The organism is Aliihoeflea aestuarii (assembly GCF_024105665.1).
GTDB lineage: Bacteria > Pseudomonadota > Alphaproteobacteria > Rhizobiales > Rhizobiaceae > Aliihoeflea > Aliihoeflea aestuarii.
Window position 1 is genome coordinate 502,436 of record NZ_JAAAMK010000002.1, and the last position, 55,885, is coordinate 558,320.

Annotated in this window: 56 protein-coding genes (2 of these 56 cut by a window edge); 21 read left to right on the top strand and 35 right to left on the bottom strand. The window is 62.0% G+C overall.

Features of this window, described 5'->3' with window-relative positions:
* Positions 1-935, bottom strand: the 5' portion of a protein-coding gene (gene dusA, locus GTW25_RS06835) for a tRNA dihydrouridine(20/20a) synthase DusA (RefSeq protein WP_290127921.1). The gene continues 67 nt to the left of window position 1, outside the view; the window shows 935 of its 1,002 coding nt (coding positions 1-935); its start codon is at positions 933-935; its stop codon lies beyond the left edge, outside the window.
* 151 nt (positions 936-1,086) lie between these two features.
* Here dusA and deoC point away from each other — a divergent pair, with 151 nt between their 5' ends.
* The 4 genes from deoC to maiA are packed head-to-tail and all read left to right on the top strand — an operon-like array spanning position 1,087 to position 5,609.
* Positions 1,087-2,100, top strand: coding sequence for a deoxyribose-phosphate aldolase (gene deoC, locus GTW25_RS06840; protein ID WP_252911195.1), 1,014 nt, complete (start codon positions 1,087-1,089; stop codon positions 2,098-2,100).
* A gap of 12 nt (positions 2,101-2,112) precedes the next feature.
* Complete coding sequence (locus GTW25_RS06845) at positions 2,113-4,476, top strand: aldehyde dehydrogenase family protein (RefSeq protein WP_252911196.1); 2,364 nt, start codon at positions 2,113-2,115, stop codon at positions 4,474-4,476.
* A gap of 15 nt (positions 4,477-4,491) precedes the next feature.
* On the top strand, positions 4,492-4,962 hold the full coding sequence (gene hpaR, locus GTW25_RS06850) for a homoprotocatechuate degradation operon regulator HpaR (protein WP_252911197.1): 471 nt from the start codon (positions 4,492-4,494) through the stop codon (positions 4,960-4,962).
* Positions 4,959-5,609, top strand: coding sequence for a maleylacetoacetate isomerase (gene maiA / locus GTW25_RS06855; protein ID WP_252911198.1), 651 nt, complete (start codon positions 4,959-4,961; stop codon positions 5,607-5,609). The genes hpaR and maiA overlap by 4 nt, the downstream gene beginning before the upstream one ends.
* 1 nt (position 5,610) lies before the next feature.
* Here maiA and GTW25_RS06860 read toward each other — a convergent pair whose 3' ends face one another.
* The 26 genes from GTW25_RS06860 to GTW25_RS06985 all read right to left on the bottom strand — a co-directional run bounded on the left by GTW25_RS06860 (position 5,611) and on the right by GTW25_RS06985 (position 32,965).
* Complete coding sequence (locus tag GTW25_RS06860) at positions 5,611-5,754, bottom strand: hypothetical protein (protein WP_252911199.1); 144 nt, start codon at positions 5,752-5,754, stop codon at positions 5,611-5,613.
* A gap of 121 nt (positions 5,755-5,875) precedes the next feature.
* Positions 5,876-6,568 carry an ABC transporter ATP-binding protein gene (locus tag GTW25_RS06865; protein WP_252911200.1) on the bottom strand — a complete coding sequence of 231 codons (693 nt, stop codon included), beginning with the start codon at positions 6,566-6,568 and terminating at the stop codon, positions 5,876-5,878.
* A complete protein-coding gene (locus GTW25_RS06870; RefSeq protein ID WP_252911201.1) occupies positions 6,568-7,848 on the bottom strand; it encodes a lipoprotein-releasing ABC transporter permease subunit in 1,281 nt (426 codons plus the stop codon). The genes GTW25_RS06865 and GTW25_RS06870 overlap by 1 nt, the downstream gene beginning before the upstream one ends.
* Positions 7,845-9,173: a proline--tRNA ligase gene (proS, locus tag GTW25_RS06875; RefSeq protein ID WP_252911202.1), complete on the bottom strand. Its 1,329-nt coding sequence runs from the start codon at positions 9,171-9,173 to the stop codon at positions 7,845-7,847. The genes GTW25_RS06870 and proS overlap by 4 nt, the downstream gene beginning before the upstream one ends.
* Positions 9,174-9,600: 427 nt before the next feature.
* A complete protein-coding gene (locus tag GTW25_RS06880; RefSeq protein WP_252911203.1) occupies positions 9,601-9,867 on the bottom strand; it encodes a DUF1467 family protein in 267 nt (88 codons plus the stop codon).
* A gap of 4 nt (positions 9,868-9,871) precedes the next feature.
* Complete coding sequence (gene mce / locus GTW25_RS06885) at positions 9,872-10,276, bottom strand: methylmalonyl-CoA epimerase (RefSeq protein WP_252911204.1); 405 nt, start codon at positions 10,274-10,276, stop codon at positions 9,872-9,874.
* A 10-nt stretch (positions 10,277-10,286) separates the two neighbouring features.
* Positions 10,287-11,951, bottom strand: a complete 1,665-nt coding sequence (locus tag GTW25_RS06890) for a ribonuclease J (protein ID WP_252911205.1) — start codon at positions 11,949-11,951, stop codon at positions 10,287-10,289.
* Positions 11,951-12,796: a biotin--[acetyl-CoA-carboxylase] ligase gene (locus GTW25_RS06895; RefSeq protein WP_252911206.1), complete on the bottom strand. Its 846-nt coding sequence runs from the start codon at positions 12,794-12,796 to the stop codon at positions 11,951-11,953. The genes GTW25_RS06890 and GTW25_RS06895 overlap by 1 nt, the downstream gene beginning before the upstream one ends.
* Positions 12,797-14,233, bottom strand: coding sequence for an NADH-quinone oxidoreductase subunit NuoN (gene nuoN / locus GTW25_RS06900; RefSeq protein WP_252911207.1), 1,437 nt, complete (start codon positions 14,231-14,233; stop codon positions 12,797-12,799).
* A 14-nt stretch (positions 14,234-14,247) separates the two neighbouring features.
* Positions 14,248-15,771, bottom strand: a complete 1,524-nt coding sequence (locus GTW25_RS06905) for an NADH-quinone oxidoreductase subunit M (RefSeq protein ID WP_252911208.1) — start codon at positions 15,769-15,771, stop codon at positions 14,248-14,250.
* Positions 15,771-17,744, bottom strand: coding sequence for an NADH-quinone oxidoreductase subunit L (gene nuoL, locus GTW25_RS06910; protein ID WP_252911209.1), 1,974 nt, complete (start codon positions 17,742-17,744; stop codon positions 15,771-15,773). The genes GTW25_RS06905 and nuoL overlap by 1 nt, the downstream gene beginning before the upstream one ends.
* A 7-nt stretch (positions 17,745-17,751) precedes the next feature.
* Positions 17,752-18,060 carry an NADH-quinone oxidoreductase subunit NuoK gene (gene nuoK / locus GTW25_RS06915; RefSeq protein ID WP_252911210.1) on the bottom strand — a complete coding sequence of 103 codons (309 nt, stop codon included), beginning with the start codon at positions 18,058-18,060 and terminating at the stop codon, positions 17,752-17,754.
* Entirely contained in the window at positions 18,060-18,680 is a 621-nt protein-coding gene (locus GTW25_RS06920) for an NADH-quinone oxidoreductase subunit J (protein WP_252911211.1), read from the bottom strand. The genes nuoK and GTW25_RS06920 overlap by 1 nt, the downstream gene beginning before the upstream one ends.
* Positions 18,681-18,795: 115 nt before the next feature.
* Entirely contained in the window at positions 18,796-19,287 is a 492-nt protein-coding gene (gene nuoI / locus GTW25_RS06925) for an NADH-quinone oxidoreductase subunit NuoI (protein WP_252911212.1), read from the bottom strand.
* Positions 19,288-19,289: 2 nt separating this feature from the next.
* The gene (locus tag GTW25_RS06930; RefSeq protein WP_252911213.1) at positions 19,290-19,481 is read right to left on the bottom strand and encodes a hypothetical protein; all 192 of its coding nucleotides are present in this window, start codon (positions 19,479-19,481) and stop codon (positions 19,290-19,292) included.
* A complete protein-coding gene (nuoH, locus tag GTW25_RS06935; RefSeq protein WP_252911214.1) occupies positions 19,478-20,527 on the bottom strand; it encodes an NADH-quinone oxidoreductase subunit NuoH in 1,050 nt (349 codons plus the stop codon). Before nuoH ends, GTW25_RS06930 begins: the two co-directional genes overlap by 4 nt.
* A 10-nt stretch (positions 20,528-20,537) precedes the next feature.
* Complete coding sequence (nuoG, locus tag GTW25_RS06940; RefSeq protein ID WP_252911215.1) at positions 20,538-22,619, bottom strand: NADH-quinone oxidoreductase subunit NuoG; 2,082 nt, start codon at positions 22,617-22,619, stop codon at positions 20,538-20,540.
* Between the two features lie 64 nt (positions 22,620-22,683).
* Entirely contained in the window at positions 22,684-23,193 is a 510-nt protein-coding gene (locus GTW25_RS06945; protein ID WP_252911216.1) for a helix-hairpin-helix domain-containing protein, read from the bottom strand.
* Between the two features lie 41 nt (positions 23,194-23,234).
* Positions 23,235-24,542 carry an NADH-quinone oxidoreductase subunit NuoF gene (gene nuoF, locus GTW25_RS06950; RefSeq protein WP_252911217.1) on the bottom strand — a complete coding sequence of 436 codons (1,308 nt, stop codon included), beginning with the start codon at positions 24,540-24,542 and terminating at the stop codon, positions 23,235-23,237.
* Positions 24,542-25,606, bottom strand: coding sequence for an NADH-quinone oxidoreductase subunit NuoE (gene nuoE / locus GTW25_RS06955; protein ID WP_252911218.1), 1,065 nt, complete (start codon positions 25,604-25,606; stop codon positions 24,542-24,544). The genes nuoF and nuoE overlap by 1 nt, the downstream gene beginning before the upstream one ends.
* A 21-nt stretch (positions 25,607-25,627) precedes the next feature.
* Positions 25,628-26,599, bottom strand: coding sequence for an FkbM family methyltransferase (locus GTW25_RS06960; protein ID WP_252911219.1), 972 nt, complete (start codon positions 26,597-26,599; stop codon positions 25,628-25,630).
* Positions 26,599-27,789 carry an NADH-quinone oxidoreductase subunit D gene (locus GTW25_RS06965; RefSeq protein WP_252911220.1) on the bottom strand — a complete coding sequence of 397 codons (1,191 nt, stop codon included), beginning with the start codon at positions 27,787-27,789 and terminating at the stop codon, positions 26,599-26,601. Before GTW25_RS06965 ends, GTW25_RS06960 begins: the two co-directional genes overlap by 1 nt.
* A gap of 9 nt (positions 27,790-27,798) precedes the next feature.
* Complete coding sequence (locus GTW25_RS06970; RefSeq protein ID WP_252911221.1) at positions 27,799-28,404, bottom strand: NADH-quinone oxidoreductase subunit C; 606 nt, start codon at positions 28,402-28,404, stop codon at positions 27,799-27,801.
* A 9-nt stretch (positions 28,405-28,413) separates the two neighbouring features.
* On the bottom strand, positions 28,414-28,995 hold the full coding sequence (locus GTW25_RS06975; protein WP_252911222.1) for a NuoB/complex I 20 kDa subunit family protein: 582 nt from the start codon (positions 28,993-28,995) through the stop codon (positions 28,414-28,416).
* On the bottom strand, positions 28,986-29,351 hold the full coding sequence (locus GTW25_RS06980; RefSeq protein ID WP_252911223.1) for an NADH-quinone oxidoreductase subunit A: 366 nt from the start codon (positions 29,349-29,351) through the stop codon (positions 28,986-28,988). The genes GTW25_RS06975 and GTW25_RS06980 overlap by 10 nt, the downstream gene beginning before the upstream one ends.
* A 185-nt stretch (positions 29,352-29,536) precedes the next feature.
* Positions 29,537-32,965 (bottom strand): indolepyruvate ferredoxin oxidoreductase family protein, encoded by a 3,429-nt coding sequence (locus GTW25_RS06985; protein WP_252911224.1) that lies wholly within the window; start codon positions 32,963-32,965, stop codon positions 29,537-29,539.
* A 143-nt stretch (positions 32,966-33,108) separates the two neighbouring features.
* On the opposite strand from GTW25_RS06985, the gene GTW25_RS06990 reads away from it, so the two are divergent.
* Positions 33,109-33,567, top strand: a complete 459-nt coding sequence (locus tag GTW25_RS06990) for an Lrp/AsnC family transcriptional regulator (RefSeq protein WP_252911225.1) — start codon at positions 33,109-33,111, stop codon at positions 33,565-33,567.
* Here GTW25_RS06990 and GTW25_RS06995 read toward each other — a convergent pair.
* Together GTW25_RS06995 and GTW25_RS07000 are read right to left on the bottom strand one after the other, a co-directional pair.
* The gene (locus GTW25_RS06995) at positions 33,564-34,220 is read right to left on the bottom strand and encodes a hypothetical protein (RefSeq protein WP_252911226.1); all 657 of its coding nucleotides are present in this window, start codon (positions 34,218-34,220) and stop codon (positions 33,564-33,566) included. The genes GTW25_RS06990 and GTW25_RS06995 overlap by 4 nt on opposite strands.
* A gap of 270 nt (positions 34,221-34,490) precedes the next feature.
* The gene (locus GTW25_RS07000; protein ID WP_252911227.1) at positions 34,491-36,065 is read right to left on the bottom strand and encodes a trimethylamine methyltransferase family protein; all 1,575 of its coding nucleotides are present in this window, start codon (positions 36,063-36,065) and stop codon (positions 34,491-34,493) included.
* A 261-nt stretch (positions 36,066-36,326) separates the two neighbouring features.
* Here GTW25_RS07000 and GTW25_RS07005 point away from each other — a divergent pair, with 261 nt between their 5' ends.
* Complete coding sequence (locus tag GTW25_RS07005) at positions 36,327-37,025, top strand: cobalamin B12-binding domain-containing protein (RefSeq protein ID WP_252911228.1); 699 nt, start codon at positions 36,327-36,329, stop codon at positions 37,023-37,025.
* Positions 37,026-37,073: 48 nt separating this feature from the next.
* Here GTW25_RS07005 and GTW25_RS07010 read toward each other — a convergent pair whose 3' ends face one another.
* Positions 37,074-37,229, bottom strand: a complete 156-nt coding sequence (locus GTW25_RS07010) for an entericidin domain-containing protein (protein ID WP_252911229.1) — start codon at positions 37,227-37,229, stop codon at positions 37,074-37,076.
* A 38-nt stretch (positions 37,230-37,267) separates the two neighbouring features.
* Here GTW25_RS07010 and GTW25_RS07015 point away from each other — a divergent pair, with 38 nt between their 5' ends.
* From GTW25_RS07015 to GTW25_RS07040, 6 genes are all read left to right on the top strand, one after another.
* The gene (locus GTW25_RS07015) at positions 37,268-37,906 is read left to right on the top strand and encodes a DUF1638 domain-containing protein (protein WP_252911230.1); all 639 of its coding nucleotides are present in this window, start codon (positions 37,268-37,270) and stop codon (positions 37,904-37,906) included.
* A 26-nt stretch (positions 37,907-37,932) separates the two neighbouring features.
* Positions 37,933-38,511: a DUF4893 domain-containing protein gene (locus tag GTW25_RS07020; RefSeq protein WP_252911231.1), complete on the top strand. Its 579-nt coding sequence runs from the start codon at positions 37,933-37,935 to the stop codon at positions 38,509-38,511.
* Between the two features lie 127 nt (positions 38,512-38,638).
* Positions 38,639-38,959, top strand: coding sequence for a virulence factor (locus GTW25_RS07025; protein ID WP_252911232.1), 321 nt, complete (start codon positions 38,639-38,641; stop codon positions 38,957-38,959).
* On the top strand, positions 38,956-39,822 hold the full coding sequence (locus GTW25_RS07030; RefSeq protein WP_252911233.1) for a methylenetetrahydrofolate reductase: 867 nt from the start codon (positions 38,956-38,958) through the stop codon (positions 39,820-39,822). The genes GTW25_RS07025 and GTW25_RS07030 overlap by 4 nt, the downstream gene beginning before the upstream one ends.
* A gap of 25 nt (positions 39,823-39,847) precedes the next feature.
* Positions 39,848-40,822, top strand: a complete 975-nt coding sequence (locus GTW25_RS07035; RefSeq protein ID WP_252911234.1) for a methyltetrahydrofolate cobalamin methyltransferase — start codon at positions 39,848-39,850, stop codon at positions 40,820-40,822.
* 100 nt (positions 40,823-40,922) lie between these two features.
* Entirely contained in the window at positions 40,923-42,947 is a 2,025-nt protein-coding gene (locus GTW25_RS07040) for an ASKHA domain-containing protein (protein ID WP_252911450.1), read from the top strand.
* 51 nt (positions 42,948-42,998) lie between these two features.
* Here GTW25_RS07040 and GTW25_RS07045 read toward each other — a convergent pair whose 3' ends face one another.
* Positions 42,999-43,895, bottom strand: coding sequence for a LysR substrate-binding domain-containing protein (locus GTW25_RS07045; RefSeq protein ID WP_252911235.1), 897 nt, complete (start codon positions 43,893-43,895; stop codon positions 42,999-43,001).
* A gap of 106 nt (positions 43,896-44,001) precedes the next feature.
* Here GTW25_RS07045 and GTW25_RS07050 point away from each other — a divergent pair, with 106 nt between their 5' ends.
* The 3 genes from GTW25_RS07050 (at position 44,002) to GTW25_RS07060 (ending at position 44,695) form a co-directional block, all read left to right on the top strand.
* Positions 44,002-44,187, top strand: coding sequence for a hypothetical protein (locus GTW25_RS07050; RefSeq protein WP_252911236.1), 186 nt, complete (start codon positions 44,002-44,004; stop codon positions 44,185-44,187).
* Positions 44,184-44,396: a hypothetical protein gene (locus GTW25_RS07055; protein WP_252911237.1), complete on the top strand. Its 213-nt coding sequence runs from the start codon at positions 44,184-44,186 to the stop codon at positions 44,394-44,396. The genes GTW25_RS07050 and GTW25_RS07055 overlap by 4 nt, the downstream gene beginning before the upstream one ends.
* 161 nt (positions 44,397-44,557) lie before the next feature.
* The gene (locus tag GTW25_RS07060) at positions 44,558-44,695 is read left to right on the top strand and encodes a hypothetical protein (RefSeq protein WP_252911238.1); all 138 of its coding nucleotides are present in this window, start codon (positions 44,558-44,560) and stop codon (positions 44,693-44,695) included.
* On the opposite strand, the gene GTW25_RS07065 is transcribed toward GTW25_RS07060, so the two are convergent.
* Positions 44,692-45,006 (bottom strand): hypothetical protein, encoded by a 315-nt coding sequence (locus GTW25_RS07065; protein ID WP_252911462.1) that lies wholly within the window; start codon positions 45,004-45,006, stop codon positions 44,692-44,694. The genes GTW25_RS07060 and GTW25_RS07065 overlap by 4 nt on opposite strands.
* On the opposite strand from GTW25_RS07065, the gene GTW25_RS07070 reads away from it, so the two are divergent.
* On the top strand, positions 44,897-45,895 hold the full coding sequence (locus GTW25_RS07070; protein WP_252911239.1) for a GlxA family transcriptional regulator: 999 nt from the start codon (positions 44,897-44,899) through the stop codon (positions 45,893-45,895). The genes GTW25_RS07065 and GTW25_RS07070 overlap by 110 nt on opposite strands.
* Before the next feature lie 13 nt (positions 45,896-45,908).
* On the opposite strand, the gene GTW25_RS07075 is transcribed toward GTW25_RS07070, so the two are convergent.
* Together GTW25_RS07075 and GTW25_RS07080 are read right to left on the bottom strand one after the other, a co-directional pair.
* A complete protein-coding gene (locus tag GTW25_RS07075) occupies positions 45,909-46,748 on the bottom strand; it encodes a DUF1194 domain-containing protein (RefSeq protein ID WP_252911240.1) in 840 nt (279 codons plus the stop codon).
* A gap of 83 nt (positions 46,749-46,831) precedes the next feature.
* Complete coding sequence (locus GTW25_RS07080) at positions 46,832-49,351, bottom strand: GcvT family protein (protein WP_252911451.1); 2,520 nt, start codon at positions 49,349-49,351, stop codon at positions 46,832-46,834.
* A 223-nt stretch (positions 49,352-49,574) separates the two neighbouring features.
* Here GTW25_RS07080 and GTW25_RS07085 point away from each other — a divergent pair, with 223 nt between their 5' ends.
* From GTW25_RS07085 to GTW25_RS07100, 4 genes are read left to right on the top strand one after another with little or no spacing between them, the layout of a single operon-like run.
* Positions 49,575-50,834, top strand: coding sequence for a sarcosine oxidase subunit beta family protein (locus GTW25_RS07085; RefSeq protein ID WP_252911241.1), 1,260 nt, complete (start codon positions 49,575-49,577; stop codon positions 50,832-50,834).
* Positions 50,835-50,841: 7 nt separating this feature from the next.
* On the top strand, positions 50,842-51,120 hold the full coding sequence (locus GTW25_RS07090) for a sarcosine oxidase subunit delta family protein (protein ID WP_252911242.1): 279 nt from the start codon (positions 50,842-50,844) through the stop codon (positions 51,118-51,120).
* A complete protein-coding gene (locus GTW25_RS07095) occupies positions 51,117-54,062 on the top strand; it encodes a sarcosine oxidase subunit alpha family protein (RefSeq protein ID WP_252911243.1) in 2,946 nt (981 codons plus the stop codon). The genes GTW25_RS07090 and GTW25_RS07095 overlap by 4 nt, the downstream gene beginning before the upstream one ends.
* Complete coding sequence (locus GTW25_RS07100) at positions 54,055-54,642, top strand: sarcosine oxidase subunit gamma family protein (RefSeq protein ID WP_252911244.1); 588 nt, start codon at positions 54,055-54,057, stop codon at positions 54,640-54,642. The genes GTW25_RS07095 and GTW25_RS07100 overlap by 8 nt, the downstream gene beginning before the upstream one ends.
* On the opposite strand, the gene GTW25_RS07105 is transcribed toward GTW25_RS07100, so the two are convergent.
* Positions 54,643-54,975, bottom strand: coding sequence for an antibiotic biosynthesis monooxygenase family protein (locus GTW25_RS07105; protein WP_252911245.1), 333 nt, complete (start codon positions 54,973-54,975; stop codon positions 54,643-54,645).
* Between the two features lie 142 nt (positions 54,976-55,117).
* Between GTW25_RS07105 and GTW25_RS07110 the strand changes: the two genes are divergently transcribed.
* Positions 55,118-55,885: the 5' portion of an alpha/beta fold hydrolase gene (locus GTW25_RS07110; protein ID WP_252911246.1), read on the top strand. It continues 54 nt past the right edge of the window; only the first 768 of its 822 coding nucleotides appear in the window; the start codon lies at positions 55,118-55,120; the stop codon falls past the right edge of the window.

Here is a 55,885-nt window from a genome sequence, read left to right on the forward strand (position 1 = left end):
GCGCCCGGCCTCGTCGCCTCGGTCGACAGAATCTGGCGGAAACGCCTTGCGCCCTGCATGCCGTGGAAAAGTCCCACCATGTGCCGCGTGACGTGCGTAAGCCGCCCGCCCGTAGCGATATGGGCGGCGCAATAGTCAGCCATCCGGTCGATGAGTTCGCCCCATGAGGGCGTCGGCTCGCCCGATCCATAAACGCGGCTGTCGACATCGACGAGCAGGCCCGGCACATGGTAGGCGGCGCGGCCCATCATGACGCCGTCCATCACCTTCAGATGCTGCGCCGTCTGATCCAGATCGGCGATGCCGCCGTTGATGCCGATGAAGCGATTGGGAAGCCGCCGTTTCAAACGATGGACCCGGTCATAGTCGAGCGGCGGGATATCGCGGTTTTCCTTGGGACTCAAACCCTGCAGCCACGCCTTGCGTGCATGGACCCACAGCGCATCGGCGCCGGCTGCGATCACCTTGTCGGCGATCTCGTCCAGCGCGACTTCCGGATCCTGATCATCGACGCCGATCCTGCATTTGACGGTAACGGGAACGGACACTTCGGCCTTCATCGCCGCCACGCAGTCGGCGACGAGATCTGGCGTGCGCATCAGGCACGCGCCGAACGTGCCGCTTTGAACACGATCCGACGGACAGCCGACATTGAGGTTGATCTCGTCATAGCCCCATTCGGCTGCGATCGACGCCGCCCGAGCAAGCTTTGCCGGATCGCTCCCGCCCAGTTGCAGGGCGACGGGATGTTCCTCGGGCGACAAACCGAGCAGCCGGTCGCGATTGCCGTGGATCACCGCATCGGCCACCACCATCTCCGTATAGAGCAGCGAATGACGCGTCATCTGCCGGTGGAAGAACCGACAATGCCTGTCGGTCCAGTCCATCATCGGCGCGATGGCGAAAAGCGGTGGTTTATAGAGCGGCGGTGTCAAACGATCATCCTTTGCGCGAGGGTTTAACCGAACACGCTCGAGATAGGAAGCTTCGAGCTTTCTTGGGCGTGTGCGGCCCGGCGACGGCATTCCACTCGATCCCGTTTCGTGCGATATCGTAGGTGACGAGAAAAACTGGATAACAAGAACGATGACGGCAAAGCTTCAAGCCGCCACCTTGCACCATCTGCCGACGGCTAAGACGGCGAACGAGACGATCAGGCGCAATCCGGGCATGCCGCTCGACCTCGGCTGGCTGGAGGCGATGCGCCATGTGAACCGCAGCGCGCTGGAGCGCCGCGTCCAGACGATGACGAAGCGACGCTCCATCAAGGCGGACAATCAGGCCGCGTGGCTTTTGAAATCCATTGCGCTGATGGATCTGACGACCCTGTCGAGCGATGACACGCCGGACCGTGTGAAGCGGCTTTGCGCCAAGGCGCGCAATACGCTGCGCGGCGATCTGGTCGCCGGGCTTGAGCTTGAGCATCAGGTCCACCCGGCAGCCATTTGCGTCTATCATCCGTTCGTCGCGACGGCCGTAAAGGCGCTGGACGGGAGCGGCATTCACGTCGCCGCCGTCTCGACCGCCTTCCCGCACGGGCTCGCCCCGCTGGAAACCCGGCTGGTCGAAGTGCGCGCCTCCGTCGCCGACGGCGCGGACGAGATCGATATCGTCATCCCGCGCGGGCTGGTGTTCGGCGCGCGCTGGCAGGAACTTTATGACGAGATCGCGGCCTTTCGCGAAGCCTGCGGCGAGGCGCATCTGAAGGTCATTTTGGGCACCGGCGACCTCGTCACCTTGCGCAATGTCATGCTCGCCTCGATGGTGGCGATGATGGCGGGCGCGGATTTCATCAAGACTTCGACCGGCAAGGAAAGCGTCAATGCCACTTTGCCCGTCGGCCTCGTCATGGTGCGCGCGATCCGTGAATATTTCGAGCGTACGGGACTTTATATCGGCTTCAAGCCGGCCGGCGGCATCTCGACCGCAAAGTCGTCGCTCGACTGGCTGGTGCTGATGCGCGAGGAACTCGGCCGTCGCTGGCTTGAGCCGGACCTCTTTCGCTTCGGCGCGTCGAGCCTGTTGACCGACATCGAACGCCAACTCGAACATCATCTGACCGGCCGCTATTCGGCCGGTTTCCGCCACGCGATGGCTTAGGACGTTTACGACGTGAATATTCAGCAACGCTACGACGCCATGGATTATGGCCCCGCCCCCGAATCCCGCTCCGAGGCCGACAAGTGGCTCGCGGGACGCGACTTCTCGGCGTCTCTTTTCATTGATGGCGAATGGAAGAAACCGGCGGGCAAGAAGACCTTCGAAACACGCGATCCGGCTTCGAACAAACTGCTCGCGACACTCGGCGAGGCGGGTGCCGACGATATTGACGCCGCCGTTTCCGCCGCGCGCAAGGCGCTGCCCAAATGGCAGGCGCTGTCCGGCTACCAGCGGGCGCGCCATCTTTACGCGATCGGCCGCGCCATGCAGCGCCATGCGCGCCTGTTCGCCGTGCTGGAATCGCTCGACAATGGCAAGCCGATCCGTGAAAGCCGCGATATCGACGTGCCGCTGGCGATCCGTCATTTCATTCACCACGCCGGCTGGGCGCAGGCGCTCGATACGGAGTTTCCGGGCCAAAAGGCGGTCGGCGTCGCCGGCCAGATCATCCCGTGGAATTTCCCGCTTCTGATGCTCGCCTGGAAGATCGCACCGGCGCTTGCCGCCGGCTGCACAATCGTCCTGAAGCCGGCCGAATTCACGCCGCTGACGGCCATCCTCTTCGCCGAAATCTGCGAGCGCGTCGGCCTGCCCAAGGGCGTAGTCAACATCGTGCAGGGCGGTCCCGAAGCAGGCGCGGCGATCGTCGAGCATGACGGCGTCGACAAGATCGCCTTCACCGGCTCGTCCGAAGTCGGCAAGATCATCCGTCGGACCACCGCAGGCACGGGCAAGAAGCTATCGCTTGAATTGGGCGGCAAGTCGGCCTTCATCGTCTTCGAGGATGCCGATCTCGATTCCGCCGTCGAGGGTCTGGTCGACGGCATCTGGTTCAATCAGGGTCAGGTCTGCTGCGCGGGCTCGCGCCTTCTGGTGCAGGAAAGCGTCGCCGAGCGCTTCATCGCCAAGGTCAAGGCGCGCATGGCGAAGCTGCGCCTCGGCGACCCGCTGGACAAAAACACCGATATCGGCCCGCTGGTCGAAAAGACGCAACTCGAACGCGTGCGCCGCCTCGTCGCGCAGGGCGAAGCCGAGGGCGCCGAGTGCTGGCGACCCGAATGCCTGATACCAGCCGAGGGTCATTATCATCTGCCCGTGCTCGCCACCAATCTCGCGCCCGCCAATGTGCTGGCGCAGGAGGAAGTGTTCGGCCCGGTGCTGGCTGCGATGACCTTCCGCACGACTGACGAAGCGGTCGCGCTCGCCAACAACACACGCTACGGGCTTGCCGCATCGGTCTGGAGCGAGAACATCAATCTCGCCCTCGACGCCGCGCCGAAGCTCAAGGCGGGCGTCGTCTGGATCAACGGAACCAACATGTTCGACGCCGCCTGCGGCTTCGGCGGTTACCGGGAAAGCGGGTTCGGCCGCGAGGGCGGCCGCGAGGGTCTCGGCGAATATTTGACGAAGCCGGCCGGCAAATCCGCCGATCTTGCACCGTCAAAGCCCGCGGCGACGACCACCACCATGGACGCCGGAGGCATCGATCGCACGGCGAAGCTCTATATCGGCGGCAAGCAGGTCCGCCCCGACGGCGGCTATTCGATGCCGGTCGTCGATCCGAAAGGACGGCTTGTCGGCGAGGTCGGTGTCGGCAGCCGCAAAGACATTCGCGATGCCGTTTCCGCCGCCCACGCGGCCAAGGGCTGGGCATCGGCGACGGGCTACAATCGGTCTCAGGTGCTCTATTTCTTTGCGGAGAACCTCGACGCGCGCGCCGACGAATTCGCCGCAAGGATCGCGGCTCTGACGGGAGCATCGGCGCGCAACGCACGCGCCGAAGTCGATCTTTCCGTCGAACACCTCTTCGCGCTCGCCGGACTGGCCGACAAATATGAGGGCCGCGTCCACCAGCCGCCTGCCCGTGCCGTCACGCTTGCGCTGCACGAGCCGGTCGGCGTCGTCGGTCTCGTCGCATCGGACGATCAGCCATTGCTCGGTCTGATCTCGCTGATCGCTCCCGCGCTCGCCATGGGCAATTGCGTCGTGGCGGTGCCCTCCGCACGTCATGCGCTGGTCGCAACGGATCTCTATCAGGTCATGGAAACGTCGGACCTGCCGTCCGGCGCCGTCAACATCGTCACCGGCCCTTCAGCCGAACTTGCCAAAGTCCTGGCCATGCACGACGATGTGGACGGTCTTTGGTGCGTCGCCGACAACGAGACCTGCCGCGTGGTCGAAGCCGAATCGGCGGGCAATCTCAAGCGCGTGTGGACGAGTGGAGGCAAATCGGTCGACTGGACGTCCACGCCTCACGATCTGCTGTTGCCACGGGCCGTCGAAGTGAAGAACATATGGGTGCCGTTTGGAGATTGAAGGCGGGGATCTAGGATGAGCGCTGCCGGGGATCATGTCGACGAAGATACATTCCTGCCTGGGGATACGTCCCGATCGCTGCCCATTTCCCTGCTGCGCGCCCGCGAGGCCGTCATGGTCAGGTTTCGCCCGCTTCTGGCGTCCCACGATCTGACGGAACAGCAATGGCGCGTGATCCGCATGCTGGGCGAAACGAGCCCGCTGGATGCATCCGACCTTGCGGAACGCGCCTGCATTCTGGCCCCCAGCCTGACGCGCATCATCAAGTCGCTTGAAGAACGCGGCCTGATCCGCCGCGAGCGGGACGATGGCGATGCGCGGCGCGCACTCTTGAGCCTCAATCCCGCCGGTCGTGACCTCATCCGTACCGTGATGCCGCAGAGCAATGCGATCTACATGCGACTGCAGGCGCGCTACGGTCACGACAAGGTGGAAATCCTCATCGACATGCTGAACGAACTGGCCGCCACCAGGGACGGGAAATGAGCCGCATCGTTCTGCATAATTATTTCCGGTCCTCGACGTCCTATCGTGTGCGGATCGCGCTCAATCTGAAAGGTGTCGCGTACGACTATGTCGCGCATCATCTGCGGCACGGCGAACAGCGCAACCCCGCGTTTCTCGCGGTGAACCCGCAAGGGCTGGTGCCGACGCTGGTCTGGAGCGACGGAACGGTCATCACGCAATCACTGGCGATCTGCGAATTTCTGGACGAAACGATCCCGGAGCCGCCGCTTCTGCCGGCCGATCCGGCAGGTCGCGTGCATGTCCGCGCTCTTGCCCAGATGATTGCATGTGAAATCCATCCGGTGAACAATCTGCGCGTCCTGACGGAGTTGCGCAGACGCTTCGGCGCGGATGCTTCAGCCATCGCCGACTGGTTTGGGCACTGGGTGAGCGAAACATTCGAACCGCTTGAATCGATTCTTGCTTCCCATCGTCTCACCGGGCGATTCTGCCACGGTGACGTGCCCGGCCTTGCCGACATCTGCCTCGTCGCCCAAGTTGCGAACAACGCACGTTTCGGCGTTGACATGACACGCTATCCAACGATTGCGCGCATCGATGCCGCATGCCTGGAACTGCCTGCTTTTGCAGATGCCGCGCCAATGCGCCAGCCCGACGCCGAATAGATCAGTTGACGGAACTGTCCGCTTCGATCGGCGGGTTGAGAAGCGCCAGACGCGCCTGCGGCTCTGCCTGTACGCTACCGAAAAAGTAAAACGACCCCGCCACGAGCGCGCCAAGAAGCGCTGTGGATAAAACCTTGCCTGCCATTTTTCTGCATCCCACACGGCGTCGAAACGCCAGTCCCTTCAAAGGGAAAACCGGGAGCGGTGGGGATCGTTCCGCAAAAAATCCATCTTCCGGCCATGCAGATGGCCGGAAGATGGAAAGCTCAGCCGGCGGTGACCTCGACGACCTTGCCTTCGATAAGCGTCACGCGGCGGTCCATACGTCCGGCAAGTTCGTGGTTATGCGTGGCAATGAGAGCCGAAAGGCCCGACTGGCGCACCAGTGCTTCGAGTGCGTCGAACACGTAACCCGCCGTCGCGGGATCGAGATTGCCGGTCGGCTCGTCCGCCAGAAGCAGACGCGGGGCGTTGGCGACTGCCCGAGCGATCGCCACGCGCTGCTGCTCGCCGCCAGACAATTCGGCCGGACGATGCGACGCGCGATGCCCGATCTTCATGTAGTCGAGCAGTTGCGCGCTACGCTCCTTGGCCTGTTTCGGGGAAAGCCCCTGCACGAGCTGCGGCATCATGATGTTTTCGAGCGCGGTGAATTCCGGCAGAAGATGATGGAACTGATAGACGAAGCCGATTTCGTTGCGCCGGATCGCGGTCCGGTCATCGTCGGAAAGCTGTCCGCATTCCTGCCCGTTGAGCATGACTTCGCCGGCATTTGGCCGCTCGAGGAGACCTGCCGAATGAAGCAGTGTCGACTTGCCCGCCCCCGACGGTGCGACAAGCGCGACCATTTCGCCCTGCCCGATCGTGAAATCAGCCTTGTCGAGGATGACGAGCTTGCCCGACGCGTCCTCGTACGATCGCTCAACCTTGTTGAGCTGAAGAACCGTCTTCGTCGCCATTATTCGTACCTCAGCGCATCGACGGGATCGAGCTTTGCCGCGCGCCAGGCCGGAAAGAGCGTGGCGAGGAAGGACAGCACAAGCGCCATCAGGACGACTGATATGGTCTCCGCGATGTCCATGCGCGCCGGCAACTGGCTCAGGAAATAGAGTTCGGGATTGAAAAGCGTCGTGCCCGAAAGCCAGGAGAAGAACTGCCGGATCAGCTCGACATTCATGCACACGATGACCCCCAGAACGACGCCCGCCAAGGTGCCAACCACGCCGATCGCCGCGCCCGTCATGAAGAAGATGCGCATGACCGCGCCGCTCGTCGCGCCCATGGTTCGCAAGATCGCGATATCGCGTCCCTTGTCCTTCACCAGCATGAAAAGGCCGGAGATGATGTTGAGCGCGGCGACGAGCACGATCAACGTCAGGATCATGAACATCACGTTCCGCTCGACTTGAAGGGCGGAGAAGAATGTCTGGTTGCGTTGCCGCCAGTCCGTCAGGAACACCGGCCGCATGGCCGCGTCCTCGACGGCCGGCCGCAACTGGTCGACCATGTCGGGGTTGTCGACGAAAAGCTCGATCGATTGCGCGACGCCGTCGGAGTTGAAGAAGAGCTGCGCTTCCTCCATCGGCATGAAGATGACAGACGCATCATACTCCGACATGCCGAGCTGGAAGATCGCGGCGACCGGATAGGACTTGACCCGTGGCGTGGTTCCAAACGGTGTCACGTCGCCGTCGGCCGAGGCGAATGTGATCGGGTCGCCCACGGCAAGTCCGAGCGACTGCGCCATGCGGCTGCCGATGACGACGCCCTGGTCGCCCTGGAAGTTATCGAGCGAACCGTCGATGATGTTGCCCGAGATGCTTTCCATACGCTGGAGGTCCTCAGCCCGCAGGCCCCGAACCATGGCACCTGTGCCGGCCGAGCGCCGGCCAGACGCCAGCACCTGCCCATCCACCAGCGGAATCGCGTAGCGCACGCCGGCGATGCCGTTGAAACGCGCGGCGATCTCCTCGTAATCGTCGAGACCGCTGTCGATCGGCTGCACGATCAGATGACCGTTGATGCCGAGGATACGGTCGAGCAGTTCGGCGCGAAAGCCGTTCATCACGGCCATGACGATGATCAAGGTCGCCACGCCGAGCATGATGCCGATGAAGGAAATCATGGAGATGACGGAAATCACCGTTTCCTTGCGCTTGGAACGCAGATAGCGCCACGCGACCATGCGCTCGAAGCCCGAAAACGGTCCGGCGCCTTTCTTGGAGACGGCCTCGCTCATGCGCTCGCCCCCAGCGCGGCGACGACATTGTCGAGCGGCACCGTGCGGCGCTCGCCCGTCTTGCGGTTCTTGATTTCGACCTCATTGGCGGCCAGTCCGCGCGGGCCGACGATCACCTGCCACGGCAGTCCGATCAGATCTGCGGTGGCGAACTTGCCGCCCGCACGGCTGTCGGTATCGTCATAGAGAACCTCGCGGCCGGCCGCTTCGAGTTCGCCGTAAAGCTTGTCGCAGGCCGCATCACAGGCCGCGTCGCCCGTCTTCATGTTGATCAGCGCGACATGGAACGGCGCGACCTCCTCGGGCCACACGATGCCGTTCTCGTCATGGCTCGCCTCGATGATACCCGCAACCAGGCGCGACGGACCAATGCCGTAGGAACCCATGGAAACGAAATGCTCCTTGCCGTCCGGCCCCTGCACCTTGGCGCCCATCGGCTTCGAATATTTTTCGCCGAAGTGGAAGATATGGCCGACCTCGATGCCGCGCGCCGCCAGTTGCTTGCCCGCTTCCACCTGCCCCCAGGCGTCTTCATCGTGCATCTCGTCGGTCGCCGCATAGGGCGTCGTCCATTGCTCGACGATTCCGGCGATAGCCGCATCGTCCGTAAAGTCCGTGTCGGCGCCCGGAACGGGAAGATCGAGATAGGCCTTGTCGCAATAGACCTGGCTTTCGCCCGTCTCGGCAAGGATGATGAACTCGTGGGAAAGATCGCCCCCGATCGGTCCGGTATCGGCTCGCATCGGGATCGCCTTCATGCCTACGCGCGTGAAAGTGCGCAGGTAAGACACGAACATCCGGTAATAGGCCGCTTTCGCACCCTCATAATCGAGATCGAAGGAATAGGCGTCCTTCATCAGGAACTCTCTGCTGCGCATCACACCGAAGCGCGGGCGGACCTCGTCGCGGAACTTCCATTGGATATGGTAGAGATTGAGCGGCAGATCCTTGTAGGACTTGACGTAGGATCGGAAAATCTCGGTGACCATCTCCTCATTGGTCGGCCCGTAGAGCATCTCGCGATCCTGCCGGTCGCGGATGCGCAGCATTTCCTTGCCGTAGGCGTCGTAACGCCCGCTCTCGCGCCAAAGCTCCGCGGACTGGATCGTCGGCATGAGGATTTCCAGCGCACCGGCACGATTCTGCTCTTCGCGGATGATCGTATTGACCTTTTCCAGCACGCGCTTGCCGAGCGGCAGCCACGAGAACGACCCCTGCCCCTGCTGGCGGATCATTCCTGCGCGCAGCATCAGGCGGTGCGAGACGATTTCCGCCTCGCGGGGGTTTTCCTTGAGGATGGGAAGAAAGTACTGCGACAAACGCATCAAGCACGTCCATTCGAGAAGAGAGAAGGCGCGGAATCAAAGGCGATGAAGCCCCGATTGCCCGCGCTTCATAGCTATTTCAAGGCCCGTTGAAAACCCGTAAGACTTTCGGGAGGAAGCCCGCATGGCTGTGCCGATTAATTGTGCATTGCAGCACAAATTGCAGGCCCTCAAAGCGAAATTTAAGGTGACATCGGTGCGACGATTGGTCTAGTCTCACTCCAATAACAGAGATGGCGAGAAGAATTTTTCGCTTTCCTACGCGGTCGAAGTCTTGGGAGGATGCGATCCTGGCGCGATAAACCGCTGCCACCATGGAATGGAAACGGATCGGACGCGTTTAAATTTGCAAGGCCTTGTGCCTTGCATTTTTTTTGAGCACCGAAATAAATCGAGCCGGCGAAGGACCGGCTTTGGTCGACCGGCTTCAGAAGCTCGGAAGTACGTTCGGGATGTCCTCGAACCGCCATCCGTAGACGGATGTGAGCACATAGAAGAAGCCATAGATCAGCGCGGAGACGATGGTGGTGCGCAGCACCGCCTTGCCCATATGCGAGCCTGAGGGCGCGCTCGCGGTCGTGCCGAGCGTCACGTCGCCCTCTTCGTCCTGCGTGCGCACGCCGAACGGAATCATGGCGAACAGAACCGTCCACCAAATGACGAAATAGATCGCGAAACCCGATATCCAGTTCATGATCTCAGCTCTGTTCGAGTTCGATGAGCGTGCCCATGAAATCCTTGGGGTGAAGGAACAGGACCGGCTTGCCATGCGCGCCGATCTTCAGCTCTCCATCGCCCAGGATTCGCGCGCCGGACGCCTTCATCCGGTCGCGCGCGGCGATGATGTCATCGACCTCGTAGCAAACGTGATGCATGCCGCCCGACGGGTTCTTCTCGAGAAACGGCCGGATGGTCGAATCCTCACCCAGCGGCTCCATCAATTCGATCTTGGTGTTGTCGACATTGACGAAAACGACCGTCACGCCGTGCTCCGGCAGCGCCTGCGGCTCCGAAACGTCACCGCCAAGCGTATCGCGATACAGCGCGGTCGCGGCCGCCAGATCGGGCACCGCGAGCGCGACGTGATTCAGTCGTCCGAGCATATGCTCTCCATCAGCGCGTGACGAATACCGTCACGATCGGCTTCTTGCCCCAGGCTTCGTTGGCGGCGGACCGCACCGCGCGCCGCGCTGCCTCGGACATCAGGTCGAGGTCTTTTCGCCTCGCGCGCGGTACACTTTCAACCGCGCCGATCGCCGCATCCAGCATGATGTCCTCCATCGGCTTCCCCCTGGCATCCGTTTCAGGCACGCCGATGGCGACGATGTCGGGATCACCGGCAAGATCATAGCGATCGTCGAGGACCAGATTGAGGACAACATGGCCGGCGAAGGACAGCTTGCGCCGGTCGCGCACGCCTGTCTCTTCCTCCGAACCGATGACGCGCCCGTCCTTCATCAGGCGCCCGAAGGGCACCGTGTCGACGATCTCGGCGGCGCCGGGAGCAAGCCGAATCATGTCGCCGTTGCGCACCTGCGCGATCTCGGGAATTCCGGCCGACGCTCCGAGCGAGCCTTGCGCCACGAGATGCGCCGCCTCGCCGTGAACGGGCACGAGAATGCGCGGCTTGACCCAGCCATACATCCGCAAAAGCTCGCTGCGACGCGGATGGCCGGAAACATGGACCAGCGCGTCGCCATCCTCCACGATCTTGATGCCCTGCTCGATGAGCTGGTTCTTGATCTCCAGGATCGCCTTTTCATTTCCGGGAATGACACGCGAGGAGAAGACGACCATGTCGCCTGCCGTCAGCGCGACATGCTTCATCTCGTCGCGCGCGAGCTTGGCGAGCGCCGCACGCGGCTCGCCCTGACTGCCCGTGCAAAGCACGACGACGTTCTCGCGCGGGATGTAACCATAATCCTCCTCCAGAAGAAAAGGCGGCAAACCCTCCATGTAGCCGAGTTCGCCGGCCACATCGATAACGCGCTTGAGCGACCGTCCCATCACCAGCACCTGACGGCCGGCATCGCGCGCAGCCTCGGCAATGGACCGGATACGCCCGACATTGGAGGAGAAGGTCGTGATCGCGACCCGTCCGGGCGCTTTCTCGATCACTTCGCGAATGCCGTGGCTGACGGCTTCCTCGGACGGCGAATCGCCCTCGCGCATGGCGTTGGTGGAATCGCAGACGAGTGCCGTCACGCCCTCCGCTCCAATCTCGCGAAAGCGGTTTTCGTCCGTCATGGGCGGCAAGGTCGGCGCGGGATCCAGCTTCCAGTCGCCCGTATGTATGACCGTCCCAAGCGGCGTGCGGATGGCCAGAGAAACCGGCTCGGGGACCGAATGGGTGACGGCGACCGCTTCAATCTCGAACGGTCCGACATCGAAGCGCTCGCCGGCCTTGTAGATATTGATGGTCGGCTGCACGCGCACATTGTCCGAAACCCGCTTCGCTTCCAGCATTCCGGCGGCGAAAGGCGTCATCCAGACCGGGGCCTTCAGCTTCGGCCAAAGGTCGAGCAACGCGCCGTAATGATCCTCATGCGCGTGCGTGATGACGATGCCGCGCACCTGCTCGATCTGACTTTCGATGAAGCGCGTATCGGGCAGGACGAGGTCGACACCAGGCAGCGTCGGGTCGGGAAATGTCACGCCGACATCGACGATCAGCCATTCGCGCCGGCTTGACGGCCCGAAGCCGTAAAGCGCGAAGTTCATCCCGATTTCGCCTACACCGCCGAGCGGGCAGAATACGAGTTCGTTGTCTTTGGCCATCAAACTCCAGCTTTCTCGCCTTGAGGAACGGATGCGACGGCGCCGAAATGGACGTCGCCTGCCGCGATCCTGATTGTAGAACCGTCATTTTCCCGGATGACGAACCGGCATTCTTCATCGATCGTCTCGAAGGTGCCGCGCGCGATGCGCCCTTCAACGTTCACCGCCACTTCGGAACCAAGCCCTGCCGCGCGGGACAGCCATTTCTCCCGGATCGCGCCAAGACCCCGACCGTCGCGCCAGAGCCGTTCATTGTCGATCCACGCGTCCGACAGCGCCAGAAAAAGCTGCCTCGCGTCGATTTTCGCGCCCATCTTCGCCAGAGACGTCGCCGGATAGGGCACATCCTGCGGCTCGGTCACCACATTGACTCCGATGCCGATGACAAGGGCATAGCGCCCTGCGTCAAGCATCTTCGATTCCAGAAGGATACCTGAAAGCTTCGCGCCATGCGCGAGAACGTCGTTCGGCCATTTGAGCTCGAAACGGCCTTTGCCCGCAACGGAACCGCCATCGATGCCGACGCCGATCTGCGCGTCCGGAATCGCGGCGTCCAGCGCATCGGCAAGGGACAGCCCGGCGACGAAGCCGAGCGCAGCGGCGTCTTTCAAGGGAACATCGGGCACCAAGAGCAGCGACGCGGCGAGATTGCCGCGCTGAGTCTGCCACGGACGTCCGCGGCGGCCCCTGCCCGAGACCTGATGATCCGAGACGAACCAGACGCGCCCTTTGCCGCCTGCCCTCGCCGCGTCCAGCGCTTCGATATTCGTCGAGCCGACCGTGTCGAAAATTTCGAGCTGGTATCCGGCGGCGATGGCCGATGGCGCGAGCGAAAATCCCGCCATCTAGAAGAAACTGAGCGCGGCCGCCTCGGCGATGCTGACGATCGGCCCGCCGATGAGCACATAGAACAGCACGAACGCGCCGGAGACGCCGAGCACGAGGCGCAATTCGCCCGCCATCGGGAGGAAGCCTCCGACCGGCTCGTCGAACCACATGATCTTGATGATGCGCAGATAATAGTAAGCGCCGATGACCGAGGCGATCACGCCGATGATGGCGAGCGGGTAAAGCTGCGCCTCGATGGCGGCGAGGAAGACGTACCACTTGCCCCAGAAGCCGGCGAGCGGCGGAATGCCGGCAAGCGAGAACATCAGGATCGTCAGGATCGTCGCCATGATCGGATTGGTGGAGGACAGGCCGGCCAGATCGTCGATATTTTCGACATTGCCTTCCTTGCGGCGCATGGCGAGGATGAACGCGAAGGTGCCGAGCGTCATCACCATGTAGATCAGCATGTAGATCGCCACGCCGCGCACGCCTGCCTGGCTGTTGGCGGCAAGTCCGACCAGCGCGAAGCCCATATGCGCGATCGACGAATAGGCCATCAGACGCTTGATATTGTGTTGTCCGATCGCGGCGAACGCGCCGAGCGCCATCGAAGCGATCGAGATGAAGACGACGATCTGCTGCCAGTCTGCCGCGACCGGCTGGAACGCGCCGACCGTGACGCGGACGAGCAGTGCCATCGCCGCGATCTTCGGCGCGGCCGCGAAGAAGGCCGTAACCGGCGTCGGCGCGCCTTCATAGACGTCCGGCGTCCACATATGAAACGGCACGGCCGAAATCTTGAAAGCAAGACCGGCAAGGACGAACACCAGACCGAAGATAAGACCGAGCGAACGCTCGCCTTCGGACAGCGCGGCCGCGATCTCGTTGAAGCCGGTGTTGCCGGTGTAACCGTAGACCAGCGAGATGCCGTAGAGCAGCATGCCCGACGACAGCGCGCCGAGAACGAAATATTTCACGCCCGCTTCCGTGGAGCGCGCATTGTCGCGGTTGAACGCAGCGACGACGTAGAGCGCCAGCGATTGCAGTTCGAGGCCGACATAGAGCGTCAGCATGTCGTTGGCCGAAACCATGATCATCATGCCGAGCGTCGCCAGCATGATGAGCACCGGATATTCGAACTTGTCGAACTTCTCCTGCTTGGCAAAGCCGACCGACATGACCAGCGTCACCGCCGCACCGATGACCGTCAGCACTTTCATGAAACGCGAGAACGGATCGGCGACGAACGTGCCCGCAAACCCCTGCCCGTATTCGCCGAAGAGCAGCATCCATGCGCCGATGCCGATCAGGACGGCCACCGTGAGACCGTTCACAGTGGTATTGGCGCGCGGCCCGGAAAAGACGCCGATCATCAGGAGAGCCATGGCTGCGACAGCCATGATGATCTCCGGTGTGGCGAGGATGAGGCTCTGGGAGAGGTCAGGGGTCATGTTCGTATCCGGCCTTACTGTGCTGCGGCCTGAAGACCGTCGCTGGCGACTGCGGCCGCCTCGATCGACTGGTTGATATTGTTGATGAGCGCATCGACGGATGCGGCAGTCACGTCAAGCAGGGGCGCTGGATAGACGCCGAAGAGGATGACCAGCGCGACGAGCGGATAGATGATCGCCTTCTCGCGGCCCGACAGATCGAGCAGGCTCTTCAGGCTTTCCTTCGTCAGCGCACCGTAGATGACGCGGCGATAAAGCCAAAGCGCGTAGGCCGCCGACAGGATCACGCCGGTCGTCGCCACCAAAGCGACGAGCGTGTTGACCTGAAAAACGCCGAGCAACGTCAGGAATTCGCCGACGAAACCGGACGTGCCCGGCAGGCCGACATTCGCCATCGTCAGAATCAGGAACACGACCGCATATTTCGGCATGTTGTTGACGAGGCCGCCATAGGCCGAGATTTCGCGGGTGTGCATGCGGTCATAGACGACGCCGACACACAGGAAGAGCGCGCCCGAGACGAGGCCGTGCGAGAGCATCTGAAAGATGCCGCCCTGAATGCCTTCCGGATTCATCGCGAAGATACCCATCGTCACGTAACCCATATGCGCGACCGACGAATAGGCGATGAGCTTCTTGATGTCCTCCTGCATCAGAGCGACGAGCGACGTGTAGACGATCGCGATCGCCGACAGCCAGAAGACGAACGGCTGGAAGTAGATCGACGCATCCGTGAACATCGGAAGCGAGAAGCGCAGGAAGCCGTAGCCGCCCATCTTCAAGAGAACTGCCGCCAGAATGACCGAACCGGCCGTCGGCGCCTCGACATGCGCGTCCGGCAACCAGGTGTGAACGGGCCACATCGGCATCTTCACCGCGAAGGACGCGAAGAAGGCGAGCCAAAGCCATTGCTGCATGCCGACCGGGAAGTCGTACTCCATCAGGGTCGGAATGTCGGTCGTGCCGGCCTGCCAGAACATCGCCATGATGGCGAGCATCATCAGCACCGAGCCGAGCAGCGTGTAAAGGAAGAACTTAAAGGACGCGTAGACGCGACGCTTTCCACCCCATACGCCGATGATGATGAACATCGGGATCAGCACGGCTTCGAAGAAGACGTAGAACAGCACGAGGTCGAGGGCGCAGAACACGCCGATCATCAGCGTTTCCAAAATGAGGAACGCGATCATGTATTCCTTGACGCGCTTCTCGATCGCCTTCCACGAGGCGAGGATGCAGATCGGCATCAGGAACGTCGTCAGGATGACGAACAGCATCGAAATGCCGTCGACGCCCATATGGTAGGAGATGCCGGAATCCAGCCACTCCACCTTCTCGACCATCTGAAAGCCGGGATTCGAATTGTCGAATCCGGCCCAGATGAAAAGCGACAGGACGAAAGTAAAGACGGTCGTCAGGAGCGCGACATTGCGGATGTTGCGGCCCGCAGCAGCCCCCTCGTCCCGGATCAGAAGGATCAGGACGACGCCGACCAGCGGCAGGAAGGTGACCGTGGAAAGGATCGGCCAGTCGGTCATCAGTTGGAACCCCCGAGCATCATCCACGTAACGAGCGCCGCCACGCCGATGAGCATTGCGAATGCGTAGTGATAGAGATAGCCGGTCTGGAGCTTGACCACCCGGTTGGTGACGTCCACGACCCGCGCCGAAATTCCGTCAGGCCCCATTCCGTCGATGACCTTGCCGTCGCCCGTCTTCCACAGGAAGCGACCGAGCCGCATGGCGGGGCGAACGAACAGGAAATCGTAGAGCTCGTCGAAGTACCACTTGTTCAAGAGGAACTGGTAGAGCCCGCGATGCTGGGCCGCGAGCCGCGCGGGGCGCTCCGGCGAACGGATGTAGAATTCGTAGGCCGTCAGGAAGCCGATGATCATGGCGGCGAACGGCGACGCCTTCACCCAGAACGGCACTTCGTGGAAATCATGGAGGATATGGTTGTCCTCGGCCATGAAGATCGCACCCTGCCAGAAGGCATCGTAGCTGTATCCGACGAAGGAATCGTAGAACACGACACCGGCAAAGAGTGCGCCGACCGCGAGGATGTAGAGCGGCACGAGCATGACCGGCGGCGACTCATGGACGTGATGCATGACGTCGGCGGTCGCGCGCGGCGTACCGTGGAACGTCATGAAGATCAGGCGCCACGAATAGAAGCTCGTGAAGACGGCAGCGATCACCAGCATCGTGAATGCGAAACCGGCAAGCGGGCTGTGCGCGGCGAAAGCGCCCTCGACGATGGCGTCCTTGGAGAAGAAACCGGCGGTGCCGATCATGGTGGCCGGAATACCGACGCCCGTCAGCGCGATCGTGCCGATGATCATCATCCAGTAAGTGCGCGGGATGAGGTTCTTCAATCCGCCCATCTTGCGCATGTCCTGCTCGTCGGACACGGCATGGATGACCGATCCGGAACCGAGGAAGAGCAGCGCCTTGAAGAAGGCATGCGTGAAGAGGTGGAAAATAGCCGCGGCATAGAAGCCCGAACCGATGGCGACGAACATGTAGCCGAGCTGCGAGCAGGTCGAATAGGCGATGACGCGCTTGATGTCGTTCTGCACGAGGCCGACCGTCGCCGCGAAGAAGGCAGTGATCGCGCCGATCAGCATGACGAAGATGAGCGCGGTCTGCGAGAACTCGAAGACCGGCGACATGCGCGCGGCAAGGAACACGCCCGCCGTGACCATCGTCGCGGCATGGATCAGCGCGGAGACCGGCGTCGGGCCTTCCATGGCGTCCGGAAGCCATGTGTGCAGCGGCACCTGTGCCGACTTGCCCATCGCGCCCATGAACAGGAACAGGCAGATCATGGTGATGGCGCTCGAATTCGTCAGCGACCAGCCGAGGAACGAGAAGGCTTCCGCATCGCCATTTTGCGCGATGGCCTCGATGCTGACGAAGATCGTGTCGAAATTTGCCGAGCCTACAAGCGCGAACAGGCTGAAGATACCGATCAGGAAGCCGAAGTCGCCGACGCGGTTGACGACGAACGCTTTCATCGCCGCCGCGTTCGCCGACGGCTTCTTGTACCAGAAACCGATCAGCAGATAGGAGGCGAGGCCAACGCCTTCCCAGCCGAAGAACATCTGAATCAGATTGTCCGACGTCACCAGCATGAGCATGGCGAAGGTGAAAAGCGACAGATAGGCGAAAAAGCGCGGCCGATGCGGGTCGTGGTGCATGTAGCCGATGGAATAGATATGGACGAGCGCCGAGACCGTGTTGACCACGATCAGCATGACGACCGTCAGCGTATCGATGCGCAGCGCCCACGCCACATCGAGGCTGCCCGACTGGATGAAGCGCAGCACCGGCACCGTGAAAGGTTCGGCGCCGCCAAGCCCGACCTGGACGAAGGCGACCCACGACAGAAGCGCCGAGATAACCAGAAACCCGGACGTCACATATTCCGACGCCTTGGCACCGATCGCACGGCCGCCGAGACCCGCGATCAGAAATCCGAGAAGCGGAAGAAAGACGATGGCGTGATACATGAGCCCCTCAGCCCTTCATGAGATTGACGTCTTCGACCGCGATCGAGCCACGGTTGCGGAAGAACACGACGAGAATGGCAAGGCCGATGGCAGCCTCTGCGGCCGCGACCGTCAGGACGAACAGCGCGAAGACCTGTCCGACCATGTCGCCGAGCGCAGCGGAAAACGCGATGAAATTGATATTGACGGCAAGCAGGATCAGCTCCACCGACATCAAGATGACAATCACGTTGCGGCGGTTCAGGAAGATGCCGAAGACGCCGATCGTGAAGAGCAGCGCCGAAACGGTCAAATAATGCGCGATGCCGATTTCCATCACAGACCCCTGCCCGTTTCGACTTTTTTGATCTCGATCGCGGTTTCCGGCGTGCGACGAACCTGCGTGGAGATGTCCTGGCGCTTGACGTTCGCCTTATGGTGCAGCGTCAGCACGATCGCGCCGATCATCGCGACCAGCAGGATCATGCCCGCGGTCTGAAACGCGAAAATGTAATCGGTGTAGATGATGTCGCCGAGCGCCGCCGTGTTGTGGCGCGTCGCGGGGTCCGGCGTCGGCTGGGCGATCTGCGAGCCGATATTCGGCGCGAACGCATAGCCGCCTGCCACGATGATGAGTTCGGCCGCAAGAATCAGCCCGACCAGCCCGCCGACCGGCGCATAAGAGAGCGCGCCACGCTTGAGGCTGGCAAAATCGACGTCCAGCATCATCACGACGAACAGGAACAGAACCGCCACGGCGCCGACATAAACGATGAGCAGAATCATCGCCAGGAACTCGGCCCCTGTAAGAAGGAACAGTCCCGCCGCGTTGAAGAAGGTCAGGATCAGATAGAGCACGGAATGCACGGGATTGCGCGACGCAATCACCATGAAGGCCGACGCCACCGCTACGAAGGCGAACACGTAGAAGAAGATCGCCTCTAGTCCTGTCAGCATGGGTTCCCCCGGTTTGATCGAAGGCCGGGAAACGAACCGGCCGAAGGCGTTCGGACCGTGTCCAAAGCCGCGTGTCTCTTAGACGGAACCCTGGGTCCCGTCCACTGTTGAAGGCTCAGCGATAGGGCGAGTCGATCGCGATGTTGCGCGCCAGTTCGCGCTCCCACCGATCGCCATTCGCGAGCAGTTTGTCCTTGTCGTAGTAAAGCTCCTCGCGCGTTTCCGTCGCGAACTCGAAATTCGGGCCTTCCACGATCGCATCGACTGGGCAGGCTTCCTGGCAAAAGCCGCAATAGATGCACTTCACCATGTCTATGTCATAGCGTACCGTGCGGCGCGTACCATCGTTGCGGCGCGGGCCGGCCTCGATGGTGATGGCCTGCGCGGGGCAGATCGCCTCGCAAAGCTTGCACGCGATGCAACGCTCTTCACCATTGGGATAACGGCGCAGCGCATGCTCGCCGCGAAAGCGCGCGCTCGTCGGCCCCTTCTCGTGCGGGTAGTTCAGCGTGCCCTTGGGCGCGAAGAATTGGCGCATCGACAGGAAGAAGGCGCGCACGAACTCCAGAAGGAGCAGCGATTTTGCGGCCTGTGCTAGAGCTGACATCTTCAGTCTCCGAACAAATACGGGGCTACGACGTAGCCGATGACCGGGAGGATCACCAACTGGCTCACCCCGGCAACATTGAGTGCGGTTTTGGTTTCGGCGAGATCGACGCGGGTCGCGAGCAGACGCAGGAAGGCGAAATCGACGATGCCGATCCCCAGTCCCACGAGTGCTCCGATCAGCGCTGTGCTCATGCCGCCATCAGTTCCCACACTTTGAGGAAGCTTGCCGTCGCAACGACCATGAAAAGCGAGAGCGGCAGGAACACCTTCCAGCCCAGACGCATCAATTGATCGTAGCGGTAGCGCGGAACGAATGCCTTCACCATGGCGAACATGAAGAAGACGAAGCAGACCTTGATGAGGAACCAGATGACGCCCGGAACCCAGGTAAACGGCGCGAAGTCGAAGGGCGGAAGCCAGCCGCCGAGGAACAGGATCGTCGTCAGCGCGCACATCAGCACGATGGCGACATACTCGCCGAGAAAGAACAGCAGGAACGGCGTCGAGGAATATTCGATCATGTGACCGGCGACGAGTTCGGACTCAGCCTCAACCAGATCGAAGGGCGGCCGGTTCGTCTCGGCCAGCGCCGAGATGAAGAACACGACAAACATCGGGAACAGCACGATAAAGTGCCAGTCGAGGAACGATCCGGGAAGCCCGAGCCATGTTCCGAGCCCGGCCTGCTGTGCAAGCACGATGTGGCTGAGGTTCAGCGAGCCGACGAGAAGAAGGACGGTGACGATGACGAAACCGATCGAGACTTCGTAAGATACCATCTGCGCAGCCGAGCGCAGCGCGCCGAGGAACGGATATTTCGAATTCGAAGCCCAGCCGCCCATGAGGACGCCGTAGACCTCGAGCGAAGCGATGGCGAAGACGAACAGGATGCCAACATTCACATCGGCGATCGCCCAGCCCTCGGCGACAGGAATGACCGCCCAGGCCGAGATGGCGAGAAACGCGGTGACCAGCGGTGCGAGCAGGAAGACGCCCTTGTTGGCGCCCGACGGAATCACCGGCTCCTTGAAGACGAACTTCAAAAGATCGGCGAATGCCTGCAAGAGTCCCCAGGGACCGACGACGTTCGGACCGCGACGCAACTGCACGGCAGCCCAGATCTTACGATCCGCATAGAGCAGATACGCGACGATGATCAGGAGCGCGACGATGAGCACCGTTGATTGCAACAAGATCAGCAGTGCGGGCACGACGTAAGTCGAAAAGAACGATTCCATTGCCCCTGCCCTATTCGGCTGCCTGCCTGAAACCATCCCGTGCGAGTGCGGAGCACTCGGCCATCACGGCGGAGGCGCGCGCGATCGGGTTGGTCAGGTAGAAGTCGCTGATCGGCGACGTGAACGCCGCCTTGTCGAAATCTGATCCGGCGCTCTTGAGCGCCGAGAGCTGCGCGATATCGCCGATGGCGATCTCGTCGATCGCGGCAAAATGCGGATACTCGGCATAGAGCTTGGCGCGCAGTTGCGGCAGCGAATCGAACGGCAACTTGTGGCCGAGAACGTCGGAGAGTGCGCGCAGGATCGCCCAATCTTCCTTCGCATCGCCCGGCGCGAAGCCGGCGCGATTGGCCATCTGCACGCGGCCTTCCGTATTGACGAAAATGCCGGATTTCTCGGTGTAGGTCGCACCCGGCAAGATGACGTCCGCGCGGTGCGCGCCGGCATCGCCATGGCTGCCGATATAGACTGTGAAAGCCGAACCCAGCGCATTCATGTCGAACTCGTCGGCGCCGAGCAGGAAGGCGACATCGAGCGACCCCGCCATCGCCGCCAAATCCTTGCTGCTCTCGCCCGGCACAAAGCCGAGATCGAGACCGCCAACGCGCGACGCTGCCGTATGCAATACGCCAAAGCCGTTCCAGTCTGCCGAGACGGCACCGACGGCGGTTGCCAGTTCGGCAGCCAGAGCAAGAATTGCCACGCCGTCAGCACGCGCAAGCGCGCCTTGGCCGACGACGATCATCGGACGTTCGGCATCCTTCAGGAGCTTTGCGAAATCGAGTTTGCCTGCGACGAGCTGCTGCAACGTCTCGGCACCGCCGCCGAGCCGCTCGGCATCGTAGCGCAGGTCGCCGATGTCGCCGACGACGCCGATCGGGAAATTACCCATGCGCCAGCGTTTGCGAATGCGTGCGTTCAGCACCGATGCCTCGAAACGCGGATTTGCACCGATGATCAAGAGCGCATCCGCGTCCTCGATACCCTCGATGGTCGGATTGAAGATGTAGCTTGCACGGCCGTTCGCAGGATTGAGCTTCGTCCCGTCCTGACGGCAATCGATATTGGCCGAGCCGAGCGAGGCCATCAGATTTTTGAGCGCGTACATTTCCTCAACTGTGGCAAGATCGCCGGCAATTGCGCCGATCTTCTCACCGGAGGTCTTCGAAATGGCATCCTTGATCGCAGCGAAGGCTTCTGCCCAGCTTGCAGCCGTCAGCTTGCCATTCTTGCGCACATACGGCCGGTCGAGACGCTGCGTGCGCAGGCCGTCCCAAATGAACCGCGTCTTGTCGGAGATCCACTCCTCATTCACCTGCTCATTGACGCGCGGCATGATGCGCATGACCTCGCGGCCGCGCGTGTCGACGCGGATCGCGGAGCCGACGGCATCCATCACGTCGATGGATTCGGTCTTGGAGAGTTCCCACGGACGCGCCTGAAAAGCATAGGGACGCGACGTGAGCGCGCCGACCGGGCACAAATCGATGACATTGCCCTGCAACTCCGAGGTCATCGCGTTTTCGAGGTAGGTCGTGATCTCCGCATCCTCGCCACGACCGATCAGGCCAAGCTCTGAAATTCCAGCGACTTCCGTCGTGAACCTCACGCAGCGCGTGCAGTGAATGCAGCGCGTCATGATCGTCTTGACGAGCGGTCCGATATACTTGTCTTCGACCGCGCGCTTGTTCTCGTGATAGCGCGAAGCGTCGACGCCGAACGCCATCGCCTGGTCCTGCAGGTCGCATTCGCCGCCCTGATCGCAAATCGGGCAGTCGAGCGGGTGGTTGATCAGCAGGAATTCCATCACGCCTTCGCGCGCCTTGCGCACCATTGGTGTGTTGGTGAAGACTTCCGGCGGCTCGCCGTTCGGGCCGGGACGCAGATCGCGCACGCCCATGGCGCAGGACGCGGCGGGCTTGGGCGGTCCGCCCTTCACCTCGACGAGGCACATGCGGCAATTGCCGGCGATCGACAGCCGCTCATGGAAGCAGAAGCGCGGCACTTCCGCGCCCGCTTCCTCTGCCGCCTGAAGCAGCGTGTAGTGATCGGGAACCTCGATCTCTTTGCCGTCGACTTTAAGCTTCGCCATCTTGCCTCTAACCCCGGCGGCATAGGCCGCCCGCTCGTACCAGCCTCAAAGACCGGCAGAAAATTCAGGACCGCTCGCGGCCCGCACCCTTTGAACCGGACTTGTGTGCGGATGCAAGGCTCTTCGCCTGTCCGACCCAATCGTCACGCTCGATCCGCCCGCCGAAACCGAGCTCGTCATCGAGCTTTGCGATTCCGGCCGCGTTCAACGTCGCGACCTGCGCATAACTCGATATGCCGCGCGCATTCAACACCTGTTCCAGCTTCGGGCCGATGCCCGAAATCGCCTTCAGATCGTCGGCTGGCTTCGATGCCGCCTTGCGAACCGGTTTCGCGGCAGGCGTGGTCACCTGTCGGCTCGACACCAGCTTCAGCCCGGCCGGCTTTCGCGCCACAGGCGCGGCCCGCGGTTTATCTTCGAACAGACGTTGCGAGGCTTCCGCCGCGCCCGCCATTGCGCCCATCCACATGCCGAAAGCGTGACTCGCCATGCCGAAGCCGATCGCCGAAGCCGCCGCCATGCCGGCAAGCGGATGCGCCATCAAATTCGCCATTCCGGCAAATTCGTCGGACATGCCAGTTCCGCTTTGCTTCGGATCGGTCATCGACTCAAGCCCTACTCCGCCGCGACCAGCGCCGGCTCGGCGCGGTGGCTGTTGCGGGTGAATTCGTCGATCCGGCGCTCGATCTCGGGACGGAAATGACGGATCAGCCCCTGGATCGGCCATGCGGCCGCGTCGCCCAGCGCGCAAATCGTGTGCCCTTCCACCTGCTTGGTCACGTCGAGCAGCATGTCGATCTCGCGCTTGTGCGCCTCGCCACGCACCAGACGCTCCATCACGCGCCACATCCACCCCGTACCCTCGCGGCACGGCGTGCACTGGCCGCAGCTCTCATGCTTGTAGAAATAGGAAAGCCGCGCGATCGCCTTCACGATGTCGGTGGACTTGTCCATGACGATGACCGCCGCCGTGCCAAGACCGGACTTCAGGTCACGCAGCGAATCGAAATCCATCGGCGTGTCGATAATCTCGGCGGCAGGCACCAGCGGCACTGAGGAACCGCCCGGAATGACGGCGAGAAGATTGTCCCAGCCACCGCGAATGCCGCCGCAATGCTTGTCGATCAGTTCGCGGAACGGGATCGACATGGCTTCTTCGACCGTGCACGGATTGTTGACATGGCCGGAGATGCAGAAAAGCTTGGTGCCGACATTGTTCGGACGGCCAAAGCCTGCGAACCACCCCGCCCCGCGACGCAGGATCGTCGGTGCGACGGCAATGGATTCGACATTGTTGACCGTCGTGGGGCATCCATAGAGGCCGACATTGGCCGGAAACGGCGGCTTGAGGCGCGGCTGGCCCTTCTTGCCTTCGAGGCTTTCGAGCAGCGCCGTTTCCTCGCCGCAGATATAGGCGCCGGCGCCGTGATGGACGAAAATGTCCATGTCCCAGCCATTCTTGTTGCCTTTGCCGAGCAAGCCGGCATCATAGGCCTCGTCGATGGCGCGCTGCAGCGCCTCGCGCTCGCGGATGAACTCACCGCGCACATAGATGTAGGCCGTATGCGCGCCCATACCGAAACCGGCGATCAGGCAGCCTTCGACCAGCGTGTGCGGGTCATGACGCAGGATTTCGCGGTCTTTGCAGGTGCCGGGCTCGGATTCGTCGGCATTGACGACGAGGTAATGCGGACGATCGTCATTCACCGCCTTCGGCATGAACGACCATTTGAGACCGGTCGGGAAACCCGCGCCCCCGCGTCCGCGCAGACCTGAATCCTTCATTTCCTGAATGATCCAGTCGCGCCCCTTGGCGATCAGCCCGGCCGTTCCGTCCCAGTGGCCGCGCGCCATGGCGCCTTTCAGCGACTGGTCGAACTGCCCGTAGATATTGGTGAAGATGCGGTCTTTGTCCTGAAGCATCACTTCGCTCCGCCTTCATCGTCGGTTTTCGCCTTGCGCGAACGCGAGGGCTTTTTCACCTCGTCCGTGCCTTCCGGCGACGGCTTGCCGGGTTCGGCCTTCTTCTCGGACGGGCGTCGACGACCGGCAGGACCGATCGGCTCGCCCTCAGCCACTTCGGGCGCGCGGTGCTCAGCCGTCGCGCCATCTTTCTTGTCGGCATGCTTGCGCCGCTTGGCTTCGCCTTCGACTTCCGGCGCACTCTTGTCGACGGCCGCCTTGTTTTCCTTTGGAGCTTCGACGCTCTCGGCACGTTCCTTGGCCTGATCAGCCTTGACCGGCGACGGCGACTTGATCGACGGATCGGTCTCCGGAGCAGCAGTTTTCGGCTTGGCGGCCTGCGATGGCGCAACCATGCCGGCGTCTGCGCCAGCCTTGCGCGCGGGCTTCGACGAACCGCTCTTCGTCACCGCTTTTTCATCCGTCAGCGAGGTGAGACCGGTCGCCGGCGCGGAAAACACACGGTCGGTCTGCGGCCCGGTCGGAACCACATCGCCTTTGCCCGCCTCGAACTCATCGATGATCTCGGACAGACGCTCCGGCGTCAAATCCTCATAGGCATCCTTGAAGATCATGATCATCGGCGCGTTGACGCACGCGCCCTGACACTCGACCTCTTCCCACGAAAGCGTGCCCGCCTCGTTTGTGTGGAACTGGTCGTGGTGGATTTTCGAGCGGCAGACATCCATCAGCGCTTCGGAACCGCGCAGCATGCACGGCGTCGTTCCGCACACCTGGATATGCGCCTTGGTGCCGACGGGCTTCAACTGGAACTGCGTGTAGAATGTCGCGACTTCCAGAACGCGGATCAGCGGCATTTCGAGCATCGCGGCGACGTGCTCGATCGCCGCGCGCGTGACCCAGCCGTCCTGTTCCTGCGCCCGCATCAAAAGCGGGATAACGGCCGATTGCTCGCGCCCTTCCGGATATTTCCGGATGGTCTTCTCGGCCCACGCCAAATTGTCGCTCGTGAAAGCGAAATGCGGCGGCTGAACCTCAACATCTGCAAGTCTGCGAACTGTCATTCCTGAATTCCTTGCGAACCCTCAGTGCGGCCTGGTCTGGCCGGACACCAGACGCTCCAGCCGCGACAGCCAGAACGGGCTCTTCGTCGCGACCATATCATAGCCGAAGCGGCGGGATTTCTTGATTCCATCAAGCGTGTCGAGCGCCACGATCTCCTGTGTCGCGCCTGCGCCGAGCCAGAAAACCTTGAGGCCCAGATCTTCAAGCACGTATCGCGTCGTCTCGTGAGCCCGATCCGATCCATGTTCCTCGTAGACGAAGACGCTGTCACCTGCCAGAAGCTGCGACGCACCGGAAAAGGCTGCCACTTCGACGCCCTCGACATCCAGCTTGACGATGAATTTGTCCGTGTCGACAAACTCATCCATCGCCGCGACTTCGTCGAGCGAGATGGTCACGCAGTCGAGGATCGGCTTGGCATCGCCCGTAGCGACCGTCGTGCGCGCCTCGTGCTTTGCCCCGTAGATCAGGACCCGCTCGCCGCCGACCGCGCCAATGGCCCGGTTCAGCGCCGTGAAGCGCTCGCCGTTGAGACGGCGATTGTCGTCGAGATGCGCGAACGTGTCGGAAGCCGCTTCGATCGCGACGACCGGCTTGGAGCCCGCTTTTGCGCCGCTGGCCAGAATCGACCAGTAGCCGTGATTGGCACCCCCGTCGATGAAACCGTAATCGACATCTGCCGAGTCAGTCAGAAGCGTAGCGATCCACTGCTCGTATTTGTAGCTGGGCGACAGAAGCGTCGACCAATAGGCGTCGCAATAATCGACGCGCATGAAACTGTCGTCGGAAAGCTTCAGCAGCATCGGCTTAGTGCTCGGCAGAAGCTTGCGGGTAAACCGCGCGATATAGGAAAAGCCGTAATCATGGAACGGGCGAAGAACGACGGTGGACAGGCGAAGCACGCCGATAGCGGCGCGCTCGTGCAGCGCCGCGCCGGCGACGCTGCCCTGAATCCGATCCACCGAAATCTCGCCCGTCCGCGCCTGGAGCATCAGCGATCGACCTCGCCGAACACGATGTCGAGCGAGCCGAGAACCGCCGAAACGTCGGCGAGCAGATGCCCCCTGCACAGGAAGTCCATCGACTGGAGATGCGCGAAACCCGGAGCGCGCAGCTTGCAGCGATAGGGCTTGTTGGTGCCGTCCGAGACGAGATAGACGCCGAACTCGCCTTTTGGCGCTTCGACGGCCGCATAGACCTCGCCCGCCGGCACCCGGTAGCCTTCGGTGTAGAGCTTGAAATGGTGGATCAGCGCTTCCATCGAACGCTTCATCGCTTGACGCTTCGGCGGCACGATCTTGCCGTCCATGGATGAGACCGGGCCGGTCTTTTCCTTGCCCAGAAGCAGGTCGACGCACTGGCGGATGATCTTCGCCGATTGGCGCATTTCTTCCATGCGGATCAGGTAGCGGTCGAAACAGTCGCCGTTCTTGCCGATCGGCACGTCGAATTCCATTTCCGAATAGCACTCATAGGGCTGCGACTTGCGCAAATCCCAGGCCGCGCCGGAGCCGCGCACCATGACGCCGGAAAATCCCCACGCCCAAGCATCTTCCAGCGAAACGACGCCGATATCGACGTTGCGCTGCTTGAAGATACGGTTGCCGGTCAGGAGATTGTCGAGATCGTCCATCATTTTCATGAACGGATCGATCCACTTGCCGATATCCTCGACAAGCTTTTCTGGCAGATCCTGATGAACGCCGCCGGGGCGGAAATAGGCGGCGTGCATGCGGCTGCCGGACGCGCGCTCATAGAACACGCACAGCTTCTCGCGTTCTTCGAATCCCCAGAGCGGCGGCGTCAGCGCGCCGACATCCATCGCCTGCGTCGTCACATTGAGGATGTGCGACATGATGCGGCCGATTTCGGAATACAAAACGCGGATGACCTGACCGCGCTTCGGCACCTCGATGCCGAGCAGCTTTTCGACGCCGAGCGCGAATGCGTGCTCCTGGTTCATCGGCGCGCAATAGTCGAGCCGGTCGAAATACGGCACGGCCTGCAGATAGGTCTTTGCCTCGATCAGCTTTTCGGTTCCGCGATGAAGCAGGCCGATATGCGGATCGACGCGGTCTACCACCTCGCCATCGAGCTCTAGAACCAACCTCAACACACCATGGGCTGCAGGATGCTGCGGGCCAAAGTTGATATTGAAGTTGCGTACAGACGTTTCAGCCATCGAGGCGCCTCAGTTCGCTTTCGCCTTCTCGTCGCCCGGCAGCACGTAATCGGTGCCTTCCCATGGCGAGAGAAAGTCGAAGTTGCGGAATTCCTGCTTGAGCTCGACCGGCTCGTAGACCACGCGCTTGACCTCGTCGTCGTAGCGAACCTCTACGAAACCGGTCAGCGGAAAGTCCTTGCGCAGCGGATGTCCCTCGAAACCGTAATCGGTAAGGATGCGGCGCAGATCGGGGTGGCCGGTGAAGAGCACTCCGTAAAGATCGTAGGTCTCGCGCTCGAACCAGTCCGCACCCGGATAGACGGCCGTCGCGGACGGGACCGGCGTATCCTCGTCGGTCCGCAACTTCACGCGAATGCGCAGATTCTGGTAGGGCGACAGTAGGTGATAGACGACGTCGAAACGCTTCTCTCGCGCCGGATAGTCAGCCCCACAGACGTCAATGAACGACACGAACCGGCACTGTATGTCGTCGCGAAGAAACTCCAGCACGTCGATCAGGTCGCCCGGCTCGGTGTGGATCGTCAGATCGCCGAAAGCGATGCCGACGTCATGAATGCGACCGCCAAGCTTGCCGCTCAGATAGGTGGCGAGTTCGTTCAGAGCTTCGCTCATTGGCGTGTCCTAGCGTTCGATCGTGCCGGTGCGGCGGATCTTCTTTTGCAGAAGAAGAATGCCGTAGAGCAGCGCTTCCGCCGAGGGCGGGCAACCGGGCACATAGATGTCGACCGGAACGATCCGGTCGCAGCCGCGCACCACCGAATAGGAATAGTGGTAGTAGCCGCCGCCGTTCGCGCACGAGCCCATCGAAATGACGTAACGCGGCTCCGGCATCTGGTCGTAGACCTTGCGCAAAGCGGGCGCCATTTTGTTCGTCAGCGTGCCCGCGACGATCATGATGTCCGACTGGCGCGGTGATGCGCGCGGCGCAACGCCGAAACGCTCCGAATCGTAGCGCGGCATCGAGGTGTGGATCATCTCGACGGCGCAGCACGCCAGACCGAAGGTCATGAACATGAGCGAGCCCGAACGCGCCCATGTGATCAGCGCCTCGGAGGAGGTGACGAGAAAACCCTTGTCGTCGAGTTCTTCCTTGACGTTCAGGAAAAACGGATCGTCCGCGCCGATCGGGTTGCCTGTATTCGGGTCGATCAGACCCTTCGGCCTCGGTGCGACGAGGGTCTGGGAGTTATCGATCAATCCCATTCCAGCGCTCCTTTTTTCCATTCATATATGAAGCCGATGGTCAGCACGCCAAGGAAGATCATCATCGACCAGAATCCGAGCCAGCCGATTTCCCCGAAGGAAATGGCCCACGGGAAGAGGAACGCGACTTCCAGATCGAAGATGATGAACAGGATCGCCACCAGATAGAACCGGATGTCGAACTTCATGCGTGCATCGTCGAACGCATTGAATCCGCACTCGTAGGCCGACAGCTTCTCGGGATCGGGATTGCGAAAGGCGACCAGAAACGGCGCCGCAAGCAGCGCCAGACCGACGACCAACGCCACTCCCATGAAAATCACGATGGGCAGGTAGGACGTAAGCACTTCGTTCATGAACCGACTTCCCGATGAGCCGCGATCCCTGAACTATAGCGGGCCGGCGCAGGAGGAGTAGCGCGACACTTTCGCCAGCTTCGAAACGGGATCGGCAATGGGCCTTGTTGCAACGCGGCGAGGGTTAGCGCAGGCGTTTGCCCGAAGCAAGCCCAACCTTGGCTCCCCGACACAAATCGTGAGCCTCAAAGCACAGCTATCGCGGCGTCAAGCTTCGGCCGCACCTCGGCGACGGCCTTGTCCTTCACGGGACCGAACCCGCGTATCTGCATCGGCAGGGCCATCGCCTCGGCGATCGCCGCGTGTGTATCCGGCGAAACCTTCGCCAGCGCTTCGTCGATCTTGTGCTCGTACCAGCCGATCAGCTCGCGTTCCATCCGTCGCTCTGCCGTATAGCCGAAAACGTCGAAAGCCGTCCCGCGCAGACGCTTCATACGCGCCATCAGATGGAACGGCGTGCGAATCCAGGGGCCGAAAGCACGCTTCAGCGGTCGTCCCCGCGCATCCTTGTCGCCGCCCATCATCGGTGGCGCGAGGTGATGCACGATGCGGTAATCGCCCTCGAGTTCGTCTGCGAGCTTCAGCTTCAACCCGGTTTGGGTATGAAGCCGCGCGACTTCGTACTCGTCCTTGTAAGCCATCAGCTTGAACAGCGAGCGGGCGACGGCCTCGGTCAGCTTCTGCGAACCCAATCCGGCTTCGGCGGCGCGGACCCGCTCCACTGTCTCGCGGTAGCGCGCGGCGTAGGCAGCGTCCTGATAATCGGTCAGGAAAGCCTCCCGCCTGGAGACCATCTGGTCGAGCGTTTCGCCGATTGCAGGCTTGGGCTCGATAAGACCCGCAAGAGCTTCCGGCTTCGCGGCGGAGATTCGACCGATCAAAAACGCGCGATGGTTCGCCTCGATCGCGACTCCATTGAGTTCGATTGCCTGTCGCAACGCCTCGAAGCCCACCGGCACAAGTCCGAGCTGCCATGCAAACCCCAGCATCATGACATTGGCGAACACCGTATCGCCCATCAGCTTTTCCGACAGGCGGTTGGCATCGATGGCGGTCAAAGCACCCTCGCCAACCACGCCATGTATCGCGGCAAGGCGCTGATCCACCGCAAGGTCCGCATCACGCCGCCGAACGATATCGCCGGTCGGCATCTTGGCGAGGTTGACCGCTGCTTTCATGCCCGGCTTATACGTCGCCGATGCCTTCGGCGACGAGGACACGACGATATCGCAGCCGATCAGTGCGTCGGCGGCGCCGCCGTCGATGCGCACCTGATGGATCGCATCGGGCGTCGCGCCCAGACGCACGAACGATAGAACGGGGCCGAATTTCTGCGCGAAGCCGGTGAAGTCCAGCACCGTCGCGCCCTTCGCTTCGAGATGCGCTGCCATGGTGATCAACTGCCCGACCGTGACGACGCCCGTCCCGCCGACGCCTGTGATCAACAGGTCGAACGGCCTGTCGAGCGAGGGCAATTCAGGCTCGGCCAGATCGGCGGCGAGCGCCGCTAGATCGATCTCGACGCCGCTCTTCTTCCTGCGCGTTGCGCCTTCCACCGTCACGAAACTCGGGCAGAAGCCGTTGAGGCAGGAGAAATCCTTGTTGCACGATGATTGATTGATCCGCCGCTTGGTTCCGAACTCGGTTTCCAGTGGTTCGACCGAAAGGCAGTTCGATTCGACCGAACAATCGCCGCACCCCTCGCAGACGAGTTCGTTGATGACGACAAATTTCTTCGGGTCTTCCATCGTGCCACGCTTGCGACGGCGGCGCTTCTCGGTCGCGCAGGTCTGTTCGTAGATGAGAACGGAAACGCCCTTCACCTCCCGCAACTCGCGCTGAACGGCGTCCATCTCGCGGCGATGATGGAGCGTGGTGGCGCTAGGAAAATCCTGCACGGAAAACTTGTCCGGATCGTCACTGACGAGCGCAATGCGCTCGACGCCCTCGGCCCGCACCTCGGCGGCAATCGCATGAACGGAAACGGGACCATCGACCGGCTGCCCGCCCGTCATCGCGACGGCGTCGTTGAACAAAATCTTGTATGTGATGTTGGCTTTGGCCGCGATCGCCTGCCGGATCGCCATCGAGCCCGAATGGTAATAGGTGCCTTCGCCCAGGTTCTGAAAGACGTGCCCCCGACCCGTGAAGAGCGAGGACGCAGCCCAGTTGACGCCCTCGCCGCCCATCTGAATGAGCGAGGTCGTCTCGCGGTCCATCCATGACGCCATGAAGTGACAGCCGATGCCGGCAAGTGCGGTCGAGCCTTCCGGCACCTTGGTCGAGGTGTTGTGCGGGCAGCCCGAGCAGAAATACGGCGTGCGGGTCGCACCGGGTACGCTGAGCGCCTTGATCGGGGTTTCGGTGATCGCACGGGCGCGAGCCGAAAAGTCGTGGCCGGGGAAAATTCCATCGAGGCGCTTCGCGACGATCGGCGCAAGCTGGCGCGGCGAGAGTTCGCCAGTCCACGGCACAAGCCGCTCGCCAGCCTCGTCCCGCTTTCCGACCATGCGCTTCGGCTTGTCGCCCGGCCAGTCGTAGAAATATTCCTTGAACTGACTTTCGATGATGCCGCGCTTTTCCTCGATGACGAGGACCTCCTCCTTGCCGCGCACGAAGTCGAGCGCATCGCGGCGTGCCAGCGGCCAGACCATGCCGACCTTGTAGATGTCGATGCCGAGCGCGCGGCATTCGGCCTCGCCGATGCCAAGCAGGCGCAGCGCCTCCATCAGGTCGAGATGGCCCTTGCCGGTGGTTACGATGCCGAATTTGGCGTCCCGGACTTCATAGATATGCTTGTCGATAGGGTTGGCTTCGGCAAAGGCGAAGACGGCCTGCTTTTTCGCCTCCATCCGCTCTTCGATCTGCGGCCCCGGCAGGTCGGGCCAGCGATAGTGAAGACCGGTGGGCGGTATGGCGAAATCCGGCTCGTTGAATAGCCGATCCGGCTTCAGTTCGAACGACGCGCCCGATTCCACGGTTTCCGAAACAGCCTTGAAGCCGACCCACATGCCCGAATAGCGTGACAGCGCGTAGCCATATTCGCCGAATTCGAGATACTCCGACACACTCGCCGGGTTCAGCGTCGGCATGAACCACGCCATGAACGCGACGTCGGACTGGTGCGGCATCGAGGACGACACGCAGCCATGATCGTCGCCCGCCACGACCAGCACGCCGCCATGCGGCGACGATCCATAGGCATTTCCATGCTTGAGCGCGTCACCCGCGCGATCGACGCCAGGCCCCTTGCCATACCAGAGCGCGAACACGCCTTCGACCTCGCGCTGCGGATTGGTCTCGACCTGCTGGGAACCGAGCACGGCCGTCGCGGCCAGATCCTCATTGACGGCCGGCAGGAATTCGATCCGGCTGTCCTTCAGCTTCTCGCCGATGCGCCACAGTTCCAGATCGACCCCACCGAGCGGCGAACCGCGATAGCCGGAGATAAAGCCGCCCGTATTCCTGCCCGATTGCCGATCCCGTCGCGCCTGATCGAGCGCGATGCGCACAAGCGCCTGCGTACCGGTCAGGAAGACCCGGCCGCGCTCCATTTCGTAGCGATCCTTGAGCTTGTAGGATGCAAGCGCGCGCTGCGGCGTGTGGACGGTCATGGCTGATCCTTCCGAGATTGGCTATGGAAAAGAATAGCGCCAACCGCATGGCAGTTTCTTTCAGACTTGCGCCGAAATATCGATTTCACGGCATGATCATTCAATGATATCGGTAAATCCGGATACTTCTTTCGGAGTGCAGGATGAAGCTGGAAGAACCCGACCGTCGCCTTCTCACTGTCCTGCAGGATGACGGCCGCATATCAAATCAGGATCTGGCCGAACGCTGCGGCATGTCAGCGTCGGCATGCTGGCGGCGCGTGCGCGCTCTTGAGGAGGCCGGAATCATCAGCGGGTACAGAGCCTTGCTCGATCCCGCTGAATCAGGACTGAAGTTCCATGCTGTCGTACACGTAACACTGACGCGCCACGAGCACGGCCATGTCGACACCTTCATCGCCGAAGTCCGGCAACGCCCGGAGGTGCTCGACTGCTTCTCCACGACCGGCGAGGCGGATTATCATCTGCGCGTGCTGTGTGCCGATCTGGACGCGTATAATGTCTTCCTCGAAGGCTTTCTGTTCCGCCTCCCCGGCATCGCCAATGTACGCACCAATCTCGTCCTGAAAAGCATCAAGCACACGACACGCCTCGCGCTTTAGATGAAAGCTTCCATGTGGAACGCCTGCACGTCGGCGGGATATCGATAGGCATCGTGCGGGCAGGCATTGCGCGCAATGCAGCCTTCATCCCGGCAGGTCGCGCCCTCTTTGCGCACATGCGACCGGCACCGCTCGACCGCATAATCTGCGCCTGAGAATGCACCGACCGGGCAGGAATTCAGGCAAGGTTTCTCGGCACATAGGCCACAAAGATGATTCGAAGTCGCAACGGCTTGAATCGAAATCTCACGATCGAACAGCAACGCGCCGCGATAGGCATGCCAAAGCCCGAAACGCGGATGCATGAGGATACCGAGCGGCGATGCTTGCAGCCCTTCCGCACGCATCGCCCATTGCTGGAACGGCAGATAGGGAAGGTCATTGGGATAGGCCGTCCACGCGCCGACAGCAACCGCCACGCGATCGATGACGATGCGCGACCAGGTGTCGAGTGGGTTGGCGATATGTGGATTGTGTCGTTGCCACCCCGCGAAATGCGGCCAGTATCCCGCCCCACCATGGCCCACGAGGATGACAGCCTTCGCGGGCGCATCTTCTTCTGGTTCAAAATTGAACCCGCCGCGGACGATCAGATCCTCTTCAGCGAGCAGGACAGCAATCTGATCGGTTACGCTCGCAGACCGTATCGGCATCTTCACCGCGCGCGAAGTTCGAGGCATGGATTCCTTTGACGAGCACAGGAATCACGGTGGAGAGGTATTGCCGAACCGGTCGACCGCCGCGTTTGGAGAAACCTTTCCACAATCGTCATTCCTGTGCTCGTCACAGAAGTCCATGCCTCGCGCACGCCATCGCTCAAACGTTCGTCACAGATCACCGTCTCCCGCCCCCCGCACCGCCGAGCGCCAGACTTCCTTGTGGATGATGTCGGCCACTTTAGCCCGGCCTGTGTCGGGCTCCCTTCAAGTGAAGGCGTCGGGCATCGATTCCTTCTTCTTGGCCATGAAATCCTTGAGCCCGTCCTCGATGCCCGGATCGAGATACGGCGCTTCGTAGGTTTCCAGCCAGCGGCGGGCGAGTTCGTTGGCGCGCTTTTCGGCACGCTTCTCGCCTTCGGCCTGCCACTGCTCGAAGGAATTGTTGTCCGCGATCGACGAGCGGTAGAATGCCGACTGGAAATTCGCCTGTGTATGCGAGCAGCCAAGATAATGGCTGCCGGGACCGACCTCGCGGATCGCGTCCATCGCCTGCCCGTTTTCCGAAAGGTCGACGCCCTGCGCCAACTTCTGCTGCATGCCGAGCTGGTCGATATCCATCATGAATTTCTCGTAGCAGGACGCAAGGCCGCCCTCGAGCCAGCCGGCGGCATGCAGCACGAAGTTCGTGCCGGCCATAACAGTCGAGTTCAAGGTGTTCGCGCTTTCATAGGCAGCCTGCGCATCGGGAATCTTCGAGGCACACAGCGATCCGCCGGTACGGAACGGCAGGCCGACCCGGCGCGCGAGTTGCGCCGCACCATAGGAAACCAGCGTCGGCTCCGGCGTGCCGAAGGTCGGCGCGCCCGATTGCATCGAGATCGACGATGCGAACGTGCCGAACAGAACCGGGGCGCCCGGTCGCACGAGTTGCGTGAAGGACGCTCCGGCCAGCACCTCGGCCAGAACTTGCGTCAGCGTACCGGCCACCGTCACCGGGCTCATCGCGCCCGCCAGAATGAAAGGCGTGATGATGCAGGCCTGGTTGTTGCGGGCGTAGACCTTCGCCGCGCCGAGCATGGTCTCGTCGAAGACCATCGGCGAATTGGCGTTGATCAAATTGATGATGACCGCGTTCTCGTCGACGAACTTTTCGCCGAAGAGAATTTTCGCCATGTCCACCGTGTCCTCGGCCCGCTCCGGCGCGGTGACCGAGCCCATAAAGGGCTTGTCGGAGAACTTCATGTGGCTGAACACCATGTCAAGGTGCCGCTTGTTGACCGGGATATCGACCGGTTCGCAGACCGTTCCGCCCGAATGATGGATCGACGGCGCCATATAGGCGAGCTTCACGAAATTGCGGAAATCCTCGATCGTCGCATAGCGGCGATTGCCGTCGAGATCGCGTACGAAAGGAGGGCCGTAGACCGGCGCGAAAACGGTCGCGTCGCCGCCGATCTGCACCGATCGCTCGGGATTTCGCGCATGCTGCGTGAATTGAGAAGGCGCGGTCTTCAGGAGTTCACGGCAAAGGCCCTTTGGGAAATGCACGCGCTCGCCGCGAACATCCGCGCCGGCCTGTTTGAAAAGTTCGAGCGCTTCGGCGTCGTCGCGAAACTCGATGCCGATTTCCTCGAGAACGGTGTCGGCATTGGCCTCGATCAGCGCCAGACCCTCCTCGTTCAGCACTTCATAGAGCGGAATTTGCCGCTTGATATAGGTCAGCGTCTTGCCGGGACCGCCTCCGGCCCGCGCCGCGCGCCGCGCCGCGGCACCACCGCTCGCTCCGCGTCCGCGCCGCCCTGCGCCTGCCTCGTCTGCGTGCGCGAGATTGTCGTCCATCGGTGCTTCCTCGTGTTCCTGGCGGCATTTCGGCCGCATCTTGCCGTCAATCTAGTCAATGGCCTTATCCGAAACGGCTTGCGCGCGCCAAACCCTGTCGCAAAATCGACACCCCTGCCCCCAACCGAATCGGCGGAATTTCCGGTCGTTTTCATATTCTCGAACGTCGCAATCCGGCTATGGCGCAACGCGGTCGCCGCATATGAATTGGACATTGCAAATTGGGCGCGCGTCGCCGGAAACGCCTATTGGGAGTGCCTCATGTCCGACGACGAAATCATCCTGTCCGAACTGTCCGACGACGAACTCGTGCAGCAGATGCACGACGATCTTTACGATGGCCTCAAAGAAGAGATCGAGGAAGGCACGAACATCCTTCTGGAGCGCGGCTGGGCACCCTACAAGGTTCTGACGGAGGCTCTCGTCGAAGGCATGCGCATCGTCGGCGAGGATTTTCGCGACGGCATCCTCTTCGTGCCGGAAGTGCTTCTGTCGGCCAACGCGATGAAGGCGGGCATGTTCATCCTGCGTCCGCTTCTAGCCGCAACCAATGCTCCCAAGCAGGGCAAGATGGTCATCGGCACGGTCAAGGGCGACATCCACGACATCGGCAAGAACCTCGTCGGCATGATGATGGAGGGCGCGGGCTTCGACGTCATCGACCTCGGCATCAACAATCCGGTGGAGAAATATCTGGCCGCGCTGGAAGAACATCAGCCGGACATCATCGGAATGTCGGCCCTTTTGACGACGACCATGCCATACATGAAAGTCGTCATCGACACGATGAAGGAAAAAGGCATTCGCGACGATTACGTCGTGCTCGTCGGTGGCGCACCGCTGAACGAGGAATTCGGCAAGGCCGTCGGTGCGGATGCCTATTGCCGGGACGCCGCCGTGACCGTGGAGACGGCCAAGGACTTCATGAAGCGCAAGCACAATACGCGCGTTTCGGCCTGATGCGAAAAAGGCGCCTTGCGGCGCCTTTTTTGATTGGTTGTGGCCGAACTAGTCGACCGCGCCAGCCACATCGCTACCGGCACGCTGCGTCGCGTCTACGGTATTGGCCGCATCGGCACCAACGCCGCGAATCGTATTGGCGCAGCCGCTGGCAAGGGCAACGACGGCGAAAACGACGGCAAGACGTGAAATTGCCTTGGACATATGATCTAACCTCCAGAAGTCAGGTATGGGCTGCCGAAATGGCCTCCGTTTCGCCACAACGTCCAAATGCGGAAAAGGTTCTCATTATCGCGTGCGGAATGATCGCGCGGGAAATCATTGCGGTCAGGGATATGTCGGGACTCGATCACCTCGACCTGACTTGCCTTCCCGCTGAATTCCACTATCGACCCGACCGGATCGCGCCGGCGCTCGACGCTGCAATCCTCAAAGCCCGCGCGCAAGGCTATGGCAGTATTTTCGTAGGCTACGCCGATTGCGGCACAGGTGGTGACCTCGACCGCGTATGCGCGGCGCATGGCGTCGAGCGGATCGCCGGGCCGCACTGCTTCGCATTCTATCAGGGTCTGGCCGACTTCACGAAAGTCGCGGAAGACGACATGACGTCCTTCTACATGACCGACTTTCTGTGCCGTCATTTCGACGCCTTCTTCATGAAGCCCATGGGGCTCGACCGGCACCCGGAACTGGCGAAGGATTTCTTCGGCAATTACGAGAAGGTCGTCTATCTGGCGCAAACCGAGACCCCTGAGCTGGAGGCCGTCGCGATCCGCGCCGCAGACATGCTCGGCCTTGCCTATGAACGCCGCTTCACCGGCTATGGCGACCTCACCCTTGCCCTTAAAAAGGCGCACCAAGCGGCGATCACGTCGACCTGATTTTCAATGTCGACGGATTTTCGGCCATGCATCATCGCCTGTCGCTCGCCCTGTTCTTCTTTTCCGCCTCCTTGTCCTGCGCGTATGCGACGGGGGAAATCCTGTCGATCATCACAGATGCGGACAGCGACCGGCTGGAACGCTTCGACGAAGCGCGTGACAAGGCCATCGAGGAAGCCGCCGGATCGGCTGACGCGGATGCGACGGCGACATTCCTGGCCGCGCTCGACGCCGACGCGTTGCCCCTGGCGGATTTCGACCTTACCGGCGAATGGAAGTGCCGTACGATCAAAGCGGGCGGTCTGGCTGAACTTGTCGTCTATGGATGGTTCGACTGCCGCGTCACCGACGACGGATCGGGCTGGCGGCTCGAAAAACTGACGGGTTCGCAGCGCACGGTCGGCCGTTTCTTCACTGAAAGCGACACGCGGATGACCTATCTCGGCTCGTCTTTCGTCGCCGGCGACACGGCTACGCAATACGGCGCCGGCCCGCAAAGCGATCAGGTCGGCTACGCGATCCGCACCGACGAGGCCGCCTGGCAGATCGCCTTTCCGTTTCCGCACACCGAATCGACCTTCGACATCTTGCAATTGCGCCGCTGAGCGACGCGCCGGCACGGAGCCGTTTTCCGCGACGTCGCTTTTGAGTGCCCCCGCGTCGTCGCACAACAAGCAGCACAGATCGCCTTGCGGCAATGCTCCGACATGAATTGATATCGTCGGAGCCTTTATGGCAGACCTGATAATTGTATACTGGCGTGACATCCCGGCACAGATCATCGTGCGGAGAGGTCGCCAGAATGCCAAGCGTGAATTGTCGCTGCGCTTCACCGAAGCAATCGACATGTGCGCGATGAGAACAGGCGCGGGTGAGACCGACGCCTATCTTGCGGAATGGCGAAAGGCCGATCCGATTTCTGTTGGGGATGACCTCGAAGCCGAGGCTGACAAGGCTTTGGGGGAAATGGAGACCGCCTATGATCGCGAGCGCCTTGTCGCTCTGGTCAAGGCGGGAGGACATGAACCATTGCGGGAGGATCCCCACCAATGACCGGAATTTCTGCTTCGATAGAGGTCGCGCCTACACAGGCGCTCGAATCTTCGGACCTGCCGGGACTGTTCCCGCAGGGAACTCGTGTATACATCACAGACATCGGAAACGATGCGACCGACGCGCTGGTCGCGGCCGCCAGACGCATCCATGATCTCGGCTACAGGCCGGTGCCCCACTTTGCCTCGCGCCGGCTGACGACGCGTGCGGCGCTTGAGGAGCGCGTGCGCCGAACGGTGAGCGAAGCCGGTGTGACCGACGTTCTCGTCATCGGCGGCGGCCTTGAAAAACCGGCCGGTGAATTCGGCTCGACCATGGATGTTCTCAATACGGGCTTCTTCGAGACGAACAGCATCACCCATATCGGCATTGCCGGGCACCCGGAAGGCAATCCGGATTTTTCCAACGCGGTGGCGATCGAGGCGCTTCGCCAGAAGCAGGATTTCGGCAGGCGGACGGGCATCGATATGCGTATCGTCACGCAGTTCGGCTTCGATGCGTCCAAATTCATAGAATGGGCCGAAGGGCTGAAGGCACAGGGCATCGACATGCCTGTCCATCTGGGCGTGGCCGGACCGGCCAAGATCACGACGTTGATCAAATTCGCCGCCATGTGCGGCGTCGGCAATTCGATCTCCTTCCTGAAGAAGAACGCCCTGTCGCTGACCGCGCTGGCGACCAGCCATTCACCCGAAGGCATGGTCGGCCCGATCGAAAACCACGTTGCCACTACGCCCGAAAGCGCGATCGCCCAGATTCACGTCTTCCCGTTCGGCGGCCTCAAGAAAAGCACCGAATGGCTGGTCGAGCGCGGGTCCTGGCCGGCTGTTGTCCCGTCGCCTGCGAACTACGCCTCGCTTTGAAACCCGTCGCGCAAGGATCCCGCAAATGACCCGCACCATCGTCGCCTCCGCGACCCGAGAGATCGTCATCGGCTTCGACCAGCCCTTTTGCGTGATCGGCGAGCGCATCAACCCGACCGGCCGCAAGAAGCTTGCGGCCGAGATGGTCGAGGGCAATTTCGACACGGTGACGAAGGATGCACTCGAACAGGTTGCGGCGGGCGCGACGATGCTGGACGTAAATGCGGGCGTGACCGCCGTCGACCCCAACGCGACGGAACCGGCCCTTCTCGTCAAGACGCTGGAGATCGTCCAGAACCTCGTCGACGTGCCGCTGTCGATCGACAGCTCCGTCTCGGCGGCAATCGAGGCGGCGCTGAAGGTCGCCAAGGGCCGTCCGCTGGTCAACTCGGTGACGGGCGAAGAGGAAAAGCTGGAAGCGATCCTGCCGCTCATCAAGAAGTACAACGTGCCGGTGGTGGCGATCTCCAACGACGAGACCGGCATTTCGATGGACCCGGACGTGCGCTTCGCGGTCGCCAAGAAAATCGTCGAGCGCTGCGCCGATTTCGGTATTCCGGCCCATGACGTGGTGGTCGATCCGCTCGTCATGCCGATCGGGGCATTGGGTGATGCCGGGCGTCAGGTCTTCGCCCTGCTTCGGCGTCTGCGCGAGGAACTCAAGGTCAACACGACCTGCGGCCTGTCGAACATCTCCTTCGGCTTGCCGCACCGCCATGGCATCAATGCGGCCTTCATTCCCATGGTCATCGGCGCGGGCATGACCAGCGCGATCATGAACCCCTGCCGTCCGCAGGAAATGGAGGCGGTACGCGGCGCCAACGTCCTGGCCGGCACCGACAGGGATTGCATGACCTGGATCAAGACCTACAAGGATTACAAGCCGACCGAAGGCGGCCACGCCGTTGCAGCGCCAGTCGCCGTCAACGCGCCAGGCGAAGGCGCGGCTTCCAACGGACGCCGCCGGGGCGGACGCGAAGCGCGGATGGCGCGGGGGTAGTATCAGAGACTGAGATGATTTCGCGTCGTCGCCCCCCCTGCAACACGAAAGCACGTCCTTGAACGCCCCCTCCAACATCAAGGACCCGCTGGTCCTGTTCATGCCATCGGGCAAGCGCGGACGCTTTCCCGCTGGGACGACCGTGCTCGATGCCGCACGCGAACTCGGTGTCTATGTCGAAAGCGTGTGTGGCGGGCGGGCGACTTGCGGGCGCTGCCAGATCGAGGTTCAGGAAGGCCATTTCGCCAAGCACAAGATTTCGTCCTTTGCCGACCACATCTCAGCCTTCGGCGCTAAGGAAGAGCGCTATGCGCGCGTCCGCGATCTGAAGGAGGGCCGGCGGCTCTCGTGCTCGGCGACCATTCAGGGCGATCTCGTCATCGACGTTCCGCAGGACGTCCAGATCAACGCGCAGCTCGTGCGCAAATCGCCCATCGATCGCGTCATCGAGCGCAACCCGGCGGTGCAGCTTTGCTATGTCGAGGTCGACGAGCCCGACATGCACAAGCCGCTCGGCGATCTCGACCGGCTGAAGGTGATGCTGGAAAGGGATTGGGGCTGGCAGGATTTGCTCGTCTCGCAGCATCTGCTGCCGCAGGTCCAGTCCATTTTGCGAAACGGCAACTGGGGCGTCACAGCCGCCATTCACCGCGATCTGCAATCCTCGCGCCCGACGATCATCGCGCTCTGGCCGGGCCTGAAAAACGAGGCGTACGGCATCGCCTGCGACATCGGCTCTACGACGATCGCGATGCACCTGGTCTCGCTCCTGTCGGGTCGCATCGCCGCGACCGCCGGCACGCAGAATCCGCAGATCCGCTTCGGCGAAGACCTGATGAGCCGCGTATCCTACGTGATGATGAATCCCGACGGTCGCGAGGCGATGACGAAGGCCGTGCGCAGCGCGGTCAATGGTCTGATCGATGAGGTCTGCAAAGAGGCAGAGGTCGAGCCGGACACGCTGCTCGACGCCGTTTTCGTCGGCAATCCGATCATGCACCATCTGTTTCTCGGCATCGACCCGACCGAACTCGGGCAAGCTCCCTTCGCGCTGGCTGTGTCAGGCGCGGTACACACATGGGGCAGCGAGCTTGGTCTTGCCGTCAACAAAGGTGCTCGAATCTACCTTCTGCCCTGTATCGCCGGGCATGTCGGCGCGGATGCCGCAGGCGCGACGCTGTCGGAAGGCCCGCACCGGCAGGATCGGATGATGCTTCTGGTGGATGTCGGCACCAACGCAGAGATCGTGCTCGGCAACCGACAGCGCCTGCTTGCCGCATCTTCGCCGACAGGCCCCGCATTTGAGGGCGCGGAGATTTCGTCCGGCCAGCGCGCGGCACCCGGCGCGATCGAGCGCGTGCGTATCGATGCCGACACGCTGGAACCGAAATTCCGTGTCATCGGCGTCGACAAATGGTCCGACGAGCCAGGCTTTTTCGAAGAAGCCGAAACCGTCGGCATCACAGGGATTTGCGGTTCCGCGATCATCGAGGTCGTCGCCGAGATGTATCTGTCGGGGATCATTACCGAGGACGGCGTTGTCGATGGCGCACTTGCCGCGCGCTCGCCCCGCATTTTGACGGCCGGCCGCACGGCTTCCTATCTGCTCCACGACGGCAAGCAGCGCATAACGGTCACCCAGAACGACGTCCGCGCGATCCAACTCGCCAAATCGGCCCTTTATGCGGGCATCAAGCTCCTGATGGAAAAGCAGGGCGTCGACACCGTAGACACGATCTGCTTCGCTGGCGCGTTCGGCTCGTTCATCGATCCGAAATACGCGATGGTACTCGGTCTCATTCCCGATTGCGATCTCGCCGAGGTCAAGGCCGTCGGCAATGCGGCGGGTACGGGCGCGCTGATGGCGCTTTTGAACCGCGATTATCGCCGCGAGATCGAGGAGACGGTCCAGCATATCGAGAAGATCGAGACGGCGCTGGAACCGCATTTCCAGCAGCTTTTCGTCGACGCCATGGCACTTCCGAACAAGGTCGACCCGTTCCCGAAACTGTCCGCGCAGGTGAAGCTGCCTGAACGAAAAGCGACAGCCACGCAGGACGGCGACAGCGCGGCCCCCCGCCGCCGCTCACGCGAGGAACGCGCGGCGCGGCGAAACAGGGACTAAGAAATTTCAGCAAAAGTGCGAAGCGGTTTTGCGTCCGGAATTGCGTAAAAGCTAAAACTTCCCAGTCTCGCGAAAAGCCTCGAACGTGGCGCGGATATGGTCGGCCGCCGCTTTCACCGGCGCGGATGCGTCAGGCGCGACGATCATCGCAAGATTGTAGGTCGGCAAAAGCGGAAGCCCTTCTTCGGGACCAAGCGCCACGATATCGTCGCCGATGAAGGATCGCGGCAAGGGTGCGACGGCCAGATCGGACAGGATCGCCGAGCGCTGCCCCGCCGTATGCGCGCTCATATAGGCGATGCGATAATCCCGACCTGCACGGCCGAGCGCTTCGAGTGCCGCCGAGCGCCACGCGCACCCCTCCTCCCAGATCGACAGTGGCAGCGGTTCGCGCGCATGTGCGCATCCGCCTTTTGCGCCGCCCCAGACGATCGGTTCGGTCAGGAGCACTTCCGCTTCGGCCGGGATCGACCGACAGACGGTGAAGAGGGTGATATCGAGCATGCCTTCGTTCAACCGCCGGCGCAGATTCCCCGACTGGTCGATCACCACGTCGACGGCGATGGCCGGGTGCGTTTGCGCAAAGCGTTTCAGGACATGCGGAAGAACCCGCTCGCCGTAATCGTCCGGGGAGCCGAGACGAACGACGCCCGAGATGTCGGGAATGACGAACTTGGCCACCGCCTCGCGGTTGAGCGCGATCAGACGGCGCGCATAACCGATCAGGACCTCCCCGTCGCTGGTCAACGTCACCGAACGGGCGTCGCGCATGAAGACCGAGCGGCCGAGCGTCTCCTCCAGCTTCTTGATCTGCATCGAAACGGCCGACGGCGTGCGGAAAACGGCATTGGCGGCAGCCGTGAAACTGCCGGTCTCGGCGATAGCGACGAAGGTGCGCAGCACATCGAGGTCAAGCAACGGCAGAGGGTGATTGAGCGGGGCGTTCATGATCAGAATTCCTGAATTAGAACTTCACTTCATTTCGTTTGATTGAACATTCAATCGGACCCATTGTCAATTCATCGCAGTTCAAGAGATCGGAAGGAAACCCGAAATGCTGATGATTTCCGCCTTTTCGCATCTGATCGACGGCCTGATCGCCATACACCGCCGCAACCGGAATACAGCCCTGATGAACGATCTGTCCGATGCGACCCGCCGCGACATCGGCTGGCCCGATCGCTACCGGACGCCGGATGACGATCAAGACGGGTTCAAGGTCCGGAGGACGCACCGATGAAACCGTCATTCGCATCGCGCATGCATCGATGGTGGAATGCCCGCAAGGCTCGCCATCACCGTCTCGAACAGTTTCAGTTGTTCAACTCGCTGCCCGACGAAATCCGCAGCGACATCGCGCGCAATTCGCTGGTCGAGGCTTTCGACGATGGATCGCGAGCGCCACGCCGGAGCTGCCGGGAACTCCAGCCTGATTTACGTTCGGCCTGATGCCCGAAAAAGGTCATGATTGATGTCGCTTTTTCATCCGAGGACTTCGCTTTTACAGCGTACGAAGTCCTCGGCAATCCCTATATGTGCTGCAACGACGAACGACCCCACTCCATGATGCGAAGGCCGTTGCGCGTGTCATTTATGAATGGAGACGTGTCATGAAACTGTTCCGGCGCATTTTCGCCGCCAACCGCCCGATGAATCTCGCGACCGCGCTGGAGCGCCAGCGCCTCGGCCGCACGATGCCCGGCCAGACCGGCGCAATGAACGCGTCGCGCCTCGGCTACTTCGTCTAAAAAGGATTCTTTTGAAATCGACCGCCGCGCAAGGCCCTGCCCTGCGCGGCTTTTGGTGTTTTCAGCCCGAGTTTTTCCATCTGCGTGGAATAGTTTTCACGGAAAGCTCCATGCGATTGACACAAAAGAGCTTTCCTGTTGAGGCTATCTTGATCGCGACATTGTGGCGCGACCAGTCCTAATCGGGTGGCGGGGTGTTGGATGAACGCCGGGAAAAGCGTCAAGCGGTCGATTGTCTTCTTTCTTGTGCCCGATTTCACGATGATCGCATTTGCGACAGCGATCGAGCCCCTCCGCGCCGCAAATCGCATGCTCGGCCACGAAGCCTATCAGTGGCGTCTTGCAAGCCTCGACGGCAATCCTGTGAAAGCGTCGAACGACGTCGAATGCGCGGTCAACACCTCGCTTGAAATCGAACGTCGAAAAATGACCGGCGGCGAGCGCCCGTCCATGGTGATCGTATGTTCCGGCGTCGGCGTCGAGACCTATTCCAGCAAGACGGCATTCGCCTGGCTGCGTGAGGAATATAATCGCGGTGTCGCCATCGGTGGATTGTGCACCGGCGCGCACATTCTGGCCGCCGCCGGGCTCCTGTCGGACAAGCGCTGCGCGATTCACTGGGAAAACCTGCCTGGCTTCGCCGAGGCATTTCCGAAGGCGAACGTGTTCGCGGATCTCTTCGAGGTGGATCAGAACATCTATACCTGCGCCGGCGGAACGGCGGCGCTCGACATGATGCTGAAGCTGATCGGCGATGATTTCGACGAGCACCTCGTCAACCGCGTTTGCGAACAGGTGCTGACCGACCGCGTGAGAAGCCCGACCGATCGCCAGCGCCTGCCGCTTCGCGCGCGTCTCGGCGTTCAGAATTCCAAGGTGCTGACCATCATCGAACTGATGGAGGCAAACTTGACTGAGCCGCTGTCGCTGATCGAGATCGCCGATCATGTGGGACTGTCGCGCCGCCAGATCGAGCGCCTTTTCCGGCAGGAGATGGGCCGATCCCCTGCCCGATACTATCTGGAAATCCGGCTCGACCGCGCGCGGCATCTTTTGTTGCAGTCGGCGATGCCCGTGGTGGAAGTCGCGGTCGCCTGCGGTTTCGTCTCCGCTTCGCATTTTTCCAAATGCTATCGCGAGGTCTATGCCCGATCGCCGCAGCAGGAGCGCGGCGAACGCCGCCAATTGCTGGTGGCGTGATGCGAAGGATCGGTCACGGAAAATTCCACGACCGGTTCATCCACCTCTTCTCGCCGATCAGGCAATCATAGGCTTCGACGGTCGACACCGCGATGACCGGTGCACGCCCGGCATAGTCGCGCCATGTCGGCGACCATGGGCCCGCAAGTTCCAGCACGAGTTTTCGCCGCACGGCCTCGGGAAACTGGTCCCAGTCGTTGACCGGAACGACGAAGGCGCCCGGTCCGCCGATCACGCAATTGCTGTAGTATTCGTCAAGGTTCGGCACATCGAAAACCGAACTCATGCCGCCGTCGGTCATCATCGGCAGACCGTTGACGACGATGCCCTGCGCGACGAGCCGCTCGCGCGCCTCGACCACCGGCCCTCCCTGATTGTTCGGCCCGTCGCCCGAAATGTCGACGACGCGCCTCAATCCGCGATAGTCGCTCTCGGCGAAAAGATCGCCGGCGAAATCGAGCGCACCGGAAATCGACGTGCGGCGAGCGCTGTTGGTCTGGACCCCGGCCATCCTTGCCGCGACGGCCTCGGCGTCCGCCCGCGAAGCGATCACCGTCCAGGGCACCACCATATGCTGCGACTGATCGCCCGCCCATTCGAACATGGCAAGAGCGATCCGGCCATATGCCCCATCCTCGATCGCGCGGATGACGCTGTCATGTGTCAGCGCGGCGATATAGCCCTCGCGCTGGATCTGCAGTTCCTCATAGGACATCGACAGCGATACATCGGCCGCGATGACGAGTTGAACGTCGACGATTTCCGTATCCGCAAAAGCCGTCTCGCCTGTCATCGCCAGCGCCATCGCGACGCTGCCTGTGATCGACGGAAGGGATCGAGCGGAAACGGTCATGACTGTGAGGATACGCGCGAAGCTCTCACGGCCAAGAAAAAAGCCCGGTCGAGCCGGGCTTTTCCTGTCACGATGACGTTACGTCATCCATCCGCGCGCAATGCCGCATTATCCGGATCGAACGGGCTCTCGCCGATCACGGTCGCCTTGTGCGCCTTGCCGAGAATCTGGATTTCCAGTTCTGTGCCTTCGGCGGCGAAGTCCGGCTTCACCATGGCCAGCGCGAGGCTCTTGTCCACCCGCCAGCCATAGCCGCCATGGGTCGCGCGGCCGATGAGCTTACCGTCCTTGTGGATAGCCTCGTTGCCACGCGCATCGGCGTCCGTGACACCATGAACGTCGAGGGTGACGAAAGTCCAGTTCGGTCCCTTTTCCTTGAGCGAGACGAGCGCATCCCGGCCCATGAAGTCACCCTTGTCGGGATGGACGAACCGGTCGAGCCCGCTCTCCCACGCCGAATATTCGATCGAAAGCTCGCGCGGGATCAGGCGGTAGCTCTTCTCGATCGCCATTGCCGTCATGGCGCGGATACCGAACGGCTTGATGCCGAACTCGGCTCCTGCCTCCATCAGCGCGTCGAAGATCGCGTTCTGCTGCTCGATGGGATGGTGCAACTCCCAGCCGAGTTCGCCGACGAAATTGACGCGTAACGCATGCGCCGTCGCCGTGCCGACGGCGATTTCCTTGCCGGAGAGCCAAGGGAAATCGGCGTTGGCAAGGCTCGTGCGCGTCAGCTTCTTCAGCACGTCGCGGCTCCTGGGACCGGCCAGCACGAGAACGCCATACATCTGGGTGATCGGCTGAAGCGTAACCGAACCGTCCGTCGGAGCCAGCTTGCGCAACACATCGTGGTCATGTGCTTCATAAGCGCCGGCCGAAACGAGATAAAAGCGGCCGGGCTTCCACTCATAGACGGTGAATTCACTCTTCACGCCGCCGGTTCGCGTCAAAAGATGCGTCAGCGCGATGCGTCCGCGTTTCTTCGGGATGCGGTTGGCAAGGATTGAATCCAGCCACGCGCGCGCGCCGGGACCAGAGACTTCCATCTTCGCGAAGGCGGACATGTCCAGCAAGCCGACCTTCTCGTGGACGGCCTTCACCTCGTTGCCGACATGTTCGAAATAGTTCGATCGACGGAACGACCAGCGCTCGACGATGCGGCCGTCTTCCAGAGCGGGCGCGTGGTTGTGGTTGGTCAGAACGTCCGCGCCGACACCCAATTCATTCGCCGGCACCTCGTAGCCGTCCGGCGCGAACCAGTTCGCGCGCTCCCAGCCATAGACCGAGCCGAAAACGGCCCCCATCTCCTTGAGACGCGAATAGACCGGCGTGGTCTTCAGGGGGCGTGCGGCGGCGCGCTCCTCGTCCGGATAGTGCATAGTGAAGACGTTGGCATAAGCCTCTTCGTTCTTCTCCTTGAGATAGCCTTCGGTCGCATAGGGACCGAAGCGACGCGGATCGACGCCCATCATGTCGATGGTCGGCTCGCCCTCGACGATCCATTCGGCAAGCTGCCAGCCCGCGCCGCCGGCTGCCGTCACGCCGAAGGAATGGCCTTCATTGAGCCAGAAATTCTTCAGGCCCGGTGCGGGGCCGATGATCGGCGAGCCGTCCGGCGTATAGGCGATCGCGCCGTTATAGACCTTCTTGATTCCGACCTCGCCGAAGGCGGGAACGCGCGCAATCGCCGTCTCGATATGCGGCATCAGCCGCTCGAGGTCTTCCTGGAAAAGCTCGTATTCGCTATCGTCGGAAGGACCGTCGACATAGCAGACCGGCGCGCCGTGCTCGTAAGGTCCGAGCAGCAGGCCGCCATTTTCCTCACGCATGTACCAGGACGAGTCGCTTTCGCGCAGCACGCCCATTTCTGGCAGGCCCTGCTTCTTGCGCTCCACGATCGCCGGATGCGGCTCGGTGACGATGTACTGGTGCTCGACCGGAATGACCGGAACGTTCAGGCCGACCATCTCGCCCGTCTTGCGCGCGAAATTGCCGGTGGCCGAGACGATGTGCTCCGCTTCGATGTCGCCCTTGTCGGTCTTCACCAGCCACTTGCCGTCCGCCGTCTGCTCGATCGCGGTCACGGTGGTGTTCCGGTAGATCGTCGCGCCATTGTCGCGCGCGCCCTTAGCGAGCGCCTGCGTCAGATCGGCCGGCTGGATATAGCCGTCGTCGGGATGCTGGATCGCGCCCAAAAGCCCGTCCGTCTCGCAGAGCGGCCAGATTTCCTTTACCTGCTCGGGCGTCAGGATATTCACCGGAATGCCGAGCGTCTCCGCGACGCCCGCATAATACATGAACTCGTCCCAGCGGTCCTTCGTGCGGGCGAGACGGATGTTCGTGCATTGGGTGAAGCCGACATTCATGCCGGTCTCTTCCTGAAGCTCCTGATAGAACTTCACAGAATAGCGATGAATCTGGCCGACCGAATAGCTCATATTGAACAGCGGCAAGAGACCCGCGGCGTGCCAGGTCGAGCCGGAGGTCAGTTCCTTTCGCTCGATCAGGATGACGTCGGACCAGCCCTTTTTCGCCAGATGATAAAGCGTCGAGACGCCGACCACTCCCCCTCCGATGACAACCGCGCGCGCCTTTTCCTTCAATGCCATGATGTTCCCCGAACAGGTCGTGCCGCACTCGCGCGGTCGTGTTTTACGACCGCGAACATAGGACGGCGCAAAAGCACGAACTCGGCCTAAAAGCGACATCGCCGAAACGGGCCGCGACCTGTCGGCATCGCGTCAGGAAAAGGCGAAAAATTCGCTTTCGTTCGCCGCCGTGATCTGTAGCTTGAAGTGCTTCAGGATGAATCGGACGGCAACCGCAATGGCTGAATATTCGTTCTTCTCGCTATTGAAGAACGCCTTCAACGGAAACGAGGATTGGAAACCGGCCTGGCGCAAGCCCGAGCCGAAACCGTCCTATGACGTGATCGTCATCGGCGGTGGCGGGCACGGGCTGTCGACGGCCTATTATCTGGCGAAAGAGCACGGGCTGACGAACGTCGCCGTGCTGGAGAAGGGGTACCTCGGCTCGGGTAATATCGGTCGCAACACGACCATCGTGCGCTCGAACTACCTCCTGCCCGACAATATCCGTTTCTACGAGCATTCGCTGAAGCTGTGGGAGAACCTGTCCCACGATTTGAACTACAACGTCATGTTCTCCCAGCGCGGCGTCTTGAACCTCGCCCATACGCCTGCGCAAATGGATGAGCACGCGCGGCGCGGCAACGCGATGCGCCATGAAGGCGGCGACGCGGTGCTTCTCGGCCGCGAGGAGGTGGCGAAGATGGTGCCCGGCCTCGACGTATCCGGCTCTGCGCGGTTTCCGGTTCATGGCGGGTTGCTGCAGCCGCGTGCGGGAACGGCGCGCCATGACGCGGTCGCCTGGGGCTATGCCCGCGGCGCGGACCGGCGCGGCGTCGACATTCTCGAAAACTGCGAAGTCACGGGGTTCCTGCGCGAAGGCGAGCGCGTCGTCGGCGTGACGACCACGCGCGGCGAAATCCGCGCGAAAAAGGTCGCCGTCGCCGTCGCCGGCTCCACCGGCCGTGTCATGAAGCTGGCCGGTATCGAGAATCTTCCGATCGAGAGCCACGTCCTTCAGGCTTTCGTGTCGGAATCACTCAAGCCCCTCATCGATCAGGTCGTCACCTTCGGCGGGGGCCATCTTTACGTGTCACAGTCCGACAAAGGCGGGCTGGTCTTCGGCGGCGATCTCGATGGCTACAACACCTATGCCCAGCGCGGAAACCTGCCTCTGGTCGAAGAGGTCATGAGCGAACTTCTCGCCATGTTCCCGATGCTGGCGCGCGTGCGTCTTCTGCGGTCCTGGGGTGGTGTCATGGACATGTCGATGGACGGCTCGCCGATCATCACCACCGGCCCGCTGCCGGGCATGTACCTCAATTGCGGCTGGTGCTACGGCGGCTTCAAGGCGACGCCGGCCTCGGGTTGGTGTTTCGCCCACACCATCGCGCGCGATGCGCCGCATGAATTCAACGCCCCCTTCACGCTCGACCGTTTCCATCGCGGAATCCTGATCGACGAGAAGGGGTCCGGCGCGACCCCCAAATGGCACTGAGGTTTTCATGTTGATACCCTGCCCCTATTGCGGCCCGCGCGACCTGTCCGAATTCACTTATCAGGGCGATGCGACGCGCGTTCGTCCCGATCCTGGATCGACCGATCAGGCAGCGTGGAACGCCTATGTCTACGACCGCGTGAACACGGCCGGTGATCATTCGGAGTTCTGGCAGCATTCTGGCGGATGCCGCGCGCATCTGAGGATCGTCCGCTCCACGCTGACTCACGAGGTGAAGTCCGTCGCCTATGCGCGTGATTCGATTCACGAAAGGTCACGCGCTTGACAGCCCACCGCACGCAACGCGGCGGTCGGATCGACCGCTCCCGCATTATCCGCTTCACCTTCGACGGCACGGCGATGAGCGGCCATTCGGGCGACACGCTGGCTTCCGCTTTGATGGCGAACGGCATCTCCGTCGTCGGTCGCTCGTTCAAATATCACCGCCCACGCGGCATTTTCGCCGCCGGCATCGATGAGCCGAACGCGCTCGTCACCGTCATTCGCGGCAAACTGCGCGAGCCGAACGTCCCGGCGACGCAGATCGAGATCTATGACGGCCTGACGGTCGAGAGCCAGAATCGGTTTCCCTCGCTCAGCTTCGATGTCGGCGCGATCAACGGACTTGCCGGCAATCTCTTCGCCGCCGGCTTCTACTACAAGACCTTCATGGGGCCGGTCGTCGGCCCGTTGAAGGGCACGCGTTTCTGGATGTTTTGCGAGCAGTTCATCCGCCGCGCCGCCGGTCTTGGCCGCGCGGGCTATGAAGCGGATACCGACCGCTACGAAAAGATGTTCGCCTTTTGCGACGTGCTCGTCGTCGGGTCCGGTCCGGCGGGGCTTGCGGCGGCGCAGCGGGCGGCGGCGGAAGGCAAGCGCGTCATACTGGCCGAACAGGATGGCACGCTCGGCGGTGCGTTGCGCTGGCGAAGCGCAACCATCGACGGGCAGCCGGCCGCCGAATGGCTGGATACGACCGAAGCCGAATTGCGCGCGGCCGGCAATGTCACCATCCTGCCGCGCACCACGGTCTGGGGCTATTACGACGACAACCAGTTCGCCGCGCTCGAACGCGTCACGGATCACAAATCGGCCCCCGCCATCGGCGAACCGCGCCATCGGCAATGGACGATCCGCGCCAAGGACGTCGTGCTCGCTACCGGCGCGTTCGAACGGCCGATCGTCTTTCCGGGCAACGACCGGCCCGGCATCCTTCTGGCCGGCGCCGCCGCGCGCTATGCGGCGCAGTTCGGCACCCTGCCCGGCCGGCGCGTTGCGATCTTCACCAACAACGATTCGGCCTATGAGGCAGCCGTGGCGCTCAGGGACGCCGGCGCGGAGATCGCCGCCATCGTCGATCTGCGCGCCGGCATCTCGCCTGCCGCGCGCGATCTTGCCCGTCAGGCCGGCGGCGAACTCCTGCTGGGCCACGCCGTCACCAATGCCGGCGGGACAAAGCGCCTGCGCGAGATCGACGTCCAACCCTTTGCCGGCGGCACGATCACCGATCGCGGCAAGCGCTCGATCGTCGTCGATTGCCTCGCGGTTTCCGGCGGCTGGTCGCCCGCGATCCATCTGGCGAGCCAGGCCGGTGCCGCACCCGTATGGGACGAGGCTTTACAGGCGTTCCTGCCGCCCGCACCGTCGCAACGCTGGACGGGCGCCGGGGCATTTGCCGGAAAGTTTTCGACAGCCGACGCGCTGGGCGGCGAGTTCGAGGTGGACGAGGCGGAAATCGACTACGCGCCCGCGCCCGTCTTCGAAATCCGGCCCGCCAAGAAATCCGGCAAATCGTTCGTCGATTTCCAGCACGACGTGACCGCGTCCGACATCCGGCTGGCCAACCGCGAAGGCTTCCAGTCGGTCGAGCACCTGAAGCGCTATACAACGCTCGGCATGGCGACGGATCAGGGCAAGACCTCAAACGTGCCGGGCCTCGCCATCATGGCCGCCGCGCGCGGCATTCCGATCTCGCAGGCAGGCACGACGCGATTTCGCCCGCCCTTCTCGGCGGTTTCGATAGGCTCGCTGGCTGCCGACACGCACGGTCATTTCAAGCCCGAACGACTGACACCGATGCACGACTGGCATATGCAGCATGGCGCGCGGATGTATTCCGCCGGCCTGTGGTATCGCCCGATGATCTACGGCGCGGGCGGCGAGACGATCGAGCAGGCCTATGTTCGCGAGGCGGCGGCGGTGCGCGAAAGCGTCGGCATCGTCGATGTCTCGACGCTGGGCAAGATCGCGGTGCAGGGGCCGGATGCCGGCGCGTTTCTCGACCGTGTCTATACGAACATGTTCTCGACCCTGCCGGTGATGAAGGCGCGTTATGGGCTGATGCTGCGCGAGGAAGGCATCGCCTTCGATGACGGCACGACATGGCGGCTCGGCGAACATGAGTTTCTGATGACGACGACGACGGCCAATGCCGGCAAGGTCATGCAGCATCTGGAATATTATCTCGACTGTGTCTGGCCGGACCTGCGGGTCCACGTCACCTCGGTAACAGACGAATGGGCAGGCGGGGCCGTCGCCGGACCGAACGCGCGCAAGGTTCTGGAAGTCTGCGTCGATGGGACGGCGCTCGACAACGACGCGCTCCCCTTCATGGGCATCGTGCGCGGCGAGATCGCCGGCGCGCCGGTATTGATCTGCCGCCTCTCCTTCTCCGGCGAGCTTGCCTATGAAGTCTATTGCGGCGCGGGCCATGGCACGCATGTCTGGGACGCGTTGATGGCGGCCGGAAAGCCCTTTGCGATCACACCTTACGGTCTTGAAGCACTCGGCACTTTGCGCATCGAGAAGGGCCATGTCACCGGCGCGGAAATCGACGGGCGCACCTCGCCGCGCGACCTTTACCTCGACTGGATGCTGTCGAAAAAGAAGCCTTATATCGGCTCGGCGATGGTCGATCGCGAGGGTCTCGTCGCAGAGGATCGCGTTCGTCTCGTCGGCATCGTCTCGCTGGACGATCGGCCGCTGAACGGCGGCGCGCATATCGTCGAGCGGTTGGAGGACGAGCCGCGCGACTCTATCGGCCATATCACCGCCGTCTGCTATTCACCCGCGCTTGGAAAATATATCGGGCTGGCGTTGGTCAAGGGCGGCAAAACCCGTCACGGACAACGCGCCCATATATCCGACCCGCTGCGGAACCGGTTCGGCCCGGTCGAAATCGTCAGCCACCACTTCTTCGACCCGGAAGGGAGCCGCATGCATGGTTGAGATCGTCTCGGCCCTCGAACCCGTCTATCGGCGCGGCGCGCATGGCAATCGCGATGGCGGTTCCGCCATCACCTTGTGGGAGACGCAGCCAGGCTCGATCGTGCAGGTGACAAGCTGGCCCGGCAAGGAGGGCGCGGCGCTTGCCGCGATCAACGCGGCAGCCTCGCTCGACGTGACCGCCGATGCCGGCGCGGGCGTATTCAGCGACACGCGTTCCGCATTCGGCTTCGCGCCCGGACGCTGGCTCATGGTCGATCAGGCCGAAGGCATGGGCGATACCCTTCGCGATCGGATCGACACCCAAACCGGCACGGTGACCGACCTTTCGCATGGACGAACCGCCATCGCCATCGAAGGCGAACGGGCCGAATGGGTTCTATCCAAGCTCTTCGCGCTCGATTTCTCGCTCGCCGCTTTTCCGGTGAGCGTGGGGAAATCCACGGCGCATCACGAGTTCTTCACGCTCATCCAGCGCACAGCAACAGATCGGTTCGACCTTTACGTCTACCGTTCCTTCGCGCGCTCGTTCTGGCAACTCCTATGCACGAGCGCGGAGGAAGTCGGCTACACGGTCGACTGATCAGCCGACCGAGCCATGGCGATGGCGAATGCGGAACACCTCGATGCGCTCCGGGAGTTCGAGCAGAAATTCGGCATCGCGCGGCAGATGATGAACGTCCTTCGGGCTCGCGCCGGTGAAGCTCGCCATGGCCTCCTCGTCCGCCCAGTAGGAGATCGTCACGAACGTCGTGGCATCCTCTCGATCCTCGCGTAGCGTCTCGACACCAAGCGCTTTCTCGATCAGCGGTTTGATTCCGATTTCGTAATTATAGGCTTCGTATTCGTCGGCACGATCCGGGGCGGTGCGACCACGCCAGATGCGTGCGATCGTGGCTTTCTTCTTCTCGGACATTCTTAATCCTCCGACGAGATTAAACGCCGCGTAGGTCGCAAGGATGCTTTCCCTCACTTTGTGTTGACGCGCCGCAGGTCGTTAGTGAGGAACATTGGATGACGAACCGCCGTTTCCGCTGCTGACCAACGGAGACTTTCCAATGCCCTTCATCAAGACCGCCGACGACACACAGATCTTTTACAACGACTGGGGCACCGGCAAGCCCGTCATCCTCATCCATGGCTGGCCGCTCGACGGCGATATGTGGGAGTATCAAGCGCGTGTGCTTGCCGATGCGGGCCACCGCGTCATTTCCTACGATCGCCGCGGCTTCGGCCGGTCGAGCCAGCCATGGACTGGCTATGACTACGACACGTTCGCGGCCGACCTCAAAGCCATCATCGATGGTCTTGACCTTCGCGATGTCACACTGGTCGGGTTTTCGATGGGCGGCGGCGAGGTCGCGCGCTATATCGGGCGCTACGGCACCGACAGGATCGCGAAAGCCGCGCTCGTCGCGTCGGTCACGCCCTTCCTTTTGAAGACGGGTGACAATACCGACGGCGTGGATAAAAGCACGTTCGACGAGATGGTCGAGGGGCTGAAGGCGGATCGCCCGCACTTTCTCGCCGGTTTCGGCAAGACCTTCTATGGTGCCGGCATACTCAATTTCGAGATATCGAACGAGCTTCTGGCCTGGACGAGCCAAGTCGCCATGCTGGCCTCCCCGAAAGCGACGATCGATTGCGTGCGCGCATTTTCGGAAACCGACTTTCGCGAGGATTTGCGCAAATTCACGATCCCCACGCTCGTCATCCATGGCGACGAAGACCAGACCGTACCGATCGACGTTTCGGCCAAACGCGTTCAGGAATTCGCACCGAACGCCGAGTTGAAGGTCTATCAGGGCGCGCCGCACGGCCTGTTC

What these genes read in the sequence shown, in the direction of transcription:
- GTW25_RS06860 (WP_252911199.1), bottom strand. Translation starts at nt 5,754, where the DNA reads ATGGCAGGCAAGGTTTTATCCACAGCGCTTCTTGGCGCGCTCGTGGCG.
- GTW25_RS07090 (WP_252911242.1), top strand. Translation starts at nt 50,842, where the DNA reads ATGTTGATACCCTGCCCCTATTGCGGCCCGCGCGACCTGTCCGAATTC.
- nuoI (WP_252911212.1), bottom strand. Translation starts at nt 19,287, where the DNA reads ATGTCAGCTCTAGCACAGGCCGCAAAATCGCTGCTCCTTCTGGAGTTC.
- GTW25_RS07085 (WP_252911241.1), top strand. Translation starts at nt 49,575, where the DNA reads ATGGCTGAATATTCGTTCTTCTCGCTATTGAAGAACGCCTTCAACGGA.
- deoC (WP_252911195.1), top strand. Translation starts at nt 1,087, where the DNA reads ATGACGGCAAAGCTTCAAGCCGCCACCTTGCACCATCTGCCGACGGCT.
- GTW25_RS07065 (WP_252911462.1), bottom strand. Translation starts at nt 45,006, where the DNA reads ATGCGATTTGCGGCGCGGAGGGGCTCGATCGCTGTCGCAAATGCGATC.
- GTW25_RS07055 (WP_252911237.1), top strand. Translation starts at nt 44,184, where the DNA reads ATGAAACCGTCATTCGCATCGCGCATGCATCGATGGTGGAATGCCCGC.
- GTW25_RS06870 (WP_252911201.1), bottom strand. Translation starts at nt 7,848, where the DNA reads ATGAGCGAGGCCGTCTCCAAGAAAGGCGCCGGACCGTTTTCGGGCTTC.
- GTW25_RS07045 (WP_252911235.1), bottom strand. Translation starts at nt 43,895, where the DNA reads ATGAACGCCCCGCTCAATCACCCTCTGCCGTTGCTTGACCTCGATGTG.
- GTW25_RS06905 (WP_252911208.1), bottom strand. Translation starts at nt 15,771, where the DNA reads ATGACCGACTGGCCGATCCTTTCCACGGTCACCTTCCTGCCGCTGGTC.
- GTW25_RS06930 (WP_252911213.1), bottom strand. Translation starts at nt 19,481, where the DNA reads ATGAGCACAGCGCTGATCGGAGCACTCGTGGGACTGGGGATCGGCATC.
- mce (WP_252911204.1), bottom strand. Translation starts at nt 10,276, where the DNA reads ATGCTCGGACGACTGAATCACGTCGCGCTCGCGGTGCCCGATCTGGCG.
- nuoN (WP_252911207.1), bottom strand. Translation starts at nt 14,233, where the DNA reads ATGACCCCTGACCTCTCCCAGAGCCTCATCCTCGCCACACCGGAGATC.
- GTW25_RS07015 (WP_252911230.1), top strand. Translation starts at nt 37,268, where the DNA reads ATGGCCTCCGTTTCGCCACAACGTCCAAATGCGGAAAAGGTTCTCATT.
- GTW25_RS07100 (WP_252911244.1), top strand. Translation starts at nt 54,055, where the DNA reads ATGGTTGAGATCGTCTCGGCCCTCGAACCCGTCTATCGGCGCGGCGCG.
- GTW25_RS07105 (WP_252911245.1), bottom strand. Translation starts at nt 54,975, where the DNA reads ATGTCCGAGAAGAAGAAAGCCACGATCGCACGCATCTGGCGTGGTCGC.
- GTW25_RS07070 (WP_252911239.1), top strand. Translation starts at nt 44,897, where the DNA reads ATGAACGCCGGGAAAAGCGTCAAGCGGTCGATTGTCTTCTTTCTTGTG.
- nuoL (WP_252911209.1), bottom strand. Translation starts at nt 17,744, where the DNA reads ATGTATCACGCCATCGTCTTTCTTCCGCTTCTCGGATTTCTGATCGCG.
- GTW25_RS06945 (WP_252911216.1), bottom strand. Translation starts at nt 23,193, where the DNA reads ATGTCCGACGAATTTGCCGGAATGGCGAATTTGATGGCGCATCCGCTT.
- GTW25_RS06895 (WP_252911206.1), bottom strand. Translation starts at nt 12,796, where the DNA reads ATGGCGGGATTTTCGCTCGCGCCATCGGCCATCGCCGCCGGATACCAG.
- GTW25_RS06975 (WP_252911222.1), bottom strand. Translation starts at nt 28,995, where the DNA reads ATGGGATTGATCGATAACTCCCAGACCCTCGTCGCACCGAGGCCGAAG.
- GTW25_RS07040 (WP_252911450.1), top strand. Translation starts at nt 40,923, where the DNA reads ATGCCATCGGGCAAGCGCGGACGCTTTCCCGCTGGGACGACCGTGCTC.
- GTW25_RS06995 (WP_252911226.1), bottom strand. Translation starts at nt 34,220, where the DNA reads ATGCCGATACGGTCTGCGAGCGTAACCGATCAGATTGCTGTCCTGCTC.
- GTW25_RS07075 (WP_252911240.1), bottom strand. Translation starts at nt 46,748, where the DNA reads ATGACCGTTTCCGCTCGATCCCTTCCGTCGATCACAGGCAGCGTCGCG.
- GTW25_RS06890 (WP_252911205.1), bottom strand. Translation starts at nt 11,951, where the DNA reads ATGGCCAAAGACAACGAACTCGTATTCTGCCCGCTCGGCGGTGTAGGC.
- nuoG (WP_252911215.1), bottom strand. Translation starts at nt 22,619, where the DNA reads ATGGCGAAGCTTAAAGTCGACGGCAAAGAGATCGAGGTTCCCGATCAC.
- GTW25_RS06960 (WP_252911219.1), bottom strand. Translation starts at nt 26,599, where the DNA reads ATGCTCCAGGCGCGGACGGGCGAGATTTCGGTGGATCGGATTCAGGGC.
- proS (WP_252911202.1), bottom strand. Translation starts at nt 9,173, where the DNA reads ATGCGTTTGTCGCAGTACTTTCTTCCCATCCTCAAGGAAAACCCCCGC.
- GTW25_RS06990 (WP_252911225.1), top strand. Translation starts at nt 33,109, where the DNA reads ATGAAGCTGGAAGAACCCGACCGTCGCCTTCTCACTGTCCTGCAGGAT.
- GTW25_RS07060 (WP_252911238.1), top strand. Translation starts at nt 44,558, where the DNA reads ATGAAACTGTTCCGGCGCATTTTCGCCGCCAACCGCCCGATGAATCTC.
- hpaR (WP_252911197.1), top strand. Translation starts at nt 4,492, where the DNA reads ATGAGCGCTGCCGGGGATCATGTCGACGAAGATACATTCCTGCCTGGG.
- GTW25_RS06980 (WP_252911223.1), bottom strand. Translation starts at nt 29,351, where the DNA reads ATGAACGAAGTGCTTACGTCCTACCTGCCCATCGTGATTTTCATGGGA.
- GTW25_RS07010 (WP_252911229.1), bottom strand. Translation starts at nt 37,229, where the DNA reads ATGTCCAAGGCAATTTCACGTCTTGCCGTCGTTTTCGCCGTCGTTGCC.
- GTW25_RS07000 (WP_252911227.1), bottom strand. Translation starts at nt 36,065, where the DNA reads ATGGACGACAATCTCGCGCACGCAGACGAGGCAGGCGCAGGGCGGCGC.
- GTW25_RS06865 (WP_252911200.1), bottom strand. Translation starts at nt 6,568, where the DNA reads ATGGCGACGAAGACGGTTCTTCAGCTCAACAAGGTTGAGCGATCGTAC.
- GTW25_RS07025 (WP_252911232.1), top strand. Translation starts at nt 38,639, where the DNA reads ATGGCAGACCTGATAATTGTATACTGGCGTGACATCCCGGCACAGATC.
- GTW25_RS06920 (WP_252911211.1), bottom strand. Translation starts at nt 18,680, where the DNA reads ATGCTGACAGGACTAGAGGCGATCTTCTTCTACGTGTTCGCCTTCGTA.
- maiA (WP_252911198.1), top strand. Translation starts at nt 4,959, where the DNA reads ATGAGCCGCATCGTTCTGCATAATTATTTCCGGTCCTCGACGTCCTAT.
- nuoF (WP_252911217.1), bottom strand. Translation starts at nt 24,542, where the DNA reads ATGCTTCAGGACAAAGACCGCATCTTCACCAATATCTACGGGCAGTTC.
- GTW25_RS07050 (WP_252911236.1), top strand. Translation starts at nt 44,002, where the DNA reads ATGCTGATGATTTCCGCCTTTTCGCATCTGATCGACGGCCTGATCGCC.
- GTW25_RS07030 (WP_252911233.1), top strand. Translation starts at nt 38,956, where the DNA reads ATGACCGGAATTTCTGCTTCGATAGAGGTCGCGCCTACACAGGCGCTC.
- GTW25_RS06985 (WP_252911224.1), bottom strand. Translation starts at nt 32,965, where the DNA reads ATGACCGTCCACACGCCGCAGCGCGCGCTTGCATCCTACAAGCTCAAG.
- nuoE (WP_252911218.1), bottom strand. Translation starts at nt 25,606, where the DNA reads ATGACAGTTCGCAGACTTGCAGATGTTGAGGTTCAGCCGCCGCATTTC.
- GTW25_RS06970 (WP_252911221.1), bottom strand. Translation starts at nt 28,404, where the DNA reads ATGAGCGAAGCTCTGAACGAACTCGCCACCTATCTGAGCGGCAAGCTT.
- GTW25_RS06880 (WP_252911203.1), bottom strand. Translation starts at nt 9,867, where the DNA reads ATGAACTGGATATCGGGTTTCGCGATCTATTTCGTCATTTGGTGGACG.
- GTW25_RS07020 (WP_252911231.1), top strand. Translation starts at nt 37,933, where the DNA reads ATGCATCATCGCCTGTCGCTCGCCCTGTTCTTCTTTTCCGCCTCCTTG.
- nuoK (WP_252911210.1), bottom strand. Translation starts at nt 18,060, where the DNA reads ATGGAAATCGGCATCGCGCATTATTTGACCGTTTCGGCGCTGCTCTTC.
- nuoH (WP_252911214.1), bottom strand. Translation starts at nt 20,527, where the DNA reads ATGGAATCGTTCTTTTCGACTTACGTCGTGCCCGCACTGCTGATCTTG.
- GTW25_RS07035 (WP_252911234.1), top strand. Translation starts at nt 39,848, where the DNA reads ATGACCCGCACCATCGTCGCCTCCGCGACCCGAGAGATCGTCATCGGC.
- GTW25_RS07005 (WP_252911228.1), top strand. Translation starts at nt 36,327, where the DNA reads ATGTCCGACGACGAAATCATCCTGTCCGAACTGTCCGACGACGAACTC.
- GTW25_RS06965 (WP_252911220.1), bottom strand. Translation starts at nt 27,789, where the DNA reads ATGGCTGAAACGTCTGTACGCAACTTCAATATCAACTTTGGCCCGCAG.